We start from the raw sequence: 45,502 nt of genomic DNA, 5'->3' as shown, positions 1-45,502 counted from the left end.
GGCGGGGCCGGGGGCGCGGGCGGTGCGGGCGGTGCCGGCGGCGTCGGGATCACGTCCGAGCGCAGGTACCAGCTCTCGCCCGCGCCGCTGGCATCGGCGGCGTAGAGGCGGTACTCGAAGGCGCCCGCGTCCACATGGCCGCCGCTGAGCGCGAAGGCGTCGCGCGTGGTCTGCGCCGTCGTGGTGGCGCCGTTGAGGGCCGCGATCACCTGGATGCCGCTGCCGCTCGTCTGCCCCCCGAGGCCGCCCAGGTTGGCGATCTGCACCGTGGTATGGCCGCTGGCCGTGGCGGCGGGGCCGTCGAGCACCAGCCGGTCGGACGGGCCGCTGGCATTGAGCGTCGTGCCCAGCTTCAACACGCCGTTGTTGCCGACGTAGGCGCCCGTGACCCGCAGATCGGTCCCCGGCACGGTGCCGACCAGCGACACGGTGCCGTTGTTGGCCAGCGAGGCCACGCTCTGGCTGAAGCCCGCCAAGTCGAGTGTGGCGCCTGCGGCCACGGCATGGGCCGAGGCGGCGCTGAGCGTGTTGGCGGCGCCCGCACGCAGGGTACCGGCGTTGACGCTGGTGGCCCCCGTGTAGGTATTGGCACCGCTGAGGGTCAGGGTGCCGGTGCCGATCTTGGTCAGCGAGCCGCCGGTGGCGGTGACCGGCAGCGAGCTGACAGTGCCGGCAGCGTCCACGACCGCCGGCCCCTCGTCGGAGATGACGCCGCTGATCGCATCGTTCCGGTTCAATGCACCGACCGTCAGGTTCCTGCTGCCCAGGGTCACGTTGCCCGCGCCCGACAGGGAACCGACCGACACGCTGCTGGCCACGCCGTCGGCGAACACGCGGCCGCCGGCGTTGTTTTCCAGCGTGACGCCGCTCAGGTCGGGCGCGTCCATCAGGTAGACCGGGCCCCCGTTGTTGCGAACCACCGCGCTGCCTCCGGCCGCGTCGCGCCGAATGAAGATCCGTCCGCCATTGCTGGTGATCGTGGCGCTGTCCATCGTTGTGCCCTGGGCAAAGTCGAGATAGGAGCCGGCGCCGTTGATCGTCAGTGTCGAGCTGCCCGCGCTGGCACCAGTTCCAACGAAGCCGATGCCGCTGTTGCTGCCGAGCACATTGGTGCTCTGGTGCACCGTGATCACGGAAGACCCGATGTTGGCCGAGGTGAACTGGAGCTCGGCGTTCTCGTAAATGTCGATGGGTCCGCTGCCGAACGAACCGGGGGTGCCGGTCGTGACGTTGAGCCGCCCGGCCGCGGGGGGCGCTCCGGCGACATAAGTGCCCCTGATCGTGGTGCCGCCGCTGTACGTGCTCAGGGCGTCGTTGATCGAAATGCGGATGTCCTCCGACGGCGAGGTGGTACCGGTGTTGACGAGCGAAAGCCGGCCAGTCCCCGAGATGGGGCCGTTCAGTACGTTGGACTTGGTGTTGTTGACGTCGATCGTCCCGCCGCCGGCGCCCAATTGCATGGCGCGCGTGCTCGTGAAGCCGTCGCTGCCGAGGCGCAGCGTGGCGTTGTTCTCGAACGCGATCGCCGCGTTGGTGGCGCTGCTGCCCAGTTGTGCATCGTTGCTGACCTGCAGGGCGCCGCCGCTGAGGGTCGTCACGCCCTCATAGGTGTTCACGCCCGTCAGCGCCAGGGCGCCGGTGCCGGTCTTGGTGATGCCGCCGATGCCGCTGATGCCGCCCGACTGGGTGGCGCTGCCCGTCGCGACATCCAGCATGATCGCGGGCGGCGAAGCCACCAAGGGCGTCGCATAGGTATCGCCATTGGCGTAACTGTGGTCCTGCGCCGCGCTGGAGGACGCCAGGGCGCCGAGGCCGACAAACGCCAATGTGGTCGCCAGCCCGCTGGAACGCTTGCCGCGTGCCGAAGTGATCTCGGAAACGGCCACCCAGGCGCCAAGTGCGTGGTTCCACACACTGCGATATGACTTGTTCATGCTCCTGCAAATCCTCTTCTTGGCCGCGCAGGGGGAGTTCCGGCGCTGGCACTACACTGCCATAAAAGTGTTCATTCTTACATATTGAGTACTTTTGAACTCAATTTTTTACACTTCTGTCGGCAGCCGTGACATCGTTCCAGCGGCGCCAGTCCCCGGAGGTCGCCGCCGCGACCGCGGCCCGCGCACCTCCTTGGCAGAATCCAGCGCCATGGGGACCCTCTATCTCGTGCGCCACGGACAGGCGAGCTTCGGCGCCGCCGACTACGACCAGCTCAGCGATCTGGGCCGCCGCCAGTCGGTGCGGCTGGGCGAGTACTGGCGCGAGCGCGGCATGCGATTCGACGCCGTGATCACCGGGACGCTGAAGCGCCATCGCCAGACCTGGGAGGGCATCGCCGAGGGCTTGGGGCTCGAGGGCGAGGAGGTGCTGCCCTGGCCCGGCCTCAACGAGTACGACAGCGAGGCGATCATTTCCACGATCCATCCCGGCAAGCTCGAGAAGCCCGACTCGCCGGAGATGTACCGTCACCATTTCCGCCTGCTGCGCGAGGGGCTTCGCGCCTGGATGCAGGGCCGCACCGAACCGGCCGGCATGCCGAGCTATGTCGATTTCCTGGCGGGCGTGACGACCGCGCTCGACCACGTGCGCGACAAGCACCACGGCGCGAAGGTGCTGGTGGTGTCGAGCGGTGGGCCGATCAGCACGGCCGTGGGCCATGTGCTGGGCACCAGCCCCGAGACCACGGTCGAGCTGAACCTGCGGATCCGCAACACCGCGGTGACCGAGTTCGCCTTCACGCCGAAGCGCCACATGCTGCTGACCTACAACACGCTGCCGCACCTCGACGGCCCGGCGTACGAAGGCTGGATCACCTATTCCTGACCCCCTGCGCGGGCGGGGTGCCGGCGGCTATTTCGCCAGCTCGCGCAGCCAGGCGGCGCAGTCGGCCGAGGCTTCGACCGGCCCGTCGACCTCGAGCACGGTGTCGCCGCGCTGCAGTTCCACGTGAATGTGGCGGCCGTCCGCGCTGCGGCCGTTGACCAGGCGCGACCACCCGCCGCGGGGCGGTGCCACGCGCAGGTCGGCGCCGTCGCGAGTCTTGCCGCGTGCGCCTGCGCCCGCCTTGGCCCTGAACGCGCTCAGGCTTGCCAGACTCCGTAGCCGGCCTCGCGCAACGCGATGCCGAGCTCGACCTCCATCTCGCGCGCGGCCTCGTAGGGCATCGGGTTGTACATCGCGTACAGCGCCGGCAGCAGTCGCAGGCCGTGGTCGCGCACGAAGCCGTTGGCCTGGATGCCGGCCTTGTGCTTGTCGAAGCGCACATCGGGATCGAGCCCGGTCATGCCGACATAGACGAAGGGCATGCCGAGGCGGTAGTCGGGGTTGGCGCGCCGGAAGCGCGCCACGTTCCAGACCCGGTCATCGAGTTCGACCACGTAGACGTGGTGGTGGTGGCGGCTGCGCGCCTTGCGGACCGGCATGCGCGCGCCCTGCGCAGGGTCAGCCCTTGCGCTTGATCAGGCCGTAGAGGAACAGCAGCACGATGGCGCCGACCACCGAGGCGATGAAGCCGGCGCCCTGGCCCGCCGTGTACCAGCCCATGGCCTGGCCGACGTAGGTCGCGATCAGCGAGCCGGCGATGCCGATCAGGGTGGTGACGATGAAACCGGCCGAGTCGTCGCCGGGTTTGATCGCGCGTGCCACCAGGCCCGCGACGAAGCCGATCAGAATGGTCCAGACGATGCTCATGCGGATCCTTGGTGAGATGGGGGGAGCCGCAAAGACGAAGCGTGCGGCTGTTTTGATGATAGCGGGCCGCGATCGACAGCGCCTGCAGTCCAGCGGCCTGCTGATCGGCACCTGCGAGCGGCACGACGGCTCGATCAAGCTGACGGAAAGAGCGCCGACCGGCCCGCTGGTTGCCGGCTGAGGCCAGGCACGCGGGAGCCGGTTCAGGGCAGCGGCTGCCTATAGGCGGTGTCCAGCGGCAGACGCGACACCTCGGCCAGCAGCGCGGCCAGCTGCGTGGCGCTGGCATCGACCAGCGCCCGGCCTTTTTCCGCGGTCGCGGCGGCGGCATTGCCGGCCGCGCCCTCGGGGTTGTAGTCCTCCATGGCCCAGCCGAGCTTGGCGCTGCGGCCATTGCCGAGAATCGCGTAGTCGGCGGCACGCTGGCGTGAGGTCGAGCCGAAGTCGCGGGCCGCGGCCATCGTGACCTGCCCGGGGGCGAGCGCCAGCATCATCGAGGTTTCCATCTCGCCGGCATGGACGCCGAAGCGGTGCTCGTCGGCGCTGAACTGCGCCCCGGCCGCGCCGAGCGGCAGGTTGAACCAGCTGGCGCTGTAGACGATCAGGCCGTGCGCCGCGCGCAGTTCGCGCGCCACGATGTCCATGGCACCCGAATGCCCGCCATGGGCATTGAAGAGCACCAGCTTGCGCAACCCGGCGCGCGCGACACCGGCGCCGATCTCGCTCCAGAGCCGGATCAGCGTGCCGGAGGACAGCGTCAGCGTGCCGGGAAAGCGGGCGTGCTCGGGGCTCAGGCCGATCTGCTGGGTCGGCAGGAACAGCACCGGCAGCTCGGCCGGCAGCAGCGGCAGCGTGGCGGCGACGATGCCGTCGGCCAGGGTCGAGTCGACCCCCAGCGGCAGGTGCGGGCCGTGCTGCTCGGTGGCCCCGAGCGGCAGCACCGCCACCGTGGCGGCGGGGTCGAGGGCGGCGAAGTCGCGGGTCGTGAGCTGGGACCAGAAGCGGCTGGCAGGGGCGGTCATGCAGTGATCTTAGAGCCTGCCGGGCGCCCGGCGGCAGCCTCGAACTTGCGCCCCAGGAAGTCGACCAGCGCCCGCACCCGCGCCGGCACGAAGCGGCCGCTGGGCAGCAGCGCGTGCAGCGGATAGGGCTCGGTGTCCCAGTCGGGCAGCAGGTGCACCAGGGCACCGTTGGCCACGTCGCGCTGCAGGTCGAGCTCGGACTTCAGGGTGATGCCGCGTCCGGCCAGTGCCCATTCGCGGGCCAGCGAGGCGTCGTCGACCACCCGGTCGCCGTCGATGCGGACCTCGGTCCAGCGGCCGTTGCGACAGAAGCGCCAGAGCCGCTGGCGACGGCCACCGCGGTGGAAGGTCAGGCAGTTGTGCTGCAGCAGGTCCTGCGGCGTCTGCGGCGCCGGATGGCGCCGCAGATAGGCGGGTGATGCGCACAGCGCGGGACGCGAATCGGCGAGCCGCCGCGCCACCAGCCGCGAGTCGGCCAGCGGCCCATAGCGCAGCGCAAGGTCGACCTCGTCGCGCGTGACGTCGAGCGGGCGGTCGCCGACCGAGAGCGCCAACTGCAGGCCCGGGTGCAGGTCGAGGAACTCGTCGAACCAGGGCAGCAGCGTCACCCGCGTGAGATCCGACGGCGCTGCGACCCGCACGGTGCCGACCAGCGCGCCGCGATCGGCCAGCACCAGCGATTCGCCTTCGGCCAGCAGCTCGAAGGCGCGCACCGCGTAGTCGAGCAGGGTCTGGCCCTGCGGCGTCAGGCGCATGGCGCGCGTCGAGCGCTCGAACAGGCGCGCGCCCAGTTGCGCCTCCAGCCGCTTGAGGGTCGCGCTGGCCGCCGCCGGCGTGATGCCGAGCGCCGAAGCGGCCGCGGTGAGCGTGCCGCCCCGGGCGGTGTGCACCAGCACCTGCAGGTCGGCGATATTTTCAATCTTCATTTGAAAGTGAAGCTTCTATTTGCAGTCTTATCAATCCCTGGTTGGGACTCTACATTGCTCCCACTGCAACGATCAAGGAGATCCCATGAAAGCCGTCGGCTACCGCCAGTCCCTGCCCATCGACAACCCCGCCGCGCTCGAGGATCTCGAACTGCCGGCCCCGACGCCCGGCGCCCGCGACCTGCTGGTGCGCGTGAAGGCGATCTCGGTCAACCCGGTCGACACCAAGATGCGCCGCAATGCGCCCCCCGAAGCCGGCCAGGCCAAGGTGCTGGGCTGGGACGCGGTCGGCACGGTCGAAGCGATCGGCCCGGCGGTGACGAAGTTCAAGCCCGGCGACCGGATCTACTACGCCGGCTCGATCGTCCGGCCCGGCGCCAACAGCGAACTGCATGCGGTGGACGAGCGCATCGCCGCGCTGGCGCCCCGAAGCCTCGGCGATGCCGAGGCCGCAGCGCTGCCGCTGACCACGATCACGGCTTACGAACTGCTGTTCGACCGCCTGCGCGTGCCGCAGGGCGGCGGCGCCGGCCAGACCCTGCTGGTGGTCGGCGGCGCGGGCGGCGTGGGCTCGATCCTGATCCAGCTGGCGCGCCAATTGACGCAGCTTCGCGTGATCGCCACCGCCTCGCGCGCCGAAACGCGGGCCTGGTGTCTCGCGCTGGGCGCCCACGCGGTGATCGACCACGCCAAGCCGCTGGCCGGCGAACTGAAGGCCGCGGGCATCGGCGAGGTCGACTTCGTCGCTGGCCTGACCCAGACCGACAAGCACTACGCCCAGATCATCGAGAGCCTCAAGCCCCAGGGCCAGATGGCGGTGATCGACGACCTGCCGGTGCTCGACGCCATGGCGCTGAAGGCCAAGTGCATCTCGCTGCACTGGGAGATGATGTTCACGCGCTCGAAGTTCGAGACACCCGACATGGCCCGCCAGGGCGAATTGCTCGCCGAGGTCGCCGGGCTGGTCGACGCCGGCCGCATCCGCACCACCGCCAATGCCAGCTTCGGCACCCTCAATGCCGCCAACCTGCGCCGCGCCCACGCGCTGATCGAGAGCGGCAAGGCGCAGGGCAAGGTGGTGCTGGAAGGGTTCTGAAGGCGGCCGGCCGCCGCGGGCACTACTGCGGCTTCTTGCGGACCTTCCAAACCGCGTTGCCGACGTCGTCGGCAACCAGCAGGGCGCCGCTCCGGTCGAGGGCGACGCCCACCGGACGGCCCTGCGCCTTGTCGTCGGCGCTCAGGAAGCCGGTCAGGAAATCCACCGGCAACCCGCTGGGCCGGCCGCCGATGAAGGGCACGAACACCACCTTGTAGCCAGCCAGCGGATTGCGGTTCCAGGAGCCGTGCTCGCCGATGAAAGCGCCGCTGGCGAACTCGGGCGGCATGCCGCGCGGGCTCGAGAAGGCGATGCCCAGCGGCGCCCGGTGCGAGCCCAGTGCGTAGTCGGGCACCACCGCCTTGGCCACCCTGTCGGGGCGCTGCGGATTCACTCGCGGGTCGACGTAGCCGCCGAAGTAGCTCCAGGGCCAGCCGTAGAAGGCGCCGTCCTTGACCGAGGTCAGGTAGTCGGGCACCAGGTCGCTGCCGAGTTCGTCGCGCTCGTTGACCACCGCCCACAGCACCTGGGTGTCGGGCTCCCAGGCCATCGCCGTGGGATTGCGCAGCCCGCTCGCGAACAGCCGCTTCTCGCCACGCTTCACGTCGACCTCCCAGATGGCGGCCCGCCCCTCCTCGGCGTCCATGCCGTTCTCGGCCACGTTGCTGTTGGAACCGACGCTGACGTAGAGCTTGGTTCCCTCGCGGTTGGCGACCACATGCTTGGTCCAGTGGTGGTTGATACCCGCCGGCAGGTCGGTCACCTCGACCGGCGTCGCCGTGATCGTGGTCTGGCCCTCGGCATAGGGGACCTTGACCAGCGCATCGGCATTGGCGACGAAGAGCTCGTTTCCCACCAGCACGACGCCGAACGGCGACCTGAGGTTCTGCATGAAGACCTGCCGGAGCTCGGCAACGCCGTCGTTGTCGGCGTCGCGCAGCAGCGTGATCCGGTTGGCGCTCGCCACGCCGGCGCCGGCCCGCTTCTGGATCCATTCGGCAGCCTTGGCCCGGATCCGGGCGCCCAGGCCGCTGCCGCCGTCGCCCCCCTCGGGCTTGGGCGGCGCGTCGCTCTCGACCACCAGCACGTCGCCGTTGGGCAGCGTGTAGACCATGCGCGGGTGGTCCAGCCCGCGGGCCAGCGCCGTCACGGCGAAGCCTTCGGGCGGCGTCGGGCCCGCGGTGTCGGTCCAGCCCACGGCGGGCGCGATGTTGACGGTGGGCAGCAGGCTCTTGCTGGGCGCCGGCAGCCTCGGCGCCGGGCCGGTCTCGGCCTCGAGCGGCAGCCGCGCCGTGTCGCCGCAGGCGGCCAGCAGCAGCACGGCCGCGACCGGCGCGCGCAGCGACAGCCGCAGGGAAATCGGTCGCGTCATGGTGGAAGTCCTTCAGGCGGGCGCCGAATCGATGGCCCCGGGACCGATCATGCCCAGGGCGCGCCGCCGCCCGTTGTCGGCTGGGGGCGCTTTCGGGTGTGAGCCCACCCCGCCCGGCGCGCCGCTACCATCGAGCCATGACCGACGACCTGTTCCGTTCCGATGCCTACCTGCGCGACTGCGAGGCCCTCGTGGTGGGCGTCGACGAGGGCGGCATCCGGCTCGACCGCACCGTCTTCTATCCGATGGGCGGCGGACAGGCCGGCGACAGCGGCCGCCTGCGGCTGGCCGACGGCCGCGAGATCGCGATCGCCGACACCCGCAAGGCGAAGGATGCCGAGGCCAAGCCGACCGACCTGATCCTCCACGTCCCGGCGCCGGGCCAGGAATCCCTGCTGGCCGCGCTGCAAGCCGGCGACCGCGTGACCGCATCGATCGACTGGGAGCGGCGCCACAAGCTGATGCGCTTCCATACCGCCACCCACCTGCTGTGCCACCTGGTGCCGCAGCCGGTCAACGGCTGCTCGATCACGCCCGACTACGCCCGGCTCGACTTCCACATGACCGAGCCGCTCGACAAGGAGGCCCTGACGGCCGGCCTGGCGCGCCTGGTGGCCGAGGCCCACCCGCTGGCGGTCGGCGCCATCAGCGATGTCGAGCTCGACGCCAACCCGGCCCTGGTCAAGAGCATGAGCGTGCAGCCGCCGCGCGGCACCGGCACGGTCCGCACCATCCGCATCGGCGACGGCGCCGGAACCATCGATTTCCAACCCTGCGGCGGCACCCACGTGGCCAACACGCGCGAGATCGGCGCCGTGGTGGTCACCAAGATCGAGAAGAAGAGCGCCAACAGCCGGCGCGTGGTGCTGGGATGGGCCGAATGAGCGTCGCCCGGCCGCCCGAAGGCGCTCGCACCGCAGTACGAAGCACGGAGCTCACCTTTTGAGCCGGGCCGGAACTTCGCCCCGGGGCGCCGCTCGGACTGAAGGCATGTCCTTGCTTTCCCGTTTCCGTTTCGCGGCCATTCTTTGCGCCGGCCTCGCGGCCTGCCTGCCGGCCGCGGCGCAATTGGCGTCCCGCGTCGGCCCCGTGGTCACGACCCCGCACGTGCGGGCCGAACTCGTCGCCCATGCGCCCGACGGCGTTTCGCCCGGGGCGCAAGTCTGGGTCGGCCTGCAGATCGCGCACCAGCCGGGCTGGCACACCTACTGGAAGAACGCCGGCGACTCCGGCCTGCCGACCGAGCTGGCCTGGTCGCTGCCGGCGGGCGTTTCCAGCGGCGACATCGCCTGGCCGATGCCGCGCAAGATCCCGGTCGGCAACCTCGCCAACTACGGCTACGAGCACACGGTGCTGCTGCCGGTGCCGCTCACCGTGGCGCCCGATTTCAAGCCGCAGGCCGCGTCCACGGGCAGCCCGGCGCTCGAAGTCAGGCTCAAGGCCTCGTGGCTGGTGTGCAGCAAGGAGTGCATTCCCGAGGACGGCGAGTTCCAGCTCAAGCTGCCGCTGCAGGGCTCGACGGCGCTCCACAAGGAGGATTTCGACGCCGCCTTCGCGGCCCAGCCGGCGGCGCTGGCGCAGCCCGGGCGGATCACCGTCGAGGGCGACAGGCTGCAGGTGCGCCTCGAAGGCCTGCCCGCCGCGGCGCAGGGCAAGACCTTGGAGTTCTTCCCCGAAACCGCCGAAGTGATCCGTACCGCCGCCGTGCAGGGCAGCGACTGGACCCAGGCCTGGCAGGGCGATGCCTGGACCGCCAGCGTGCCGCTGGCCGAACAGCGCAGCGCCAGCCCCTCCGTGATGCCGGTAGTGGTGGCGCTCGCCGAGGCCGACCGGCAGCCTGGCCAACCGGTCGCCTGGCGTGCCGAGCCGCCGGTGGCCGGCGCCTGGCCGACCATCGCAGCCCCGGCCCAGGTGTCGCCGGCGCTCAAGGCCGCGCTGGCAGCCAACGCCGGCACCGCCCCCCCGCCGCAGCCATCGGTCGGCTTCTTCGCCGCCTTGCTGGGCGCTCTGATCGGCGGCCTGCTGCTGAACCTGATGCCCTGCGTGTTCCCGGTGCTGGCGATCAAGGTGCTGGGTTTCACGCGCCACGCCGACGACCGCCGCGCCCACCGGCTGGCCGCCCTGGCCTACACCGGCGGCGTCATCCTGTCCTTCCTGGCCCTGGGCGGCGCGATGCTGGCGCTGCGGTCGGCCGGCGCCCAGCTCGGCTGGGGCTTTCAGCTGCAATCGCCCGTGGTGGTGGCAGCCCTGGCGGCCCTGTTCACGCTGATCGGCCTCAACCTGGGCGGCGTGTTCGAGTTCGGCCGCATGGCACCGGCCTCGCTCGGCGCCGTGCAGGCGCGCCATCCGCTGGCCAACGACTTCCTGTCGGGTGTTCTTGCGGTGGTGGTCGCGTCGCCCTGCACCGCACCGTTCATGGGGGCCTCGCTGGGCCTGGCGATTGGCCTGCCCGCCAGCCAGGCGCTGCTGATGTTCGCGGTGCTCGGCTTCGGCCTCGCCCTGCCCTACCTGGCGGCCGGCTTCGTGCCGGCCGTGGCGCGCCTGCTGCCCAGGCCCGGCGCCTGGATGAACACCCTGCGGCGCCTGCTCGCGTTCCCGATGTTCGCCACCGTGGCCTGGTTGGTCTGGGTGCTGGGCCAGCAGAGCGGGATCGACGGCGCCGGCGCCCTGCTGGGGCTGCTGGTCTGCCTGGCGGCGATCGCCTGGAGCCTGACGCTGCGCGGCCGTACCCGGCTGGTGCTCGCCAGCCTGACGGTCGCCCTTACCGCGGTGCTGGCGGGCGCCATCGGCGGCCATGTGCTGCGACCGGCGGAGCCCGTCGCCACGGCGGCGGTGGGGCCGCACTGGCAGCGGTGGTCGGCCGAGCGCGCGAACGCACTGCTGGCGGCCGGCCAGCCGGTGTTCGTCGACTTCACGGCCGCCTGGTGCGTGACCTGCCAGTACAACAAGCGCAGCACGCTGGCCGACGCCGAGGTGATGGCCGAATTCGATGCCCGCAAGGTGGCGCTGCTGCGCGCCGACTGGACCCGGCGCGACCCGGCCATCACCGAAGCGCTGACCGCGCTGGGGCGCAGCGGCGTGCCGGTCTACCTGCTGCAGGCGCCTGGCAAGCCACCCGTGGTGCTGACCGAAATCCTCGGCAAGAATGAGCTGCGGGAGGCACTGGCACGGCTTTGACCCCGCCCCTAACGGCTTGTCACACGGACATGAAGAATCCGTTCTAAGCTGTCGCGGTTGTTGAGTATTTATCCAAAGGAGTCCAAGCCGACCATGTCCACATCGTCCTCTTCAGGCTCACGTTCCTACCGTGCGGCGCGCGATGCCCGCGCCGCCCTCAGCCGCGCCTCCCGGCGCGCCATCATGACCGCAGCGGTGGCGCTGGGCGCCACCTTCCTGATGAACGCGCAGGCCGCCGCCGCGCCCGCAGTCGGCCAGCCGGCGCCGGATTTCGTCGCCGTCGACACCGCCGGCGCGCAGCACCGCCTGTCGGATTTCGCCGGCAAGTTCGTGGTGCTCGAATGGACCAACCCGGGCTGCCCCTTCGTCGGCAAGCACTACGGCAGCGGCAACATGCCCGCAACCCAGAAGGCCGCCACCGCCAAGGGCGTGGTCTGGCTGGCCATCAACTCGACCGAGCGCGGCCACGGCGACTACCTGAAGCCGGCGGCGCTGGCAGCCTGGATGAAGGCGCAATCCGGCGCGCCCACCGCGGTGCTGATGGACGAGGACGGCGTCATCGGCCGCGCCTACGGGGCCCGCACCACGCCCCACATCTTCATCGTCGACCCCAAGGGCACGCTGGTCTACGCCGGCGGCATCGACAGCATCCCCTCGGCCCGCGCCGAGGACATCAAGACCGCCACCAACTACGTCAACCAGGCGCTCGGCGAAGCCTTTGGCGGCAAGGCGATCAGCGCCGCGGCCACCCGCCCGTACGGCTGCTCGATCAAGTACAAGACTTGAGGCCGGCCGGGGCGGGGTGGCCCCTGCGACAATCGCAGGATGCCATTCGCCCCCCTGAAGAACGACACCTTCCTGCGCGCCTGCTGGCGCCAGGCCACCGACCACACGCCCGTCTGGCTGATGCGCCAGGCCGGGCGCTATCTGCCCGAGTACCTGGCGACCCGCGCCAAGGCCGGCAGCTTCATGGGCCTGGCCACCAACGTCGACTTCGCGACCGAGGTCACGCTGCAGCCGCTGGAGCGCTTCCCGCTCGATGCCGCGATCCTCTTCTCCGACATCCTGACGGTGCCCGACGCGATGGGGCTGGGCCTCTCGTTCGAGGCCGGCGAAGGCCCGCGCTTCGCCCGGCCGGTGCGCGACGAAGCCGGCATCGCGGCCCTGGCCGTGCCCGACATGGACAAGCTGCGCTACGTGTTCGACGCCGTGGCGTCGATTCGCCGCGCGCTCGACGGCCGGGTGCCGCTGATCGGCTTCTCGGGCAGCCCGTGGACGCTGGCCTGCTACATGGTCGAGGGCGCAGGATCGAGCGACTACCGGCAGGTGAAGACGCTGCTCTACAGCCGTCCCGACCTGATGCACCGGCTGCTGGCGGTCAATGCCGATGCCGTGGCCGCCTACCTCAACGCGCAGATCGACGCCGGCGCCCAGGCCGTGATGGTGTTCGACAGCTGGGGCGGTGTCCTGGCCGATGGCGCCTTCCAGGCCTTCAGCCTGGCCTACACCCAGCGCGTGCTGTCGCAGCTGAAGCGCGACGGCGCCGATGGCAGGCCGGTGCCCCGCATCGTCTTCACCAAGGGCGGCGGACTCTGGCTCGAGGAGATGCAGCCGCTGGACTGCGAGGTGCTCGGGCTGGACTGGACCGTCAACCTCGGCCGCGCGCGCGCGCTCGTCGGCGAAGGACCGCGCGGCAAGGCACTGCAGGGCAACATCGACCCCAACGTGCTGTTCGCGCAGCCGCGGCAGATCGAGGACGAAGTCGCCAAGGTGCTGCAAAGCTTCGGCCGGCCGCACACCGACCCCGCCAGCACCGGACCGACGCACATCTTCAACCTCGGTCACGGCATCAGCCAGTTCACGCCGCCGGCGCATGTCGCTGCGCTCGTGAATGCGGTGCATTCGCGGTCACGCATGCTGCGTGATTGAGCGTTCTGTTATGAGTTGTAAGTGCCCCAGAACGCCTCGCAGGCGTTTGTCAAGCGCCAAAAGCGTAAGGAGGGACTGACTTATGCACAAAACGACTGCTGCGGTGCGCAAAACCTTCTGACCTTTGTCAACGCTTGCTCCTAAAGCGATAGCGAAGCTAAGTTGTTGATTCATATAGGATTTGAACTTTGCTTTTTTTGCGGGCATTCCAGCGGGAGCCTTGATTTTCAAGGGCTGGCGACGTGTCGAGCCCTGATATCAACAAAGTTATCCACAGAAACTCTGGATGTCCCGCAAAGCGCTGAAAAATCAACGACTTAAGCCGTTTTGCTCCACTTCTCTTTAACAAACCTGCCTAGTGGGAAGCTGCCTTGACTTGGTGCATCGACGTCGCCGTACAGACTCCGGCGCACAGTGCACTAGGGGATGTACTTAGCTACAAAAGCCCCGCCACTGTGGCGCCGGGCGCACTGGTACGGGTGCCTTTGGGCCGCCGCGAGGTGCTGGGAGTCGCCTGGGCGGCCCGCGGCCCGGACGACGTCGCGCCGTCGGCCATGGAACTCAAGTCCTTGGCCGGTGTGCTGGACGCCTTGCCGCCGCTGGGCGAGGCCTGGCGCGACCTGGTCGCCTTCGCGGCCCGCTACTACCAGCGCTCGCTCGGCGAGATCGCGCTGGCCGCCCTGCCGCCGCAGCTGCGGGACCTGAGCGCGGTCCAGCTGGCGCGACGGCTCAAGCGCCAGGGCGGCCCTGCGGCGCGCACCGGCGGCGCGGACACCGTGGCGCCCGCGGTGGCGCTCACCGCCGAGCAGACCGCCGCGCTGGCCCGCTTCGAGGCCGAGCCCGGCCCCTTCCTGCTGTTCGGCAGCACCGGCAGCGGCAAGACCGAGGTCTATTTGCGCAGCGTGGCGGCATTGCTCGAGCGCGAGCCCGATGCGCAGGCGCTGGTGATGGTGCCCGAGATCAACCTGACGCCGCAGCTCGAAGCCCGCTTCAAGGCGCGCTTCGGCGCCGATGCGGTGGTCTCGCTGCACAGCGGCATGACCAACCCGCAGCGGCTCGCGAGCTGGCTGGCGGCGCACGGCGGCGCGGCGCGCATCGTGCTCGGCACCCGGATGGCGGTATTCGCCTCGATGCCGGCACTGCGGCTGATCGTGGTCGACGAGGAGCACGACCCCAGCTACAAGCAACAGGAGGGCGCGCGCTACTCGGCCCGCGACCTGGCGGTGTGGCGCGGCCGGCGCGAGGGCGCCAAGGTGATCCTCGGCTCGGCCACGCCCTCGCTCGAGAGTTGGCACCGCAGCCGGCCGGCGGAGGGCACGGATGCCGGCGGCAGCTACCTGCGGCTGGCGATGCCCTCGCGCGTGGGCGCCGGCGCGCTGCCCGCGGTGCGGCTGGTCGACATGAACCTGCAGCCGCCGAAGACCGTGCTGTCCGGCGCGCTGCTCGAGGCCATCGGCCAGCGCATCGCGCGCGGCGAGCAGAGCATGGTGTTCCTGAACCGGCGCGGCTACGCGCCGGTGCTCGCCTGCGGCGACTGCGGCTGGAAGAGCGAATGCCCGCATTGCAGCGCCTACCGCGTGTTCCACAAGATCGACCGCACCCTGCGCTGCCACCACTGCGGCTTCACCGAGCGCGTGCCGCGCGCCTGCCCGGCCTGCGGCAACCCCGACATCGCGCCGGTCGGCCGCGGCACCGAGCGCCTGGAGGAGCACCTGGGCGAACTGTTCGCCGCGGTCCGGAGGCCCGACGGCAGCGCGGTGCGCATCGCCCGCATCGACGCCGACAGCACCCGCAAGCAGGGGGCGCTCGAATCGCAGCTCGCCGCCGTGCACGCTGGCGAGGTCGACGTGCTGGTGGGCACGCAGATGATCGCCAAGGGCCACGATTTCCGCCGCATCACGCTGGTCGCGGCCGTCAACCCGGACGGCGCGCTGTTCTCGAGCGACTTCCGCGCGCCCGAGCGGCTGTTCGGCCTGCTGATGCAGTCGGCGGGCCGCGCCGGCCGCGATGCCGCCTACCTGACGGCGCAGGAAGCCACCGCCGAGATGTGGATCCAGACCCACCATCCGCAGCACCCGCTGTTCGCGGCGCTGCGGCGACACGACTACGCGGCCTTCGCCGAGGGAGAACTGAAGGAGCGCGCGCCCGCCGGCATGCCGCCCTTCGCCTTCCAGGCGCTGCTGCGGGCCGATGCGCGCACCCAGGAAGCCGCGCAGGCCTTTCTCAACGCCGCCAGTGCCGCGGCCGACGCGCTGCCGGGCGCCGACCGGGTCACGCGCTATCCGGCGGTGCCGCTGACGATCCAGCGGGTGGCGAACGTGGAGCGGGCGCAGATGCTGATCGAGAGCGGTTCTCGCGCGGCCTTGCAGCGGCTGCTGGCGCAATGGCAGCCGCTGCTGCACGAGCTGCGCCGCCAGCCCGAGGGCAAGGGCGTGATCCGCTGGCTGGTCGATGTGGATCCGCAGAGCATCTGAGCCCCGCAGCGGCGTCAGAGCAGGCCGACCGGCTCCTTGCCCATCTCCACGTATTGAAGGCCGGACCGGCGACGTCGCACGGTCACGGGAAGCAGAAAGATCAGCGGACTCGGCAAGATCGCCGCCAAGGCGGCGCCGGTCCCGAGCAAACCGGCGAACCACAGCCAGCCGATGCCGGCCAGCCATGCCATCCAAAGCACCCCGCGTGTCAAAGTCGTCATGCCACTCTCCCGGTCCAGGAAGCCACTGTAGCAGCGCTTCTGAATACCGAAGAATTAGTCGAAAGCAATATTGCACGAAATCCGGATCTGAAACGACCGGCGGCAGGAAATACTCTGCAACAACGGTTGACTCTGCGCCGGCGAGCTGGACAAGCTATGGACGCGGCAGGGCTCACTCCGGGCTCCTGCGAAAGGCTCATCCGGTGAAGACGCTCTTGAGGATCTTGTGCTCCGTTGCCCTCAGCGGCATGGTCGCCAGCGTGCCGGCAGCCACCCTGGAGCTCGAGGGCAACCGCCTGCTGGTCAGCGGCATGCTCGACGGCAGTGCGTTCAAGGAGTTCGAATCGCAGCTGGCCAGCGGCCGGGTTCGCACCGTGGTCTTCGAGAACGCGTTGGGCGGCTCGGCCGAGATTGCCGGCGACTACGCGCATGCGATCCGGGCCGCCGGCGTCAACACCGAGGCCAAGGGCCAGTGCCAGGCTGCCTGCGCCTTTGCCTTCCTGGCGGGCAAGGAACATCGCTTCGGCCGCGGCTTCCAGGTCAACGCGCTGCTGATCCCGGTGGCCAGCCGGCCCCGCCCCGGCGAACTCGCCAGCCGCTGGAGCGGCGAGGACGCCCAGCGGATGCTGGCGGAGTTCATCGCCCCGGCCGGCGAACCGGCGGCCGCGGCAGCGGCCGAGCCGGCCGCCAAGGACCGGTGGCAGCCGAACCAGGGGGTGCTGTTCACCTCGTCGCCGACCCTGTTCGGGAAGGTCTACAACACCTTCTATTGCGACGGCACCCAGGGACGCGACCTGTCACGTTGCGAGTTGCTGTCCGACGCCGATCCGTACAAGCTGGGCGTCCTCACGCCCTGACCCAGGCCGCGGCCAAGGGGAAGCGGAAGAAGGCCAGGGCTGTGGTCCGCAGGATGAGGCGGGCGATGCGCCCAGCCGCATAGCCTCCGGCTATCAGGGCGAAGAAGGCAACGGCAACGACGAAGATCTGCAGCACGCAGCGATTGTGCTTGGCGCCGCCGGCCATCCCGGCCCGCGGGCGCCCTAGCACACTCCGGCGACCCGGCGCGCGCGGTGCCCCCCGTATCATTGCCCGTTTGCGCCTTCCGTTCCCGCACCTCCATGTCTTCCGGTCTCAATCTCGCGCAACAAGAAGCCGTCAACTACATGCACGGCCCCTGTCTGGTCCTCGCCGGCGCCGGCTCGGGCAAGACGCGCGTGATCACGCACAAGATCGCGCGCCTGATCCAGGCCGGCCTCGAACCCAAGCGGATCGCGGCCATCACCTTCACCAACAAGGCGGCCTCCGAGATGCGCGAGCGCGCCAAGGGCCTGATCGGGCGCGACGCCAGGCACGTGGTGGTCTGCACCTTCCACGCTTTAGGCGTGCGCATGATGCGCGAGGACGGCGCGGTGCTGGGGCTGAAGCCGGCCTTCAGCATCCTCGACAGCGACGACGTGACGAAGATCCTCAAGGATGCCGGCGGCACCACCGATGCCGCCACCGCGCGGATCTGGCAGTGGACCATCAGCAAGTGGAAGAACATGGGCCTGAACGCGGCCCAGGCCGAGGCGCTGGCGGCCGACGACAACGAACGGATCACGGCGCGCATCATGGCGCGCTATGAAGAACGGCTGGCCGCCTACCAGAGCGTCGACTTCGACGACCTGATCGGCATGCCGCTCAAGCTGCTGCAGCAGCACGACGCGGTGCGCGCCAAGTGGCAGGCGGCGCTCGGCCACGTGCTGGTCGACGAGTACCAGGACACCAACGCCACCCAGTACGAGGTGCTCAAGGCGCTGGTCGGCGAGCGCGGCCGCTTCACGGCGGTGGGCGACGACGACCAGTCGATCTACGGCTGGCGCGGCGCGACGCTCGACAACCTCAAGAAGCTGCCGGTCGACTACCCGACCCTCAAGGTCATCAAGCTGGAGCAGAACTACCGCAGCACCAGCGCGATCCTGCGCGCCGCCAACAACGTGATCGGGCCGAACCCCAAGCTGTTCCCGAAGACGCTGTTCAGCGAACTCGGCGAGGGCGAGCCGGTGCGCATCGTCGACGCCGACAGCGAGGCCCACGAGGCCGAGCGCACGGTGGCGCGCATCCAGAGCCTGCGCGCCGGCGACGCCACCGCGCAGGGCCCGCAGCACAAGGAGTTCCGCGACTTCGCGATCCTCTACCGCGCCAACCACCAGGCCCGGGTGTTCGAACAGGCGCTGCGCAAGGCGCAGATTCCGTACAAGGTCTCGGGCGGCCAGAGCTTCTTCGACCGGGCGGAAATCAAGGACCTGTGCGGCTGGTTCCGGCTGTGGGTCAACAACGACGACGACCCGGCCTTCCTGCGCGCCGTGACCACGCCCAAGCGCGGCGTCGGCCACACCACGCTGGCCAGTCTCGGCACCTTCGCGAGCCAGTACAAGCTGAGCCTGTTCGAGGCGCTGTTCAGCCCGTCTCTGCCGAGCGTGATGCCCAAGCGCGCGCAAGAGGGCCTGCACGAGTTCGGCCGCTACATCAACGACCTCGAATACCGGGCCCGCCGCACCCTGGGCGCCGAGGACGCGCGCGCCTTCCTGGCCGAGTGGCTCAAGGAGATCGACTACGAGAAGCACCTCTACGACGGCGAGGACAGCGAGCAGGCCGCGGCCAGCCGCTGGACCAACGTGATGGAGTTCTGCGACTGGATGTCGCAGCGCTGCGGCGGCCAGATCGACGACGCCTCGGGCGCCACGGTCGAGAGCGAGCGCAAGAGCCTGCTCGAAGTCGCGCAGACGATCTCGCTGCTGTCGACCATCAGCGAGCGCGAGCAGGACCAGAACGTGGTCACGCTGTCGACGCTGCATGCCTCCAAGGGCCTCGAGTGGCCGCACGTGATGCTGGTCGGCGTGACCGAGGGGCTGCTGCCCTTCAAGCTCGACGACGACGGCGGCCGGCAGGAGAAGATCAGCGACGACACGCTGACGCGGCTGCAGGAAGAGCGCCGGCTGATGTACGTGGGCATCACGCGGGCCCAGCGCAGCCTGGCCGTGAGCTGGACCAAGCGGCGCAAGAAGGGCCGCGAGATGGTCGCCGCGCAGCCGAGCCGATTCATCGCCGAGATGGCGCTCGACAAGAAGACCGCCAAGGAAGACCCGCGCGAGAAACTCAAGGCGCTGCGCGCCGAGTTCGCGCGCAAGGTGCAGGACAACGCGGCCGCCGCCGCTGCGGCCGCCTCGGCGCCATGAAGTGGCTGCGGACGGCCTGGCTGGCCGCCGGCTGCATCGCAGCGGCCGCCGCCGCCCAGGACGCCCCCAAGGGCGCGCCGGCGCCCAGCGCCGCGGCCTGCCCCGCCAGCGCTTCGGAGCTGCCGCTCGCGGCGCTGTTCGGCACCTGGGAAGCGCGCATCGACGGCCAAAAGAGCGTCGCCAAAGTCAAGCTCGACCCACATCCCGACTACGCCGGCGTGCGCGGCACGATCAGCCGGGACGGCGACGGCGCTCCCGCCACCGTCTCCCAGCTGGCGGGTGACATCGACGACGACGGCATGCTGAGCCTCGACGAATCGCTGGACGGCCGCGCCATCAGCGGCGTCTGGCTGGGCGCGCTGCAGCCGGCGTCGTGCGGCCGGGAGTTCAAGGGCATCTGGCGCGATGCCGCGAGCGACAGCACCCATCCCTTCGTACTGAACAAGACTGGCAATTCGGCAACCGATCGATGAATCAACGCATTCTGTTTTTCACCGCTCTCTTCGCCGGAATCGGCGCCACCGCGGTGCAAGCCCAGGCGGTGGACAAGCCGCCCAGCCCCCTGGCCGAATCTCAACTGACCTGGCAGCAGTGCCAGCGCCTCGCGGGCGGCGACAACAAGGAGGCGCGGCTGGCCTGCTTCGATCGCTGGGCCCAGCAGCAGACCCTGCCGGCCGCGGCGGTGCCGCCGGCGCCGCCGGTGCTGGCCGAGACGCAGCCGCCCGTGGACGACACCGTGCCGGCCACGCGCGTGATCACCCTCACCACCGAGGACGGCTGCCGCGACCGCCAGTACTCGCCGCTGTCGCGCTTCTGGGAACTCGAGGCCGGCAGCAACTGCGGCACGCTCGGCTTCCGCGGCTACCGGCCGCTCAGCGTCGGTGTCGGCGTGGCGGCCAGGGACCCCGAAACCCCGACGTCGCCGGCGCCCAACCACACCGGCGTCGACCGGCCCTACCAGTCCCAGGACATGCGCATCGGCCTGTCGGTGCGCACCAAGCTCGCGCAGGGCCTGCTCACCGGGGACGACCCGAGCAAGAAGGACGGCCTCTGGTTCGCCTACTCGCAGGCCTCGACCTGGCAGGTGTTCAACGAAGATCTCTCGCGCCCCTTCCGCACCACCGACCACGAACCCGAGCTGATCTACAGCTACCCGACCGATTTCAAGCTCGGCGGCGGCTGGCGCATGCGCTACACCGGCCTGGGCCTGGTGCACCAGTCGAACGGCCAGGACCTGCCGTATTCGCGCAGCTGGAACCGGGTCTACCTGATGGGCGGCGCCGAGCTCGGCGACAAGTTCGTCGTCACCGGCCGGGTCTGGAGCCGAATCTCCGAGAACTCCGCGGACGACGACAACCCCGACATCACCAAGTACCTGGGCCACGCCGAAGTGCGGGCCGCCTGGCAGGTCGACCGTCTGAACCAGGTCGGCGTCCTGGTTCGCGGCGGCAAGGGCGCGGTCCGGCTCGAGTGGCTCAAGGCGATCGGCGACCCGGTCAAGAGCAACCTGCGCTTCCAGGCCCAGCTCTTCTATGGCTATGGCGACACGCTGGTCGACTACAACCGCAAGCGCACCGTGTTCAACGTGGGGTTGGCGCTGGTCGACTTCTGATCGGGGGCGGGCGCGGCCGCGACGACAATGCCGCCATGACGCCCACATTGCCGACCCTGTCGCTGCTCGAAACCCGTGTGCTGGGCGTGCTTGCCGAGAAGCAGCGCACCGTGCCCGACAGCTATCCGCTGACACTCAATGCGCTGGTCGCCGGCTGCAACCAGAAGACCAGCCGCAACCCGATCCTGGAGGTGACGGATGCCGAGGCGCAGGCGGCGCTTGACAGCCTCAAGGGCTACAGCCTGGTGTCGGAGACCAGCGGCGGGCGGAGCTTCCGCTACGCCCACAACATCGACGGCGTGCTGCGCATCCCCTCGCAGTCGATCATCCTGCTGACCGTGCTGATGCTGCGCGGCCCGCAGACCGCGGGCGAACTGCGCATCGCCTGCGACCGGATGCACAACTTCGCCGACATCTCGGCGGTGGAGGGGTTTCTCGACGAGATGGCGCAACGGCCGGCGGGTGCGCTGGTCGTGAAGCTGGCGCGGCTGCCGGGTGCGCGTGAAAGCCGCTGGGCGCATTTGCTGAGTGGAGCGCCGGCCGAGGATGCGGGCGGTGGTGCCTCTGCAGGGCCGGCGGCGGGCGCAGACGTGTCGCTGGGCGAAGTCGCGGCGCTGAAGGCCAACGTGGCGCGGCTGGAGGCCGAGGTCGCGGGGCTGAAGGACCTGGTGGCGCGGATCTGTTCCGAATTGGGGATCGAGGCCGGAGGCCGGTGAGTTCATCGCGAACCCGGCGGTAGCGGTAGCCGTCAAGGCTGAGCCGAGAGGCAGCCGGGCTCGCGCGGGGCGCCGAGCCGCCATCGGCCGGGATTCGAGAGTCCACCGCGCCATCGCGGAGGCGTCCTCGGCCTCGCTGATGCTGAAGCCAGTGCCGTTCGCCACGGAGTGCCAGCGCCCGAGCAACCAGGTCCGACTTCGGCGCTTCCTGATCGCGGCTCATCGGGCAAAGCAGGATCGCGCCTCAGTGCCCGACAGCACGGCTGCGAGAAGACGGGGGACTATAGGCACCGTACGTGTTTCGCCGAAAACATGTATGATGCACATCATGCGAAACACGAAGCACAACGTCAGAGCAGCGGCCAAGGAAGCCTCGCACGAGCGCATCGTGTCCGTCGCTGCGCGGGCGATCCGTCGTAGCGGCTACGACGGTACCGGAGTCGCCGACATCATGAAGGAGGCTGGCCTGACCCATGGCGCCTTCTACGCCCATTTCACGTCGCGCGAGGCCATGTTGGCAGAAGCAGCGAATCGGGCGTGCGCCGAGTCAGCCGCCGTCGCGGCGAACGTTGTTGCCAGCGTGCCGGCCGAGCAGGCTTTGGCATCCATGCTTCGCGCCTATCTCTCGAGGGAGCACCTGGAGCATGCGGAGAGGGGATGCCCCCTGGCCGCGCTGGGCTCGGAGACGCCTCGCCAGGCACCCGAAGTCCGCCGAGCGACCACCCGGCATGTCAAGGAAATGATTGATCTTGTCGCCCGTCAGTCGCCTGACTGGGGGCAGCCCGGTGCCCACGAACGCGCACTCGTGACCGTCGCCACCATGGTGGGCACATTGCTGTTGGCCCGTGCAGTCGACGAGCCCGCGCTCTCGGACAGCCTGTGCGAGGCCGCACTGAAGCACCTGGCCCCCGCCTGAATCCACTGAGACACGCTGCCTGTTCGCTCGCCTAGAAATATGATGATCATCATTCCAAATGGACATGACGCCCTTCAAACGCGCCTTTGTCCTTCTGTTTGGCAGCGCACCCCGCATGCCGACGCGTCCCGAATCCCTCACGCCGATGGAGAAACGTCATGAACTTGAACCACAAGGTTGCCCTTGTGACGGGGGCCTCCTCGGGCATCGGCGAAGCGACCGCGCAGCGGTTTGCGAAGGCCGGCTACAAGGTATATGGCACCAGCAGACGCGGAGGCCAGGCAGGCCAACGATCGTTCGAGATGTTGCCCCTTGATGTGACCAGGGACGAGTCGGTCGAAGCTGCGGTCCGGCAGGTCATGCAACTGGAAGGCCACATCGACCTTCTCGTCAACAACGCCGGCTTCGGGGTCGCTCCAGCCGGAGCGGAAGAGAGCTCGATCGAGCAGGCCCAGTCGATCTTCGATACGAACTTCTTCGGGATGGTCCGGATGACCCGGGCCGTCGTGCCGCATATGCGCCGCCAAAGGGGTGGGCGCATCATCAACATCGGCTCCGTGCTGGGTTTCCTGCCAATGCCCTACATGGCGCTGTATTCCGCCACCAAGCATGCGGTCGCGGGCTATTCGGAATCGCTCGACCATGAACTGCGCACGATGGGCATCCGCGTCTCGGTGGTCGAGCCCGCCTACATCAATACGCCGTTCGACGCGAACTTGTTGAAACCCGATGCTTCCCTTGAGGTGTATCGCGAAGTCCGCGCGGGCGTGGAGAAGCGGGTCAAGGAAGTGCTGGTGGGTGCTGATGGGCCTGACGTCGTGGCCGAAATCGTGTTGAAGGCGGCCAAGGCGGTTCATCCGAAGATCCACTACGCCCCCGGCCTCGCCAGCCGCATGCGCCTGCTGCGCAGGTTTGCGCCTGCCAGCGTGCTCGATGCAGGGGTTCGAAAAGACCTGCGGCTCGGCGCATAGGCAGGAACAAGGAAGAACCATGAAAGCATTTGTTCTCGATCGATACGGCAAGAAAGGTGCGCTGCGGTCGGCAGATATGCCGACTCCGGAATTGCGCGATGACGAGGTCTTGGTCCAGGTCCACGCCGCTGGCGTGAACCTGCTGGACGCCAAGATCAGGGACGGGGAGTTCAAGCTCATCCTGCCCTATCGCCTGCCCCTCATCCTGGGCCACGACGTGGCAGGCGTCGTGGTCAAGGTCGGACCCCGCGTGCGGCAGTTCAAGCTGGGCGATGAGGTCTATGCGCGGCCGGATGATTTTCGGATCGGTACCTTCGCTGAATTCGTTCCCGTCAAGGAAGCTTCTCTGGCGCTCAAGCCCAAGGGTCTCACGATGGAAGAAGCCGCCTCCATTCCTCTGGTGGCTTTGACGGCTTGGCAGGCACTGATAGCGAAGGCCGACCTGAAGAAGGGGCAGAAGGTCTTCATTCAGGCTGGCTCCGGCGGCGTAGGCACTTTTGCCATCCAGCTGGCCAAGCATCTGGGCGCAACCGTTGCCACGACGACGAGCACGACCAATGTCGCGCTCGTGAAGAGTCTGGGCGCAGACATCGTCATCGACTACAAGACGCAGGACTTCGAGGATGTCCTGCGCGACTATGACGTGGTCCTGAACAGCCAGGACGGCAAGACACTCGAAAAATCCCTCCGCGTGCTCAAGGGCGGCGGGAAGCTCATCTCCATCTCCGGACCGCCTGATCCCGAATTCGGCAAGGAAAGCGGGGCACCCGGGTTCGTGAAACTGGTCATGCGGCTGCTGAGCTCGGGAATCCGACGAAAGGCAAAGCGCCGCGGGGTCAACTTTGCGTTCCTCTTCATGAAGGCGAACGGGAGCCAACTGCGCGAGATCACCCGCCTCTTGGATGCTGGCGTCATCCGCCCCGTGATGGACCGGGTCTTCCCGTTCGAGTCAACCAACGAGGCCATGGCCTACGTCGAAGCAGGCCGCGCAAAAGGCAAGGTCGTCGTCAAGGTGCGATAGAGCGGGCGGGTTCGGTGTCCCGGCGGCTTCGCGCTCAGCCCTTCACGCACACCACCTGCTTCAAGGTGTGGACGACTTCAACCAAGTCCTTCTGTGCCTCCATCACTGCATCGATGTTCTTGTACGCGGCCGGCGTTTCGTCGATCACGTCCTTGTCCTTGCGGCATTCGACGCCTTCGGTCGCCGCGCGGTGATCCGCCAGCGTGAAGCGGCGCTTGGCCTCGCTGCGGCTCATCACGCGGCCGGCGCCGTGCGAGCAGCTGTCGAAGCTGTCCGCGTTGCCCTTGCCGCGCACGATGTAGCTGCGCGCGCCCATGCTGCCGGGAATGATGCCCAGTTGCCCGGCCTTTGCGCTGACCGCGCCCTTGCGGGTGACGTAGACGTCCTCGCCGAAGTGGCGTTCCTTCTGCACGTAGTTGTGGTGGCAGTTCACCGCCTCGATGTGGCTCTGGAAGCTCTTTCGGATCACCGTCTTCGCGGCCTCGATCACGCGCTTCATCATCAGCTCGCGGTTGATCGCCGCGAACTTCTGCGCCCAGCCGACCGCGCGAACGTAGTCGCCGAAGTAGCGGCTGCCTTCCTCGAAGTAGGCCAGGTCGCGGTCGGGCAGATTCACCTGGTGGCGCATCGCGTCCTGCTTGGCCAGCTCGATGAACATCGTGCCGATGAAGTTACCCACGCCGCGCGAGCCCGAGTGCAGCATGAACCACACGAACCCCGCTTCGTCCAGGCAGACCTCGATGAAGTGGTTGCCCGTGCCCAGCGTGCCCAGGTGCTGGATGTGGTTGGTCTTCGCCAGCTTCGGGTAGTCGCGGCACAGCGCGGTGAACTCGGGTTCGAGCTGCGCCCATGCGGTGTTGACCGATCCCGGCGCCTTCTGCCACGCGCCGGGATCGCGCGCGCCCGGCGAGCGGCCGTGCGGCACGGCGCGCTCGATGGCCGAGCGCAGCGGGGCCAGGTTGTCCGGCAGGTCTTCAGCCACCAGCGTGGTCTTGCAGGCGATCATGCCGCAGCCGATGTCCACGCCCACCGCCGCCGGGATGATGGCGCGGAGGGTCGGGATCACCGAGCCCACGGTGGCGCCAATACCGAAGTGCACATCGGGCATGGCCGCGATGTGCCTGAAGACGATGGGCAGGCGCGCAGCGTTGGTCAGCTGGCGCCTGGCCGCGTCTTCGACCGGTACGCCGCGCGTCCACATCTTGATGGGCACGCCGCCTTCGGGTTGTTCGGTGTCGTAGTTCACTTCGTGCCTCCTCGGTTCATTGGGCGAAGACGACGGGACTCGGGTCGCGTGGCGCCCGGCTGCATTGCTGCCTCCTCAATCCACGTCCTATACTGCGCCTGTCACGTCAAAAAGAGGCGTGATCGGGCTTGGACTCCCGATGCAATCACTGCGACGAAAGCCGCAGTCACCCGCAAGGTCTGCGGCTTTGTCGTTCATGCCTCCAGTTTTTGGCGGCTCGATGGGCAAGCGCAAGCTTGGCCGGTTTCACGCAAGTGGTTGCCCGGTAGTCCAACCCGCCGAGCCGCCGCCCCCGCTTGGACTCGGGGGCATCGGTTTCAGTAAACCGCAATCACTTGGAGGCCGCTCATGGCTGATTCCGCTCCCGCATTCGCGCCATCCCCCAACCGTTCCTCGTCTCGCACCATTCGCGATCCAGTAGCCGCCGAGGCGATCGCTCCGCGCCCGCGCAGCGCAGCGTCGCTCGCCTTCGAGGCGCAAGGCGAACTGGACCAGTTGCTCGACGCGCAGCTCGCGTACGCCTGCATCGAACAGTTGCTCGATCCGGACCGCTTGAGTGACAGCGTGAAGATCCATGCCACGCGCAGCCAGTTCAGCGCCCTTTTTCGGCTGGTCAACAAGGAGTTGAAGCACCGTCTCGAGTCCGCCGACGCCGCGATCCAGTCGGTGCGTGACGCCTTGGAAGGCGGTGCCGGATGATCGCTCCCCAGGAGCGCCTTTGGGCATTCCGTAGAAGCCGTCGCCAGATGTAGGAACGCCCCAGGACCCGAATCGGGCGCTGGGGCGCTTGAATATCTGGTGGCCTGGGGCGGAATCGAACCACCGACACGCGGATTTTCAATCCGCTGCTCTACCAACTGAGCTACCGGGCCTTGGTGTGCAGCCCGCGATTATACAGCGCTTCGGCGCCCTCTCGAAAGATCGACGCCAAGTTGCTTCAGTTTTCGATACAGGTGCGTGCGTTCGAGGCCGGTCTTCTCGGCCACGCGCGTCATCGAGCCGTTCTCCATCGCCAGGTGGAATTCGAAGTACGCCTTCTCGAAGCCATCGCGCGCATCGCGCAGCGGGCGGTCGAGATCGAAGCTCTGCGTCGACTGGGGGCCCAGGTCGGCCGCCGGCAGCGCCGGCGCGGCCGGCACCAGCGCGCTGTCGCCGACCGTGGTCACGACCGCGGCGAAGCTGCTCGCCTGCGGCACCACGCTGGCAGCGGCACGGCGCGCGCTTTCGCGCGCCAGCCCCTGCTCGACCGCCTTCAGCAGCTTCTGCAACGTGATCGGCTTCTCGAGGAAGGCGAAGGCACCGATGCGCGTGGCGTCGACCGCGGTATCGATCGTCGCGTGGCCGCTCATCATGACCACCGGCATGCTCAGCAGGCCGGCCGCCGACCACTCCTTGAGCAGCGTCACGCCGTCGGTGTCGGGCATCCAGATGTCGAGCAGGACCAGGTCGGGGCGGGCCCGCTGTCGCGCGGCGCGCGCCTCGGCCGCGTTCTCGGCGAGTTCCACGTTGTGGCCTTCGTCATTGAGAATTTCGAAGAGCAGGTCCCGGATGCCCAGCTCGTCGTCGACCACGAGGATGTTTGCCATGTGTGCTTGAGTGTGCGCGTTGTAGTTAGAGTGATCGGTCCGTTTGCCGGGTCCACGGCCGCGCGCGGCAAGCGCTCAGATGATGGATGACTTCGAATCTTCGGTGTAAGCGGCCGCTACCTGCGGCTGCGCTGCAAGCGCGAATGATAGCGAGACTTGCGCCCCAGCCACAGCCCCATCGACCAGGCGGTTCGAAAGTTCGACCCGGGCCCCGTGCTCGTCGGCGATCTTCTTGACCACCGCCAGGCCCAGCCCGGTGCCTTTGGCCTTGGTCGTGACGTAGGGCTCGAAGGCCCGTTTGAGGATGTGCTCGGCAAAGCCGGGGCCGCTGTCCTGCACCGTGAGGCGCACCCGCTGGCCCGAATCGCCGAGGCGGGTGCGGATCACGACCTCGGCCGGCTGCCCGGTCCGCCCGGCATTCGCCTCCGCCGCATCCTGGGCGTTTTGCAACAGGTTGTGAATGACCTGGCGGATCTGCTGCTCGTCGGCCCGGATCGGCGGGCAGCGCGCGTCGAGTTCGGGCCGCAAAGCCACCCGCGCGTTCTCGGCCGGATAGAGATGCAGCACGTCCAGGATCAGACCGTTCAGGTCGACCGACCGGAGATCGGCCGCGGGCAATCGCGCGTAGTCCCGGAATTCGTTCACCAGCCGCTTCATCGCGTCGACCTGGTCGACGATGGTCTTGACCGACTTGGTCAGGATCGCCTGCTCAGGCTGGGCGACCTTGCCCGAGAGCTTCATCTCGAGCCGCTCGGCCGAGAGCTGGATCGGCGTCAGCGGATTCTTGATCTCGTGGGCCAGCCGGCGCGCCACCTCGCCCCAGGCCTGCGCGCGCTGGGCCGAGACGATCTCGGAGATGTCGTCGAACACCAGCAGCCGTTCGGCGCCCGGCAGTTCGGCGCCGCGCGCCACGATGTTGATGGTGTCCTGGTCCATGACGTCGCCGCCCGCGTGCAGCTCGAAGGCGTGCTGCCAGTGATCGAGGCCGTGCTGGAGCCGTTCGACCTCGAAATCGTCGAATTGCTGCTGGACGTTCTGCGCGAATTCCGTCAGGCCCGGCACGTCGGACAGCTGCTGGCCTTCGAAGGCCGCCAGCGGCGCCCTCAACACCCGCGTCGCGCCGGGGTTGGTCGAACGGATGAAGCCCTGGGCGTCGAGCACGATCACGCCGGAGGTGAGGTTGTCCAGGATGGTCTGCAGGTTCGAGCGGGCGGCGTCGAGCTCGCCCATGGTCTTCTCGACCGCGCTGCGCGCATCGGCGAGCTGCTGCGTCATCATGGCGAAGGATCGCGTCAGGCCGCCGAGCTCGTCGCGGCCCTGCAGCACCGCAGTGGGCCGCAGGTCGCCGCCGGCCACCTGCCGCACGCCGTCGGCCAGCACCAGCAGCGGCCGGGCCAGCTGGGTGCCGAACAGCACGGCCAGCAGCACGGCGCCGAACACCGCCAGGAACAGGGTCAGCGTCAGCGTGCCGATGTACATGCGGCGCAGGCCCTCGCGCGCCAACGCCCGCTCCTGGTATTCGCGATTGGCCTCCTGCACCGCCAGCGCGTTGCTCACCACGGCCGGCGGCAGCGGCTGGGTGATCTGCAGGAAGCGCGGCTCGGTGTTGAACTCGAAGCTCTGGCTCTGCACCAGCGCCAGCGCCCTGACGCTGGCGACCGGCGCCGGCGCGCCCGGCGCCGGGGTCTCGTCGAGGCCTTCGATGTGAGCGACCGCGCGGTCGGCCCGCACCTGCCGCAATTGCTGCGGGGTCGGCCGCTCGGGGCTGAGCTGGAAGCGCGACGCGCCCGCGCTGGCCACCAGCTGGCCGCTGCCGGTCCAGAGGATGACGTCGGTGGCGCCCAGCTGGTCCCGGATGCGCTCGAGCACCAGCCCGGCGCGCGTGTCCGGCACGTTGGCCAGCTGCGCACTGGCGGTGCGCGCCTTGCTCGCGAGCTCGTCGGCCAACGAATCCAGCGTGGCGCGGCCGAGGTTCAAACCGGCGTCGAGGGCGCCTTCGACCTTGACGTCGAACCAGCTCTCGATCGAACGGGCGACGAACTGGTAGGAGACCACGTACACCAGCAAGCCCGGCACCACGCCGACCAGCGCGAAGATCATCGCCAGGTTGATCAGCAGCCGGCTGCCGAACTTGCCCTGCCGCAGTCGCCGCAGCAGCCGGAACGCGACCCAGCCGATGACGATCACCAGCACGGTCGCGACCACCACGTTGATGCCGAACAGGCGGGTGTAGTTGCGCTCGTACAGGGCGCGGTTGTTGGTGGCTTGTGCCAGCAGGAACATCAGCACCAGGCCGATGGCCGTGACCAGCGCGGCCACCACCCCGATCGCCCAGCGGATGGCGCGCGAGCGCCGCGCCGCCGGCGACGCCCGAGGGGTCGCCCGCGGGTTTGTGCTCACTTCGATTTCTCCAGCGGAAGCCGGACGCTCTTTTCGACCGAGATGTTCCAGTCGGTCTGGCCGACCGCACCGATCTGGAAGGGCCGGGGCAGCTGCGAGGTGTCGAGCCGGAAGCGGAAGCTCACGGGTTGGGTGGCGTCGTCACCGATCTCGGTCAGGTCGCCCAGCCGCAGCCGGCCGACCCGGCTGATGGCCTCGAGGGCATCGGCGAGGGTGTCGAAGTTCTGGTTCAGCGAGACGCCGAAGCCGGAGTTGGTGATGGGCACGGGGGATACGTTGAGACGCCATCGGCGGGTCAGGGGCTGGTAGGCCAGCCGCATGTAGCGCGCCGCCTGAGCCACTTTGAGATCGGTCCAGTACCAACGTTCCCGGTACAGCTCGGCCTCGGCCACGAAATAGATCGCGATGCCCTTTTCAAGCACCTCCTCGACCACCGGCGGCAGCTCGAACTGGACCTGGGCCGTGAGGTAGACGCCGTCGTCCGCCTGCTCGAGCCGCAGATGGGAGATCGAGGGACCGCGCGAATCCGCCCAGGCGGAGCCGGGCAACCAGGCCGATAGCACCCAGACCAGCATCAGGAACGCGGCCAGCCGAGCCGGCCAGCGCCTTTCAGCGTGGCAGCTTCTCGAGCAGCGCGTAGAAGAAACCGTCGTGATCACCCAAGGCATTGTCCGGGACGCCGCGCGCATTCACCCCGCTTTGGGGTAGCAAATGGCCCGGCGAGGGCAGCAAACGGGCATCGGTGTTGTGTCCAAGGAACGCCTCGATCTGGTGCGCACCCTCCTCGAAAAACACCGAACAGGTGCAATAGAGCAGCCGGCCGCCCGGCCGGACCAGCGGCCACAGGCCCGCCAACAGCATGGCCTGCTGCACCGCCAGTTGCTCGATGTCGCTTTCGCGCCGCAGCCAGCGCACATCCGGATGGCGGCGAACGATGCCCGAAGCGGTGCATGGGGCGTCGAGCAGGATGGCGTCGAAGGGTTGGCCGTCCCACCAGGCGGAGGGCCGCGAGGCGTCGGCGACGACGACCCTGGCGTCCAGGCCGAGCCTGGACAGGGTCTCCTCGATGCGCCGGCTGCGGGCCGCATCGACCTCCAGCGCGGTGACTTCGATCGCCGCGCTGCCGGCCGCCTCGAGCAGATGCGCCGTCTTGCCGCCCGGCGCCGCGCAGGCGTCCAGCACCCGCAGCGGCGCGCCGCCCCGCCGGCCGAGGCCGGACAGCAGCAAGGGGGCGGCGATTTGCGCGGCCGCATCCTGCACCGAGCATTCGCCCGCCGAGAATCCGGGGATCTGGGACACCGGCCGGGCTCGCGCCAGCTGCAAGCCGCTGGGGCCGACCGGAACCGCCGGCAGGTCCGCAGCGGCCAGGCCCTGGCGGAACGCGGCGACGCTGGTCTTGCGCAGGTTGACGCGCAGGGTCATCGGCGCCTGGGTGTTGTCGGCTGCCAGCACGCGCTGCCATTCGCGTGGATGCTGGCGCTTGAGCCGCTCGATCCACCAGCGCGGATGGTTCCACTGGGCGACCGGCTCGCGCTCGGTGATCTCCACCAGTTCGTCGCGCTCGCGCAGGAAACGCCGCAGGCAGGCATTGATGAAGCTGGCCTGGGCCCGGGTGCCCGGATTGCGCTTGGCGGCCTCGACCGCCTGGTCGACCAGCGTGAAAGGCTCGTAGGGCGAGCGCTCGGCGTCCCAGGCCAGCGCCAGCGCCGTGCAGAGCAAGGCGTCGGCGGCCGGTGGCGGGGTCCTCTTGGCCAGCTGGCGGCGCAGCGCCTCGGCGCGGCCGAGCCAGCGCAGCACCTGGAAGCCGAGCGCCTGCACGCCGGGCCGGAGCGCCGGCTCGACGGCCTCGAAGGCGGCCGAGCCCGACTGCCCGCTGCGGATCGAGGCGAGCGCCGCGGCGGTGCACTGCAACTGGCGCCACAGGGGCGGCGAAGCGTTCGGCGAAACGGAAGGGGTGTCTGAAAGATCTGGCAACTTGGGTCGATGGTAAAGGCGCGGGAAATGAGAGGGGCGGCGATTGCCGCGAGCGAGTCAGCGCAACAGGGCCGCCGGACGCAGCTGCATGATCCACGCCACCAGCAGCGCGGGAAACTGGCCGATCGCCGCGTTGTACTGCAGCACCGCCTGGTTGAACTGGCTGCGGGCGATTTCCGCCGCCGCCGAGGGCTCGGGCCAGGCCAGCGGCACGCTGTCCGGCGCGGGCTCGTCGGTGCCGTGGAGGGGCGCCGGCCGCGACAAGGTGCCGTCGGCCTCGAAGCTGACGACGGCTTCCGGATGCAGGTGCAGCCAGGCCGCCAGCAGCACGTGCAGGGCGGTGCCCAGGGCGGCGATGCCGGCCGGGTCGAGCGGCCGCAGCCGGGTCGCGGCCAGCAGCGTCGCCAGCTGGCCGGCCGCGGCCTGCAGCGAAACGCCGGGGGGCGGCTCGGCGGACGCCGTTGCGGCCGCGTCGGACTCGGCCGTCCGCGCCAGCACGAACTCGAGCTGGCGCACCAGCGCGGCGTCGAGCGTCGCATAGGCCTGCAGGGCGGCCGAACGCAGCCGCACCAGCCGGTTGTAGGCGCCGACGAACCAGAACAGCGCCAGCGCGCCGCCGATCCAGAACGGCAGGGAGTCCGGCATGCCGTTCATGGCGCGGGCACCGATGAAAAAGAAAAAGCCCCCGATCCGCGGGCGGAAAGGGGGCTTCGTGTTCCGGTCATGGCCGGAGATGCTAACCAGTTATTCGCTGGCCGCACCTTCGCTGGCATCGACCGTGGTCGTGGCTTCGTCGGTGGCGCTGCCGGCACCGGCCAGTTCGGCCGCTTCCGACTCGGCGATCGCGCGCCGCTCGGCCTCGTCCATCGCGTCCTTGACCTTGCGTGCCTGGTGGTACGCCATGCCGGTGCCCGCGGGGATCAGGCGGCCGACGATGACGTTTTCCTTCAGGCCGCGCAGCTCGTCGCGCTTGCCCATGATCGCGGCTTCGGTCAGCACGCGCGTCGTTTCCTGGAACGATGCGGCACTGATGAAGCTGTCGGTCGAGAGCGATGCCTTCGTGATACCCAGCAGCAGGTTGGTGAACGTCGCGGGGATCTTGCCAGCGGCGCGCAGGGCGTCGTTGGTGTTGAGCATCTCGCTGCGCTCGACCTGTTCGCCGGCAATGTAGTTGGTGTCGCCGACGTTCTCGACCACGACCCGGCGCAGCATCTGGCGAACGATCACCTCGATGTGCTTGTCGTTGATCTTCACGCCTTGCAAGCGGTACACGTCCTGAACTTCGTCCACGATGTAGCGCGCGAGCTCTTCCGAACCCAGCAGGCGCAGGATGTCCTGCGGGTCCGCCGGGCCGTCGACCACGCTTTCGCCCTTGTTCACCACCTGGCCTTCGTGCACCAAAATGTTCTTTTCCTTCGGCACCAGGTCTTCCCAGACCGTGCCTTCGGGGTCGGTGATCTGCAGGCGGATCTTGCCCTTGGTCTCCTTGCCGAACGACACGGTACCGGTCATCTCGGCCAGCATGCCCTTGTCCTTCGGCGAACGGGCCTCGAACAGCTCGGCCACGCGCGGCAGACCGCCGGTGATGTCGCGGGTCTTCTGGCCTTCGACCGGAATCCGCGCCAGCACTTCGCCGGGGCCCACGTCCTGGCCGTCGCGCACCTGCACCAGCGCACCGATCGGGAAGCCGATCGTCACCGAGTGGTCGGTGCCGGGGATCTTCACCTCGGCGCCCGAGGCGTCGATCAGCTTCACTTGCGGACGCACGACCTTGGCAGCGCCGCGGCGCTTCGGATCGATCACGACCAGGGTCGACAGGCCGGTGACTTCGTCCACCTGCTTGGCGACCGTGAGGCCTTCCTCGACGTTCTCGAACTTCGTCTTGCCGGCGAATTCCGTGATGATCGGGCGGGTCAGCGGGTCCCAGTTGGCCAGCACGTGGCCGGCCTTGATGGTCTGGTCGGCCTTCACCGCCAGGATCGCACCGTACGGCACCTTGTGGCGCTCGCGCTCGCGGCCGTGCTCGTCATGGATGACGATCTCGCCCGAACGCGAAATCACGACCAGCTCGCTCTTGCTGTTGGTCACGTAGCGCATCGTGGCGTTGAAGCCGATCGAACCGTTCGACTTGGCTTCGACGCTCGAGGCGACCGCCGCACGCGAGGCCGCGCCACCGATGTGGAAGGTCCGCATCGTCAGCTGGGTGCCGGGTTCGCCGATCGACTGGGCGGCGATCACGCCGACCGCTTCGCCGTTGTTGACCAGGCCGCCGCGGCCGAGGTCGCGGCCGTAGCACTTGGCGCAGATGCCGAAGCGGGTCGCGCAGGTCAGCGCGGTGCGCACCTTGACCTCGTCGACGCCTTCGGCTTCGAGCGCTTCGATCAGGTCTTCGTCGAGCATGTCGCCGGCGTTGGCCAGCACCGCACGCGTTTCCGGATGCAGCACGTCCTCGGCCGCGCTGCGGCCCAGGATGCGGTCGCGCAGCGATTCGATCGTTTCGCCGCCTTCGACGATCGCGCGCATCACGGCGCCGTCGTGGGTGCCGCAATCCTGCTCGATCACGACCAGGTCCTGCGTCACGTCGACCAGGCGGCGCGTCAGGTAACCCGAGTTCGCGGTCTTCAGCGCCGTGTCGGCCAGACCCTTACGGGCACCGTGGGTGGAGATGAAGTACTCCAGCACGTTCAGGCCTTCGCGGAAGTTCGCCGTGATGGGCGTCTCGATGATCGAGCCGTCGGGCTTGGCCATCAGGCCCCGCATGCCGGCGACCTGGCGGATCTGCGCGGCGGAACCGCGAGCGCCCGAGTCGGCCATCATGTAGATCGAGTTGAACGACTCCTGCTCGACTTCCTTGCCGTGGCGGTCGGTGACGGTCTGCTTCGACAGCTTGGCCATCATGACCTTCGACACTTCGTCGCCGGCCTTGCCCCAGATGTCGACCACCTTGTTGTAGCGCTCGCCGGAGGTCACCAGACCCGAGACGTACTGCTGCTCGATCTCCTTCACTTCCTTGGCGGAGCGGTCGATGATGCCGTGCTTTTCAGCCGGCACCAGCATGTCGTCGATCGCGATCGAGATACCGGCCTTGGTCGCCAGGCGGAAGCCGTTCTGCAACAGCTTGTCGGCGAACACGACGGTCTCTTTCAGGCCGCACTTGCGGAACGAGACGTTGATGAGCTTGGAGATCTCCTTCTTCTTCAGCGCCTTGTTGATGTTCGAGAACGGCAGGCCCTTGGGCAGGATCTCGGACAGCAGCGCACGGCCCACGGTCGTGTCCACCAGCGAGGTGGCGGGCACGAACACGCCCGTTTCCTTGTCCTTGGTGTACTCGGTGATGCGGACCGCGACCTTGGCGGTGAGCTCGACCACGTTGGCGTCGAGCGCGCGCTGGACTTCGCCGATGTCGGAGAAGACCAGGCCTTCGCCCTTGGCGTTGATGCGGTCGCGGGTCGTGTAGTACAGACCCAGCACCACGTCCTGCGAAGGAACGATCGACGGTTCGCCCGAGGCCGGGAACAGCACGTTGTTGGAGGCCAGCATCAAGGTGCGGGCTTCCATCTGCGCTTCCACCGACAGCGGCACGTGGACGGCCATCTGGTCGCCGTCGAAGTCGGCGTTGAAGGCCGCGCAAACCAGCGGGTGCAGCTGGATCGCCTTGCCTTCGATCAGGATCGGCTCGAAGGCCTGGATGCCCAGACGGTGCAGCGTAGGCGCACGGTTCAGCATCACCGGGTGCTCTTTGATGACCTCTTCCAGGATGTCCCAGACCACCGGCGTGCCGGATTCCACTTCCTTCTTGGCCGCCTTGATGGTGGTCGCGATGCCCATGGCTTCGAGGCGCGAGAAGATGAAGGGCTTGAACAGCTCGAGCGCCATCAGCTTCGGCAGGCCGCACTGGTGCAGCTTGAGCGTCGGGCCCACCACGATGACCGAACGGCCCGAGTAGTCGACGCGCTTGCCCAGCAGATTCTGGCGGAAGCGGCCGCTCTTGCCCTTGATCATGTCGGCCAGCGACTTCAGCGCGCGCTTGTTGGCGCCCGTCATGGCCTTGCCGCGACGGCCGTTGTCCAGCAGCGAGTCGACCGCCTCTTGCAGCATCCGCTTCTCGTTGCGCGCGATGATTTCCGGCGCCTTCAGCTCCAGCAGGCGGCGCAGACGCGAGTTGCGGTTGATGACGCGGCGGTACAGGTCGTTCAGGTCGGAGGTCGCGAAGCGGCCGCCGTCCAGCGGCACCAGCGGACGCAGGTCCGGCGGCAGCACGGGCAGCACTTCGAGCACCATCCAGTTGGGCTTGATGCCCGACTTGCGGAAGGCCTCGAGCACCTTGAGGCGCTTGGAGTTCTTCTTGACCTTGACTTCGGAGCCGGTCAGGTCGCCGCGCAGCTTCTCGATCTCGCTGTCGATCTCGATGCCTTCGAGCAGGTCCTTGATGCCTTCGGCGCCCATCTTGGCGACGAACTCGTCACCGTATTCCTTGCGCTTCGCGTCATAGTCGTCCTCGGACATGATGCCGAACTTCTTCAGCGGGGTCATGCCGGGGTCGGTGATCACGTAGGCTTCGAAGTACAGCACGCGCTCGATGTCGCGCAACGTCATGTCGAGCACCAGGCCCAGGCGCGACGGCAGCGACTTCAGGAACCAGATGTGGGCGCAGGGCGCGGCCAGGTCGATGTGACCCATGCGCTCGCGACGCACCTTGGTCTGCGTGACTTCGACGCCGCACTTCTCGCAGATCACGCCGCGGTGCTTCAGGCGCTTGTACTTGCCGCACAGGCACTCGTAGTCCTTGATCGGGCCGAAGATCTTGGCGCAGAAGAGACCGTCGCGCTCGGGCTTGAAGGTGCGGTAGTTGATCGTCTCGGGCTTCTTCACTTCGCCGAAAGACCACGAACGGATCTTCTCGGGCGAGGCCATGCCGATGCGGATGGCATCGAAATGCTCGTCCGGCGTGAATTGCTTGAACAGGTCGAGTAATGACTTCATGTGACTCTTTCCTTGTTGGCTTATGAGCGTTCCAATTCAATGTCCAGGCCAAGGGAACGAATTTCCTTGACCAGCACATTGAACGATTCCGGCATGCCGGCTTCGATCGAGTGTTCGCCCTTGACGATGCTCTCGTAGACCTTGGTACGGCCCACCACGTCGTCGGACTTCACCGTGAGCATTTCCTGCAGCACGTAGGCGGCGCCGTAGGCTTCGAGCGCCCACACTTCCATTTCACCGAAGCGCTGGCCACCGAACTGGGCCTTGCCGCCCAGCGGTTGCTGCGTGACGAGCGAGTACGGGCCAGTGGAGCGGGCGTGCATCTTGTCGTCCACCAGGTGGTGCAGCTTCAAGAAGTGCATGTAGCCGACAGTGACCGGACGCTCGAACTGGTCGCCGGTGCGGCCGTCGTACAGGTAGGCCTGGGTGCGGGTATCGGTCAGGCCCTTGAGCTTGGCGATCTCGTCCGGGTAGGCGAGCTTCAGCATGCCGCGGATTTCTTCTTCCGAGGCGCCGTCGAACACCGGGGTCGCGAAGGTCACGCCGCTCGACAGGTTGGCCGCCATCTCGAGCACGTCGGAGTCGCTCAGCTTGCTGAGGTCTTCCTTGCGGCCCGAGCCGTTGTACAGCTCGTCCATGAACTTGCGCACTTCGGCCACCTTGGCCTCTTGCTGCAGCAGATCGCCGATGCGCTGGCCGATGCCCTTGCCGGCCCAGCCCAGGTGCACTTCGAGCACCTGCCCGACGTTCATCCGCGAGGGCACGCCCAGCGGATTCAGGCAGATGTCGCACGGCGTGCCGTCGGCCATGTGCGGCATGTCTTCGACCGGAACGATCTTCGACACCACACCCTTGTTGCCGTGGCGGCCGGCCATCTTGTCGCCGGGTTGCAGGCGGCGCTTGACGGCCAGGTAGACCTTGACCATCTTGAGCACGCCCGCGGGCAGCTCGTCGCCCTGCGTGAGCTTCTTGCGCTTTTCTTCGAACGCGAGGTCGAAGCTGTGGCGCGTCTGCTCGAGCGAGTTCTTGATCGACTCGAGCTGCGTCGCCACTTCGTCTTCCGCCGGGCGGATGTCGAACCAGTGGAACTTCTCGATCGACGTCAGGTACGCGCGGTCGAGCTTGGTGCCCTTGGCCAGCTTGTTCGGGCCGCCATTGGCGACACGGCCGGTCAGCAGCTTCTCGATCCGGTCGAAGGCGTCGGCCTCGACGATGCGCAGCTGGTCGTTCAGGTCGAGGCGGAAGCGCTTCAGCTCGTCGTCGATGATCTGCTGGGCGCGCTTGTCGCGCGTGATGCCTTCGCGGGTGAACACCTGGACGTCGATCACGGTGCCTTGCGAGCCCTGGTCGACGCGCAGCGAGGTGTCCTTCACGTCGGAGGCCTTCTCGCCGAAGATCGCGCGCAGCAGCTTCTCTTCAGGCGTCAGCGTGGTCTCGCCCTTCGGCGTGACCTTGCCCACCAGCGTGTCGCCCGGCTGCACTTCGGCGCCGACGTAGATGATCCCGGATTCGTCCAGGCGGTTGAGCTGCTGCTCGGCCAGGTTCGGGATGTCGCGCGTGATTTCCTCGGCACCGAGCTTGGTGTCGCGGGCCATCACCACCAGTTCCTCGATGTGGATCGAGGTGTAGCGGTCTTCGGCGACCACGCGTTCGCTGATCAGGATCGAGTCTTCGAAGTTGTAGCCGTTCCAGGGCATGAACGCGATCAGCATGTTCTGGCCGAGCGCGAGCTCGCCCAGGTCGGTCGAGGCACCGTCGGCCACGACGTCGCCCTTGGCGATCTGGTCGCCGCGTTTCACGATCGGACGCTGATGGATGTTCGTGTTCTGGTTCGAACGCTGGTACTTGATCAGGTTGTAGATGTCGACGCCGACTTCACCGGCGGTGGCTTCGGCGTCGTTGACGCGCACCACGATGCGGGTCGCATCGACATAGTCGACGATGCCGCCGCGGGTGGCCGTGACCACGGTGCCCGAGTCGACCGCCGAGACGCGCTCGATGCCGGTGCCGACGAAGGGCTTTTCGGGGCGCAGCACAGGCACCGCCTGACGCTGCATGTTGGCGCCCATCAATGCGCGGTTCGCATCGTCGTGCTCCAGGAAGGGCACGAGCGAAGCGGCCACCGACACGATCTGCGCCGGCGACACGTCCATGTACTGGACGCGCTCGGCGCTCACCAGGATCGATTCGCCGGTTTCGCGCGCCGACACCAGGTCGCCGGTCAGGCGGCCGTCCTTGTCCAGGGCCGCATTGGCCTGGGCGATGACGTACTTGCCTTCCTCGATGGCCGACAGGTAGTCGATGTCCATCGTGACCTTGCTGTCGACCACGCGGCGGTACGGCGTCTCGATGAAGCCGTATTCGTTGAGGCGGGCGTACAGCGCCAGCGAGTTGATCAGGCCGATGTTCGGGCCTTCGGGCGTTTCGATCGGGCACACGCGGCCGTAGTGGGTGACGTGCACGTCGCGCACTTCGAAGCCGGCGCGTTCGCGGGTCAGACCGCCCGGGCCCAGGGCCGAGACGCGACGCTTGTGCGTGATCTCGGACAGCGGGTTGGTCTGGTCCATGAACTGCGACAGCTGCGAGGCGCCGAAGAATTCCTTCAGCGCGGCCGAGATCGGCTTGCTGTTGATCAGGTCGTGCGGCATCAGCGGCTCTTGTTCCGCTTGACCCAGACGTTCCTTCACGGCCTTCTCGATGCGCGCCAGGCCGGTGCGGTACTGGTTCTCGGCCAGTTCGCCGACGCAACGCACGCGGCGGTTGCCGAGGTGGTCGATGTCGTCGACTTCGCCGCGGCCATTGCGCAGATCGACCAGGATCTTGACCACGGCCAGGATGTCCTCGTTGGTCAGCACCATCGGGCCGGTCGATTCGTCGCGGCCGACCTTGGCGTTGAACTTCATGCGGCCGACGCGCGACAGGTCGTAGGTGTCCGGGTTGTAGAACAGGCGCTGGAACAGGGCCTGCACCGCGTCTTCCGTCGGCGGCTCGCCGGGGCGCATCATGCGGTAGATGGCCACGCGGGCCGCGAATTCGTCGACCGTCTCGTCGATGCGCAGGGTCTGCGAGATGTACGCGCCCTGGTCGAGTTCGTTGGTGTAGATCGCCTGCACGTCCTGCACGCCGGCCGTGCGCAGCTTCTTCAGCAGCGCTTCGGTCAGCTCGTCGTTGGCCTTGGCCAGGATCTCGCCGGTGTCGGGATCGACGATGTTGCGGGCCACGACACGGCCGACCAGGAAGTCTTCCGGCACGCTGATGTGCGTCGTTTCCGACTGCTCGAGTTCGCGCGTGTGGCGCGCGGTGACGCGCTTGTCCTTGGCGACCACGACCTTGCCGGCCTTGTCGGTGATGTCGAAGCGGGCGACTTCGCCGCGCAGGCGCTCGGAGACGAACTCCATTTGCGCGCCGCTGTCCATCAGGCGGAAGTTGTCGTTGACGAAGAAGTTCGCCAGGATCGATTCCGGGTTCAGGCCGATGGCCTTCAGCAGGATCGTGACCGGCATCTTGCGGCGGCGGTCGACGCGGAAGTACAGCATGTCCTTCGGGTCGAACTCGAAGTCGAGCCATGAACCGCGGTAGGGAATCACGCGGGCCGAGAACAAGAGCTTGCCCGAGCTGTGGGTCTTGCCCTTGTCGTGCTCGAAGAACACACCCGGCGAACGGTGCAGCTGCGACACGATGACGCGCTCGGTGCCGTTGATGATGAACGAGCCCTTGTCGGTCATGAGCGGCACTTCGCCCATGTAGACCTCTTGCTCCTTGACTTCCTTGACCACCTTCGACTGCGAGGTCGACGACTCGCGGTCATAGATGATCAGCTGGACCTTGGCACGCACGGCCGAGGCGAAAGTGAGGCCGCGGGTCTGGCATTCGCGGACGTCGAAGGCGGGTTTCGCGAGGTTGTACTCGAGAAATTTCATCTCGACGAAACCGTTGTGCGAGACGATCGGGAACGCCGCATCGAACGCAGCCTGCAGGCCTTCCACGGTCCGTTTCTGGGGCGGGATGCCGGCTTGCAGGAACGCGGTGTACGCGTCTTTCTGCATCTGCAGCAGGTAGGGAATTTCGACGACGCTGTCGCGATTGCCGAAATTCTTTCGGATGCGCTTGCGTTCGGTGTAACTGTACGTGGACGTTTGGGCCATGAGAGCTCCGGAGCTTGAGATCTTCAGCGACGTGGTGAGGTGCGCGAGCACCACTCTCCTTGGCGGCTGGCCACTACCAGCCCTGGCGGACGGCGATGCGTTGCACATCGCCCGAACCAAGGGGGTCTTCTGCAGTCGGGGTCAGAAGACACTCGAAAAACATCTTGATTTGGCTTTCCGTCGACCTGGAAGGTCTCCGGGAAGCCGGCATCAAGCCGACTTTCGGGTGCGCTCTGAAAGCGGCAAAGGCTGGAGGGCCTTTCGGCGCCTCCAGCCCTTCAGGAGAACCGAATTACTTCAGTTCCACCTTGGCGCCAGCTTCTTCCAGCTTCTTCTTGGCGGCTTCGGCGTCAGCCTTCGACAGGCCTTCCTTGACGGCCTTGGGAGCGGCTTCCACCAGGTCCTTGGCTTCCTTGAGGCCCAGGCCGGTGATTTCGCGCACGGCCTTGATCGCCGACACCTTGTTCGCGCCAGCTTCCATCAGCATGACGTTGAATTCGGTTTGCTCTTCAGCCACGGCAGCCACGGCGCCGCCGCCGGCTGCGGGAGCCGACATCGCTGCGGCGCTCACGCCGAACTTCTCTTCGATGGCCTTGACCAGGTCGTTGAGTTCCAGGACCGTCATGCTGTCGAGCGCGGTCAGAAATGCGTCTTTATCGAATGCCATTTTTGTTTCCTAACAATTGGGTTGAATGTTTCAAACGCAAGGCTCAGGCGGCCTGCGCTTCTGCGGCTGCCGGAGCTTCCGCCGGTGCTTCGCCAGCACCACGCTTCTCGGCGAGCGCGGCCAGAACACGGGCCGTGCGCGAGATCGGGGATTGCATCAAGCCCAGCAATTGCGCCAGCAGCACTTCCTTGGAAGGGATGTTGGCCAGTTGCTTCACGCCGTCGACGTCCAGGGCCTTGCCACCGAATGCGCCGCCGCGAATCACCAACTTGTCGTTGGTCTTCGCGAAATCGGCCACCACCTTCGCGGCAGCCACAGCGTCTTCGGAGAAGCCATAGATCAGCGGGCCGGTCATCTGGTCGCCGACGATCTCAAACGCGCTACCAGCGACAGCACGGCGTGCCAGCGTGTTCTTGAACACGCTGAGAGTCACACCCTTGCTGCGCGCTTCGTTGCGCAGTTTGGTCATATCGGCCACCGTGATGCCACGGTATTCCGCCATCACGAGCGTTTGAGCTTTTGCGGCGAGGCTGGTCACATCACTGATGACCGCTTCTTTCTCACTGCGATTCAGACTCAAGGTCTACTCCTTTTCAATGCGATCCTCGGCGGAAGCTTCGGATCGCGCTTCATGCAGCGACCAACTGTTTCGGAACAAAAATTCAAATTCCTTGCAGTGGGGTCGCCATCTGCGCTGGCTGCCCGACGAAGGTCGGGCGATTAAGTGCAGGCAACCTGCACACCAGCGGTCTTGGATGGCTCGCGGCAACCGAAGCTGCCACGACCCACCACATCCGCCTCACCGTTTGACGGGCGAGGCAAATCTCATCAACGCTCTCAGCTCGCGGCGATGGTTTGCGTGTCCACGCGGACACCCAGACCCATCGTCGACGACACAGCGACCTTGCGCAGGTACACGCCCTTGCTGGTCGCCGGCTTGGCCTTGACCAGGGCGTCGATCAGCGCTGCCAGGTTGCCCTGCAGCTTGTCGTTGTCGAACGAACGACGGCCGATCGTGCCGTGAATGATGCCGGCCTTGTCGACGCGGAACTGGACCTGGCCAGCCTTGGCGTTCTTGACGGCGGTCGCGACGTCGGGCGTCACGGTGCCGACCTTCGGGTTCGGCATCAGGCCGCGCGGGCCGAGGATCTGGCCCAGCGTACCGACCACGCGCATGGCGTCCGGTGCGGCGATCACGACGTCGAAGGGCATGTCGCCAGCCTTCACCATCGCTGCCAGGTCGTCCATGCCGACGATGTCGGCGCCGGCGGCCTTGGCTTCTTCCGCCTTGGCGCCCTGGGCGAACACGGCCACGCGCTTGGTCTTGCCGGTGCCGTTGGGCAGCACGACGGCGCCACGCACGACCTGGTCCGACTTCTTCGCGTCGATGCCGAGCTGCACCGCGACGTCGATGGATTCATCGAACTTGGCGGTGGCGGCTTCCTTCACGAGACCGATCGCATCGGCCAGCGGGTACAGCTTGTTGCTGTCGACCTTGCCTGCGAGGGCTTTTTGCTTCTTGGTGATCTTGGCCATTTACACGCCCTCCACATTCACGCCCATCGAGCGGGCAGAGCCGGCGATGGTGCGAACTGCTGCGTCCAGGTCGGCTGCCGTCAGGTCCTTCATCTTGGCCTTGGCGATTTCCTCGAGCTGTGCGCGGGTGATCTTGCCGACCTTGTCCGTGTGCGGACGTGCCGAACCCTTCTCGAGCTTGATGGCCTTCTTGATCAAGGTGATCGCCGGCGGCGTCTTGATGATGAAGGTGAAGCTCTTGTCGGCGAACGCGGTGATGACCACCGGCAGCGGCAGGCCCGGCTCGACGCCTTGGGTCTGCGCGTTGAACGCCTTGCAGAATTCCATGATGTTCAAACCGCGCTGGCCCAGTGCGGGACCGATGGGCGGTGACGGGTTGGCCTTACCAGCTGGTACTTGCAGCTTGATGAAGCCGACGATTTTTTTCGCCATGCTTTGCTCCTTGCGGGTGATGACGCCTTGGCTTTGTCAGCCGCAGCTCCCCGGGGTTAAGCGACTCTTCTCTTCTGTCTGCGCCGAGTCGGAAAGCGCAGACAACTTAATCAGTTGAGGACAGAGCACGCTTCGCGTGGTCTGTCCCGCAATGTCTCAGGCTCAGAGCACGCTTCGCGTGGTCTGTCCCGCAATGTCTCAGGCTCAAAGCACGCTTTGCGTGGTCTGTCCCGCAAGGTCTCAGGTTTTTTCAACCTGGCTGAATTCGAGTTCGACAGGCGTCGCGCGGCCGAAGATCATGACCGACACGCGCACCTTGCTCTTCTCGTAGTTGACTTCCTCGACCGTGCCGTTGAAGTCGGTGAACGGGCCTTCCTTGACGCGGACGAACTCGCCGACGATGAACTCCACCTTGTGGCGGGGCTTCTCGGTGCCTTGCTGCATCTGGCCCACGATGTCCTCGACTTCCTTCTGGGAAATCGGGGCCGGGCGGTTCTTGGCGCCGCCGACGAATCCGGTCACCTTGTTGGTGTGCTTCACCAGGTGCCAGCTCTCGTCGTCCATGATCATCTCGACCAGCACGTAGCCCGGGAAGAATCGGCGCTCGGTGGTGCGCTTCTGGCCATTCTTGATCTCGACCACTTCTTCGGTCGGGACCAGGATGCGGCCGAACTTGCTCTGCATGCCGGCGCGGTTGATGCGCTCGAGGATGTTGCGCTCGACCGCCTTCTCCATGCCGGAATAGGCATGCACCACGTACCAGCGCAGATCCGGGTTGGCGGCAGGCGCCAGCAACGGATGGATTTCCGGGTGAGTTTCCGGCGTGGTTTCTGCTTCGACGGCTTGGTCAGTCATTATTTTCTCCAGCCCAGAATGAGGTCGAAAAACACCCATTCGAGCGTCTTGTCGGTGAGCCAAAGGAAGATGGACATGATCGCCACGAAGGCGAACACGTAAGCCGTCATCTGGATCGCTTCCTTGCGGGTCGGCCAGACGACCTTCTTGACCTCGCGCCACGAATCGCGGCCGAAGGCCCACAGCTGGCGGCCGCTCTCCGAGCTCCCGAAGGCACCCACGGCAGCAGCCAGGCCCACCAGCAAGGCGACCCACTGCACCACGGCACCCTGGCGCGCGAGCAGGTAGAACGCCACGATGGCGCCCACCGCCAGCACGACGGCCATCGCCAACTTGGCTTTGTCCGCGTTGGTGCTTACGGTTTCGACTTGAGAAGTGGCCATCTTGGGCTTTGTTCCTGCGGCCTTTCGGCCTTCAAATTCAATGCGTCTTCTGAGACGCCGAAGCCCGTCAGGCTGTGACGGGCTTTTTCTGCCTTCCCGTTGCGACGGGCCGCTTTGGCGAAGCCACCTAAGTGGCAGGGGCAGTAGGAATCGAACCTACAACCTTCGGTTTTGGAGACCGACGCTCTGCCAATTGAGCTATACCCCTGTGGAATGCGTTATCAGACGTCCAGGATCTTGGCCACGACGCCCGAACCCACGGTGCGGCCGCCTTCACGGATGGCGAAGCGCAGGCCTTCTTCCATCGCGATCGGGTTGATCAGCTTCACCGTGATCGACACGTTGTCGCCCGGCATGACCATTTCCTTGTCCTTCGGCAGCTCGATCGCGCCCGTGACGTCGGTCGTGCGGAAGTAGAACTGCGGACGGTAGTTGTTGAAGAACGGCGTGTGACGGCCGCCYTCGTCCTTCGACAGAACGTACACCTCGGCGGTGAAGTGCGTGTGCGGCTTGATCGAGCCCGGCTTGCACAGGACTTGGCCACGCTCGACTTCTTCGCGCTTCGTGCCGCGCAGCAGCACRCCGACGTTGTCGCCCGCYTGRCCCTGGTCCAGCAGCTTGCGGAACATTTCAACGCCGGTGCAGGTGGTCTTGACCGTCGGGCGAATGCCCACGATCTCGATTTCCTCGCCGACCTTGATCACGCCGCGCTCGACCGCGCCCGTCACCACCGTGCCGCGGCCCGAGATCGAGAACACGTCTTCCACAGGCATCAGGAAGGTGCCGTCCACGGCGCGCTCGGGCGTCGGGATGTAGGTGTCCAGCGCATCGGCCAGCTTCATGATGGCTTGTTCGCCCAGCGGGCCCTTGTCGCCTTCGAGAGCGAGCTTGGCCGAGCCATGGATGATCGGGGTGTCGTCGCCCGGGAACTCGTACT

41 protein-coding genes, 2 tRNA genes and 1 pseudogene are annotated in these 45,502 nt (G+C 67.6%); 17 read left to right on the top strand and 27 right to left on the bottom strand.

What is annotated here, in order from left to right; all coding sequences use genetic code 11:
- A partial coding sequence (locus tag AC1DYD_RS33195) for an autotransporter-associated beta strand repeat-containing protein (protein WP_478176990.1) occupies nucleotides 1-1,934 on the bottom strand: 1,934 nt, incomplete at its 3' end.
- A gap of 211 nt (nucleotides 1,935-2,145) precedes the next feature.
- Here AC1DYD_RS33195 and AC1DYD_RS33190 point away from each other — a divergent pair.
- Complete coding sequence (locus tag AC1DYD_RS33190; RefSeq protein ID WP_478176989.1) at nucleotides 2,146-2,820, top strand: histidine phosphatase family protein; 675 nt, start codon at nucleotides 2,146-2,148, stop codon at nucleotides 2,818-2,820.
- A gap of 27 nt (nucleotides 2,821-2,847) precedes the next feature.
- Here the strand turns inward: AC1DYD_RS33190 and AC1DYD_RS33185 are convergent, their stop codons facing one another.
- From AC1DYD_RS33185 to AC1DYD_RS33175, 3 genes are all read right to left on the bottom strand, one after another.
- Entirely contained in the window at nucleotides 2,848-3,012 is a 165-nt protein-coding gene (locus AC1DYD_RS33185) for a hypothetical protein (protein ID WP_478176988.1), read from the bottom strand.
- A gap of 65 nt (nucleotides 3,013-3,077) precedes the next feature.
- A complete protein-coding gene (locus AC1DYD_RS33180) occupies nucleotides 3,078-3,419 on the bottom strand; it encodes a hypothetical protein (RefSeq protein ID WP_286371914.1) in 342 nt (113 codons plus the stop codon).
- Between the two features lie 19 nt (nucleotides 3,420-3,438).
- The gene (locus tag AC1DYD_RS33175) at nucleotides 3,439-3,687 is read right to left on the bottom strand and encodes a GlsB/YeaQ/YmgE family stress response membrane protein (RefSeq protein WP_478176987.1); all 249 of its coding nucleotides are present in this window, start codon (nucleotides 3,685-3,687) and stop codon (nucleotides 3,439-3,441) included.
- Between AC1DYD_RS33175 and AC1DYD_RS33170 the strand changes: the two genes are divergently transcribed.
- Nucleotides 3,668-3,868: a hypothetical protein gene (locus AC1DYD_RS33170; protein WP_478176986.1), complete on the top strand. Its 201-nt coding sequence runs from the start codon at nucleotides 3,668-3,670 to the stop codon at nucleotides 3,866-3,868. The genes AC1DYD_RS33175 and AC1DYD_RS33170 overlap by 20 nt on opposite strands.
- Before the next feature lie 22 nt (nucleotides 3,869-3,890).
- On the opposite strand, the gene AC1DYD_RS33165 is transcribed toward AC1DYD_RS33170, so the two are convergent.
- Nucleotides 3,891-4,709, bottom strand: a complete 819-nt coding sequence (locus AC1DYD_RS33165) for a creatininase family protein (protein WP_478176985.1) — start codon at nucleotides 4,707-4,709, stop codon at nucleotides 3,891-3,893.
- Nucleotides 4,706-5,635: a LysR family transcriptional regulator gene (locus AC1DYD_RS33160; protein ID WP_478176984.1), complete on the bottom strand. Its 930-nt coding sequence runs from the start codon at nucleotides 5,633-5,635 to the stop codon at nucleotides 4,706-4,708. The genes AC1DYD_RS33165 and AC1DYD_RS33160 overlap by 4 nt, the downstream gene beginning before the upstream one ends.
- A gap of 85 nt (nucleotides 5,636-5,720) precedes the next feature.
- Here AC1DYD_RS33160 and AC1DYD_RS33155 point away from each other — a divergent pair, with 85 nt between their 5' ends.
- On the top strand, nucleotides 5,721-6,731 hold the full coding sequence (locus tag AC1DYD_RS33155; protein WP_478176983.1) for a zinc-binding alcohol dehydrogenase family protein: 1,011 nt from the start codon (nucleotides 5,721-5,723) through the stop codon (nucleotides 6,729-6,731).
- Nucleotides 6,732-6,753: 22 nt separating this feature from the next.
- Here the strand turns inward: AC1DYD_RS33155 and AC1DYD_RS33150 are convergent, their stop codons facing one another.
- Complete coding sequence (locus AC1DYD_RS33150; protein WP_478176982.1) at nucleotides 6,754-8,103, bottom strand: PQQ-dependent sugar dehydrogenase; 1,350 nt, start codon at nucleotides 8,101-8,103, stop codon at nucleotides 6,754-6,756.
- Nucleotides 8,104-8,240: 137 nt separating this feature from the next.
- On the opposite strand from AC1DYD_RS33150, the gene AC1DYD_RS33145 reads away from it, so the two are divergent.
- The 5 genes from AC1DYD_RS33145 (at nucleotide 8,241) to AC1DYD_RS33125 (ending at nucleotide 15,683) form a co-directional block, all read left to right on the top strand.
- A complete protein-coding gene (locus tag AC1DYD_RS33145) occupies nucleotides 8,241-8,987 on the top strand; it encodes an alanyl-tRNA editing protein (protein ID WP_478176981.1) in 747 nt (248 codons plus the stop codon).
- 106 nt (nucleotides 8,988-9,093) lie between these two features.
- Nucleotides 9,094-11,280, top strand: coding sequence for a protein-disulfide reductase DsbD family protein (locus AC1DYD_RS33140; protein ID WP_478176980.1), 2,187 nt, complete (start codon nucleotides 9,094-9,096; stop codon nucleotides 11,278-11,280).
- A 93-nt stretch (nucleotides 11,281-11,373) separates the two neighbouring features.
- On the top strand, nucleotides 11,374-12,066 hold the full coding sequence (locus tag AC1DYD_RS33135; protein ID WP_478176979.1) for a redoxin domain-containing protein: 693 nt from the start codon (nucleotides 11,374-11,376) through the stop codon (nucleotides 12,064-12,066).
- A gap of 39 nt (nucleotides 12,067-12,105) precedes the next feature.
- A complete protein-coding gene (hemE, locus tag AC1DYD_RS33130; RefSeq protein WP_478176978.1) occupies nucleotides 12,106-13,209 on the top strand; it encodes a uroporphyrinogen decarboxylase in 1,104 nt (367 codons plus the stop codon).
- Nucleotides 13,210-13,580: 371 nt separating this feature from the next.
- Complete coding sequence (locus AC1DYD_RS33125) at nucleotides 13,581-15,683, top strand: primosomal protein N' (RefSeq protein WP_478176977.1); 2,103 nt, start codon at nucleotides 13,581-13,583, stop codon at nucleotides 15,681-15,683.
- Nucleotides 15,684-15,697: 14 nt separating this feature from the next.
- Here AC1DYD_RS33125 and AC1DYD_RS33120 read toward each other — a convergent pair whose 3' ends face one another.
- On the bottom strand, nucleotides 15,698-15,904 hold the full coding sequence (locus tag AC1DYD_RS33120) for a hypothetical protein (protein ID WP_478176976.1): 207 nt from the start codon (nucleotides 15,902-15,904) through the stop codon (nucleotides 15,698-15,700).
- Between the two features lie 215 nt (nucleotides 15,905-16,119).
- Between AC1DYD_RS33120 and AC1DYD_RS33115 the strand changes: the two genes are divergently transcribed.
- Complete coding sequence (locus AC1DYD_RS33115; protein WP_478176975.1) at nucleotides 16,120-16,761, top strand: hypothetical protein; 642 nt, start codon at nucleotides 16,120-16,122, stop codon at nucleotides 16,759-16,761.
- Here the strand turns inward: AC1DYD_RS33115 and AC1DYD_RS33110 are convergent.
- The gene (locus tag AC1DYD_RS33110) at nucleotides 16,751-16,897 is read right to left on the bottom strand and encodes a hypothetical protein (RefSeq protein ID WP_478176974.1); all 147 of its coding nucleotides are present in this window, start codon (nucleotides 16,895-16,897) and stop codon (nucleotides 16,751-16,753) included. The two genes, AC1DYD_RS33115 and AC1DYD_RS33110, sit on opposite strands and share 11 nt — an antisense overlap.
- Before the next feature lie 125 nt (nucleotides 16,898-17,022).
- On the opposite strand from AC1DYD_RS33110, the gene AC1DYD_RS33105 reads away from it, so the two are divergent.
- From AC1DYD_RS33105 to AC1DYD_RS33090, 4 genes are read left to right on the top strand one after another with little or no spacing between them, the layout of a single operon-like run.
- On the top strand, nucleotides 17,023-19,122 hold the full coding sequence (locus tag AC1DYD_RS33105) for an ATP-dependent helicase (RefSeq protein WP_478176973.1): 2,100 nt from the start codon (nucleotides 17,023-17,025) through the stop codon (nucleotides 19,120-19,122).
- Nucleotides 19,119-19,595, top strand: coding sequence for a hypothetical protein (locus AC1DYD_RS33100; RefSeq protein WP_478176972.1), 477 nt, complete (start codon nucleotides 19,119-19,121; stop codon nucleotides 19,593-19,595). Before AC1DYD_RS33105 ends, AC1DYD_RS33100 begins: the two co-directional genes overlap by 4 nt.
- Nucleotides 19,592-20,734, top strand: a complete 1,143-nt coding sequence (locus tag AC1DYD_RS33095; RefSeq protein ID WP_478176971.1) for a phospholipase A — start codon at nucleotides 19,592-19,594, stop codon at nucleotides 20,732-20,734. Before AC1DYD_RS33100 ends, AC1DYD_RS33095 begins: the two co-directional genes overlap by 4 nt.
- Before the next feature lie 35 nt (nucleotides 20,735-20,769).
- Entirely contained in the window at nucleotides 20,770-21,450 is a 681-nt protein-coding gene (locus tag AC1DYD_RS33090) for a YceH family protein (RefSeq protein WP_478176970.1), read from the top strand.
- A 105-nt stretch (nucleotides 21,451-21,555) separates the two neighbouring features.
- On the opposite strand, the pseudogene AC1DYD_RS33085 reads toward AC1DYD_RS33090, so the two are convergent.
- A pseudogene (locus AC1DYD_RS33085) lies at nucleotides 21,556-21,636 on the bottom strand (DUF3303 domain-containing protein); the annotation flags it as partial.
- Nucleotides 21,637-21,766: 130 nt separating this feature from the next.
- On the opposite strand from AC1DYD_RS33085, the gene AC1DYD_RS33080 reads away from it, so the two are divergent.
- From AC1DYD_RS33080 to AC1DYD_RS33070, 3 genes are all read left to right on the top strand, one after another.
- Nucleotides 21,767-22,366, top strand: a complete 600-nt coding sequence (locus AC1DYD_RS33080) for a TetR/AcrR family transcriptional regulator (RefSeq protein ID WP_478176969.1) — start codon at nucleotides 21,767-21,769, stop codon at nucleotides 22,364-22,366.
- Nucleotides 22,367-22,524: 158 nt separating this feature from the next.
- The gene (locus AC1DYD_RS33075; RefSeq protein ID WP_478176968.1) at nucleotides 22,525-23,337 is read left to right on the top strand and encodes an oxidoreductase; all 813 of its coding nucleotides are present in this window, start codon (nucleotides 22,525-22,527) and stop codon (nucleotides 23,335-23,337) included.
- A gap of 19 nt (nucleotides 23,338-23,356) precedes the next feature.
- Complete coding sequence (locus AC1DYD_RS33070; protein ID WP_478176967.1) at nucleotides 23,357-24,358, top strand: NADP-dependent oxidoreductase; 1,002 nt, start codon at nucleotides 23,357-23,359, stop codon at nucleotides 24,356-24,358.
- 34 nt (nucleotides 24,359-24,392) lie between these two features.
- Here the strand turns inward: AC1DYD_RS33070 and AC1DYD_RS33065 are convergent, their stop codons facing one another.
- Nucleotides 24,393-25,559: an RtcB family protein gene (locus AC1DYD_RS33065; RefSeq protein WP_478176991.1), complete on the bottom strand. Its 1,167-nt coding sequence runs from the start codon at nucleotides 25,557-25,559 to the stop codon at nucleotides 24,393-24,395.
- Between the two features lie 393 nt (nucleotides 25,560-25,952).
- Here AC1DYD_RS33065 and AC1DYD_RS33060 point away from each other — a divergent pair, with 393 nt between their 5' ends.
- Complete coding sequence (locus AC1DYD_RS33060) at nucleotides 25,953-26,303, top strand: hypothetical protein (protein ID WP_478176966.1); 351 nt, start codon at nucleotides 25,953-25,955, stop codon at nucleotides 26,301-26,303.
- A gap of 97 nt (nucleotides 26,304-26,400) precedes the next feature.
- On the opposite strand, the gene AC1DYD_RS33055 is transcribed toward AC1DYD_RS33060, so the two are convergent.
- The 16 genes from AC1DYD_RS33055 to AC1DYD_RS32980 all read right to left on the bottom strand — a co-directional run.
- Nucleotides 26,401-26,476 (bottom strand) — tRNA-Phe (locus AC1DYD_RS33055).
- An 18-nt stretch (nucleotides 26,477-26,494) separates the two neighbouring features.
- Nucleotides 26,495-27,190: a response regulator gene (locus tag AC1DYD_RS33050; protein ID WP_478176965.1), complete on the bottom strand. Its 696-nt coding sequence runs from the start codon at nucleotides 27,188-27,190 to the stop codon at nucleotides 26,495-26,497.
- Nucleotides 27,191-27,265: 75 nt separating this feature from the next.
- Complete coding sequence (locus AC1DYD_RS33045; RefSeq protein WP_478176964.1) at nucleotides 27,266-29,590, bottom strand: sensor histidine kinase; 2,325 nt, start codon at nucleotides 29,588-29,590, stop codon at nucleotides 27,266-27,268.
- Nucleotides 29,587-30,165 (bottom strand): DUF4390 domain-containing protein, encoded by a 579-nt coding sequence (locus tag AC1DYD_RS33040; protein ID WP_478176963.1) that lies wholly within the window; start codon nucleotides 30,163-30,165, stop codon nucleotides 29,587-29,589. The genes AC1DYD_RS33045 and AC1DYD_RS33040 overlap by 4 nt, the downstream gene beginning before the upstream one ends.
- A gap of 34 nt (nucleotides 30,166-30,199) precedes the next feature.
- Complete coding sequence (gene rsmB, locus AC1DYD_RS33035) at nucleotides 30,200-31,564, bottom strand: 16S rRNA (cytosine(967)-C(5))-methyltransferase RsmB (protein ID WP_478176962.1); 1,365 nt, start codon at nucleotides 31,562-31,564, stop codon at nucleotides 30,200-30,202.
- A gap of 57 nt (nucleotides 31,565-31,621) precedes the next feature.
- A complete protein-coding gene (locus AC1DYD_RS33030) occupies nucleotides 31,622-32,218 on the bottom strand; it encodes a LemA family protein (protein ID WP_478176961.1) in 597 nt (198 codons plus the stop codon).
- 90 nt (nucleotides 32,219-32,308) lie between these two features.
- Nucleotides 32,309-36,547, bottom strand: coding sequence for a DNA-directed RNA polymerase subunit beta' (gene rpoC / locus AC1DYD_RS33025; protein ID WP_478176960.1), 4,239 nt, complete (start codon nucleotides 36,545-36,547; stop codon nucleotides 32,309-32,311).
- A 20-nt stretch (nucleotides 36,548-36,567) separates the two neighbouring features.
- Nucleotides 36,568-40,692: a DNA-directed RNA polymerase subunit beta gene (gene rpoB, locus AC1DYD_RS33020; RefSeq protein WP_478176959.1), complete on the bottom strand. Its 4,125-nt coding sequence runs from the start codon at nucleotides 40,690-40,692 to the stop codon at nucleotides 36,568-36,570.
- 292 nt (nucleotides 40,693-40,984) lie between these two features.
- A complete protein-coding gene (gene rplL, locus AC1DYD_RS33015) occupies nucleotides 40,985-41,359 on the bottom strand; it encodes a 50S ribosomal protein L7/L12 (protein WP_478176958.1) in 375 nt (124 codons plus the stop codon).
- A gap of 43 nt (nucleotides 41,360-41,402) precedes the next feature.
- A complete protein-coding gene (rplJ, locus tag AC1DYD_RS33010) occupies nucleotides 41,403-41,939 on the bottom strand; it encodes a 50S ribosomal protein L10 (RefSeq protein WP_478176957.1) in 537 nt (178 codons plus the stop codon).
- A gap of 257 nt (nucleotides 41,940-42,196) precedes the next feature.
- A complete protein-coding gene (rplA, locus tag AC1DYD_RS33005; RefSeq protein WP_478176956.1) occupies nucleotides 42,197-42,895 on the bottom strand; it encodes a 50S ribosomal protein L1 in 699 nt (232 codons plus the stop codon).
- Nucleotides 42,896-43,327 carry a 50S ribosomal protein L11 gene (gene rplK / locus AC1DYD_RS33000; RefSeq protein ID WP_007831051.1) on the bottom strand — a complete coding sequence of 144 codons (432 nt, stop codon included), beginning with the start codon at nucleotides 43,325-43,327 and terminating at the stop codon, nucleotides 42,896-42,898.
- Between the two features lie 240 nt (nucleotides 43,328-43,567).
- Nucleotides 43,568-44,182 (bottom strand): transcription termination/antitermination protein NusG, encoded by a 615-nt coding sequence (gene nusG / locus AC1DYD_RS32995; protein WP_478176955.1) that lies wholly within the window; start codon nucleotides 44,180-44,182, stop codon nucleotides 43,568-43,570.
- Nucleotides 44,182-44,565, bottom strand: coding sequence for a preprotein translocase subunit SecE (gene secE, locus AC1DYD_RS32990; RefSeq protein ID WP_478176954.1), 384 nt, complete (start codon nucleotides 44,563-44,565; stop codon nucleotides 44,182-44,184). Before secE ends, nusG begins: the two co-directional genes overlap by 1 nt.
- A gap of 132 nt (nucleotides 44,566-44,697) precedes the next feature.
- A tRNA-Trp gene (locus AC1DYD_RS32985) sits at nucleotides 44,698-44,773 on the bottom strand.
- Nucleotides 44,774-44,786: 13 nt separating this feature from the next.
- The coding region (locus tag AC1DYD_RS32980; protein WP_478176953.1) for an EF-Tu C-terminal domain-related protein at nucleotides 44,787-45,502 on the bottom strand (716 nt) is incomplete at its 5' end.

Source organism: Variovorax sp. P4_B11 (assembly GCF_056402355.1).
The sequence above is the reverse complement of the archived record's forward strand: the minus strand, read 5'-3'. Positions and strand labels throughout refer to the sequence as shown.

What these genes read in the sequence shown, in the direction of transcription:
- AC1DYD_RS33190 (WP_478176989.1), top strand. Translation starts at nt 2,146, where the DNA reads ATGGGGACCCTCTATCTCGTGCGCCACGGACAGGCGAGCTTCGGCGCC.
- AC1DYD_RS33180 (WP_286371914.1), bottom strand. Translation starts at nt 3,419, where the DNA reads ATGCCGGTCCGCAAGGCGCGCAGCCGCCACCACCACCACGTCTACGTG.
- AC1DYD_RS33170 (WP_478176986.1), top strand. Translation starts at nt 3,668, where the DNA reads ATGGTCCAGACGATGCTCATGCGGATCCTTGGTGAGATGGGGGGAGCC.
- AC1DYD_RS33175 (WP_478176987.1), bottom strand. Translation starts at nt 3,687, where the DNA reads ATGAGCATCGTCTGGACCATTCTGATCGGCTTCGTCGCGGGCCTGGTG.
- AC1DYD_RS33165 (WP_478176985.1), bottom strand. Translation starts at nt 4,709, where the DNA reads ATGACCGCCCCTGCCAGCCGCTTCTGGTCCCAGCTCACGACCCGCGAC.
- AC1DYD_RS33160 (WP_478176984.1), bottom strand. Translation starts at nt 5,635, where the DNA reads ATGAAGATTGAAAATATCGCCGACCTGCAGGTGCTGGTGCACACCGCC.
- AC1DYD_RS33155 (WP_478176983.1), top strand. Translation starts at nt 5,721, where the DNA reads ATGAAAGCCGTCGGCTACCGCCAGTCCCTGCCCATCGACAACCCCGCC.
- AC1DYD_RS33150 (WP_478176982.1), bottom strand. Translation starts at nt 8,103, where the DNA reads ATGACGCGACCGATTTCCCTGCGGCTGTCGCTGCGCGCGCCGGTCGCG.
- AC1DYD_RS33145 (WP_478176981.1), top strand. Translation starts at nt 8,241, where the DNA reads ATGACCGACGACCTGTTCCGTTCCGATGCCTACCTGCGCGACTGCGAG.
- AC1DYD_RS33140 (WP_478176980.1), top strand. Translation starts at nt 9,094, where the DNA reads ATGTCCTTGCTTTCCCGTTTCCGTTTCGCGGCCATTCTTTGCGCCGGC.
- AC1DYD_RS33135 (WP_478176979.1), top strand. Translation starts at nt 11,374, where the DNA reads ATGTCCACATCGTCCTCTTCAGGCTCACGTTCCTACCGTGCGGCGCGC.
- hemE (WP_478176978.1), top strand. Translation starts at nt 12,106, where the DNA reads ATGCCATTCGCCCCCCTGAAGAACGACACCTTCCTGCGCGCCTGCTGG.
- AC1DYD_RS33120 (WP_478176976.1), bottom strand. Translation starts at nt 15,904, where the DNA reads ATGACGACTTTGACACGCGGGGTGCTTTGGATGGCATGGCTGGCCGGC.
- AC1DYD_RS33105 (WP_478176973.1), top strand. Translation starts at nt 17,023, where the DNA reads ATGTCTTCCGGTCTCAATCTCGCGCAACAAGAAGCCGTCAACTACATG.
- AC1DYD_RS33100 (WP_478176972.1), top strand. Translation starts at nt 19,119, where the DNA reads ATGAAGTGGCTGCGGACGGCCTGGCTGGCCGCCGGCTGCATCGCAGCG.
- AC1DYD_RS33095 (WP_478176971.1), top strand. Translation starts at nt 19,592, where the DNA reads ATGAATCAACGCATTCTGTTTTTCACCGCTCTCTTCGCCGGAATCGGC.
- AC1DYD_RS33090 (WP_478176970.1), top strand. Translation starts at nt 20,770, where the DNA reads ATGACGCCCACATTGCCGACCCTGTCGCTGCTCGAAACCCGTGTGCTG.
- AC1DYD_RS33080 (WP_478176969.1), top strand. Translation starts at nt 21,767, where the DNA reads ATGATGCACATCATGCGAAACACGAAGCACAACGTCAGAGCAGCGGCC.
- AC1DYD_RS33075 (WP_478176968.1), top strand. Translation starts at nt 22,525, where the DNA reads ATGAACTTGAACCACAAGGTTGCCCTTGTGACGGGGGCCTCCTCGGGC.
- AC1DYD_RS33070 (WP_478176967.1), top strand. Translation starts at nt 23,357, where the DNA reads ATGAAAGCATTTGTTCTCGATCGATACGGCAAGAAAGGTGCGCTGCGG.
- AC1DYD_RS33065 (WP_478176991.1), bottom strand. Translation starts at nt 25,559, where the DNA reads ATGTGGACGCGCGGCGTACCGGTCGAAGACGCGGCCAGGCGCCAGCTG.
- AC1DYD_RS33060 (WP_478176966.1), top strand. Translation starts at nt 25,953, where the DNA reads ATGGCTGATTCCGCTCCCGCATTCGCGCCATCCCCCAACCGTTCCTCG.
- AC1DYD_RS33050 (WP_478176965.1), bottom strand. Translation starts at nt 27,190, where the DNA reads ATGGCAAACATCCTCGTGGTCGACGACGAGCTGGGCATCCGGGACCTG.
- AC1DYD_RS33040 (WP_478176963.1), bottom strand. Translation starts at nt 30,165, where the DNA reads ATGCTGGTCTGGGTGCTATCGGCCTGGTTGCCCGGCTCCGCCTGGGCG.
- AC1DYD_RS33030 (WP_478176961.1), bottom strand. Translation starts at nt 32,218, where the DNA reads ATGAACGGCATGCCGGACTCCCTGCCGTTCTGGATCGGCGGCGCGCTG.
- rpoC (WP_478176960.1), bottom strand. Translation starts at nt 36,547, where the DNA reads ATGAAGTCATTACTCGACCTGTTCAAGCAATTCACGCCGGACGAGCAT.
- rpoB (WP_478176959.1), bottom strand. Translation starts at nt 40,692, where the DNA reads ATGGCCCAAACGTCCACGTACAGTTACACCGAACGCAAGCGCATCCGA.
- rplL (WP_478176958.1), bottom strand. Translation starts at nt 41,359, where the DNA reads ATGGCATTCGATAAAGACGCATTTCTGACCGCGCTCGACAGCATGACG.
- rplA (WP_478176956.1), bottom strand. Translation starts at nt 42,895, where the DNA reads ATGGCCAAGATCACCAAGAAGCAAAAAGCCCTCGCAGGCAAGGTCGAC.
- rplK (WP_007831051.1), bottom strand. Translation starts at nt 43,327, where the DNA reads ATGGCGAAAAAAATCGTCGGCTTCATCAAGCTGCAAGTACCAGCTGGT.
- nusG (WP_478176955.1), bottom strand. Translation starts at nt 44,182, where the DNA reads ATGACTGACCAAGCCGTCGAAGCAGAAACCACGCCGGAAACTCACCCG.
- secE (WP_478176954.1), bottom strand. Translation starts at nt 44,565, where the DNA reads ATGGCCACTTCTCAAGTCGAAACCGTAAGCACCAACGCGGACAAAGCC.